The organism is Streptomyces sp. NPDC046909 (genome assembly GCF_040644695.1).
Lineage (GTDB): Bacteria > Actinomycetota > Actinomycetes > Streptomycetales > Streptomycetaceae > Streptomyces.
In genome coordinates this window covers 338,820-394,909 of the sequence record NZ_JBEYXC010000009.1, presented here as the reverse complement: position 1 = coordinate 394,909, position 56,090 = coordinate 338,820, and the positions used below count along the sequence as shown (strand labels likewise).

General features: G+C 72.3%; 53 protein-coding genes and 1 riboswitch (2 of these 54 cut by a window edge). Of the genes, 30 read left to right on the top strand and 23 right to left on the bottom strand.

Annotated elements, in window-relative coordinates; translation table 11 throughout:
• Positions 1-255: the 3' portion of a hypothetical protein gene (locus ABZ928_RS30055; RefSeq protein WP_361525614.1), read on the top strand. It extends 333 nt beyond the left edge of the window; only the last 255 of its 588 coding nucleotides appear in the window; the start codon falls outside the window, past its left edge; its stop codon occupies positions 253-255.
• Between the two features lie 15 nt (positions 256-270).
• On the opposite strand, the gene ABZ928_RS30050 is transcribed toward ABZ928_RS30055, so the two are convergent.
• Together ABZ928_RS30050 and ABZ928_RS30045 are read right to left on the bottom strand one after the other, a co-directional pair.
• A complete protein-coding gene (locus ABZ928_RS30050) occupies positions 271-450 on the bottom strand; it encodes a hypothetical protein (RefSeq protein WP_361525611.1) in 180 nt (59 codons plus the stop codon).
• A 109-nt stretch (positions 451-559) separates the two neighbouring features.
• Complete coding sequence (locus tag ABZ928_RS30045; RefSeq protein ID WP_361525608.1) at positions 560-1,435, bottom strand: undecaprenyl-diphosphate phosphatase; 876 nt, start codon at positions 1,433-1,435, stop codon at positions 560-562.
• A gap of 270 nt (positions 1,436-1,705) precedes the next feature.
• Between ABZ928_RS30045 and ABZ928_RS30040 the strand changes: the two genes are divergently transcribed.
• Genes ABZ928_RS30040 through ABZ928_RS30025 form a run of 4 tightly spaced genes read left to right on the top strand, consistent with a single transcriptional unit; the run spans position 1,706 to position 5,316 of the window.
• Complete coding sequence (locus ABZ928_RS30040) at positions 1,706-2,851, top strand: Gfo/Idh/MocA family oxidoreductase (RefSeq protein WP_361525605.1); 1,146 nt, start codon at positions 1,706-1,708, stop codon at positions 2,849-2,851.
• Positions 2,848-3,774: a PmoA family protein gene (locus ABZ928_RS30035; RefSeq protein WP_361525602.1), complete on the top strand. Its 927-nt coding sequence runs from the start codon at positions 2,848-2,850 to the stop codon at positions 3,772-3,774. Before ABZ928_RS30040 ends, ABZ928_RS30035 begins: the two co-directional genes overlap by 4 nt.
• Positions 3,768-4,475 (top strand): cupin, encoded by a 708-nt coding sequence (locus ABZ928_RS30030; protein ID WP_361525870.1) that lies wholly within the window; start codon positions 3,768-3,770, stop codon positions 4,473-4,475. The genes ABZ928_RS30035 and ABZ928_RS30030 overlap by 7 nt, the downstream gene beginning before the upstream one ends.
• Before the next feature lie 52 nt (positions 4,476-4,527).
• Positions 4,528-5,316, top strand: coding sequence for an alpha/beta fold hydrolase (locus ABZ928_RS30025; RefSeq protein ID WP_361525599.1), 789 nt, complete (start codon positions 4,528-4,530; stop codon positions 5,314-5,316).
• Between the two features lie 37 nt (positions 5,317-5,353).
• Here ABZ928_RS30025 and ABZ928_RS30020 read toward each other — a convergent pair whose 3' ends face one another.
• Positions 5,354-5,821, bottom strand: a complete 468-nt coding sequence (locus ABZ928_RS30020) for a helix-turn-helix domain-containing protein (protein WP_361525596.1) — start codon at positions 5,819-5,821, stop codon at positions 5,354-5,356.
• A 94-nt stretch (positions 5,822-5,915) separates the two neighbouring features.
• Here ABZ928_RS30020 and ABZ928_RS30015 point away from each other — a divergent pair, with 94 nt between their 5' ends.
• The gene (locus tag ABZ928_RS30015; RefSeq protein WP_361525593.1) at positions 5,916-7,085 is read left to right on the top strand and encodes a thiolase family protein; all 1,170 of its coding nucleotides are present in this window, start codon (positions 5,916-5,918) and stop codon (positions 7,083-7,085) included.
• 100 nt (positions 7,086-7,185) lie between these two features.
• Here the strand turns inward: ABZ928_RS30015 and ABZ928_RS30010 are convergent, their stop codons facing one another.
• The gene (locus ABZ928_RS30010) at positions 7,186-7,953 is read right to left on the bottom strand and encodes a VTT domain-containing protein (RefSeq protein WP_361525590.1); all 768 of its coding nucleotides are present in this window, start codon (positions 7,951-7,953) and stop codon (positions 7,186-7,188) included.
• A 49-nt stretch (positions 7,954-8,002) separates the two neighbouring features.
• On the opposite strand from ABZ928_RS30010, the gene ABZ928_RS30005 reads away from it, so the two are divergent.
• The 3 genes from ABZ928_RS30005 to ABZ928_RS29995 all read left to right on the top strand — a co-directional run bounded on the left by ABZ928_RS30005 (position 8,003) and on the right by ABZ928_RS29995 (position 11,093).
• Positions 8,003-8,725 (top strand): DNA alkylation repair protein, encoded by a 723-nt coding sequence (locus tag ABZ928_RS30005; RefSeq protein WP_361525588.1) that lies wholly within the window; start codon positions 8,003-8,005, stop codon positions 8,723-8,725.
• Between the two features lie 255 nt (positions 8,726-8,980).
• Positions 8,981-10,150: an elongation factor Tu gene (gene tuf, locus ABZ928_RS30000; RefSeq protein WP_361525587.1), complete on the top strand. Its 1,170-nt coding sequence runs from the start codon at positions 8,981-8,983 to the stop codon at positions 10,148-10,150.
• 97 nt (positions 10,151-10,247) lie between these two features.
• Positions 10,248-11,093 carry a fused MFS/spermidine synthase gene (locus ABZ928_RS29995; RefSeq protein WP_361525584.1) on the top strand — a complete coding sequence of 282 codons (846 nt, stop codon included), beginning with the start codon at positions 10,248-10,250 and terminating at the stop codon, positions 11,091-11,093.
• On the opposite strand, the gene ABZ928_RS29990 is transcribed toward ABZ928_RS29995, so the two are convergent.
• The 3 genes from ABZ928_RS29990 to ABZ928_RS29980 all read right to left on the bottom strand — a co-directional run bounded on the left by ABZ928_RS29990 (position 11,055) and on the right by ABZ928_RS29980 (position 14,603).
• Positions 11,055-12,356: an MFS transporter gene (locus ABZ928_RS29990; RefSeq protein ID WP_361525581.1), complete on the bottom strand. Its 1,302-nt coding sequence runs from the start codon at positions 12,354-12,356 to the stop codon at positions 11,055-11,057. The two genes, ABZ928_RS29995 and ABZ928_RS29990, sit on opposite strands and share 39 nt — an antisense overlap.
• An 89-nt stretch (positions 12,357-12,445) precedes the next feature.
• Positions 12,446-13,504, bottom strand: coding sequence for a hypothetical protein (locus ABZ928_RS29985; RefSeq protein ID WP_361525578.1), 1,059 nt, complete (start codon positions 13,502-13,504; stop codon positions 12,446-12,448).
• A 70-nt stretch (positions 13,505-13,574) separates the two neighbouring features.
• Positions 13,575-14,603, bottom strand: a complete 1,029-nt coding sequence (locus ABZ928_RS29980; protein ID WP_361525575.1) for a hypothetical protein — start codon at positions 14,601-14,603, stop codon at positions 13,575-13,577.
• A gap of 149 nt (positions 14,604-14,752) precedes the next feature.
• Here ABZ928_RS29980 and ABZ928_RS29975 point away from each other — a divergent pair, with 149 nt between their 5' ends.
• Positions 14,753-15,205: a DUF4442 domain-containing protein gene (locus ABZ928_RS29975; protein WP_361525573.1), complete on the top strand. Its 453-nt coding sequence runs from the start codon at positions 14,753-14,755 to the stop codon at positions 15,203-15,205.
• 115 nt (positions 15,206-15,320) lie between these two features.
• On the opposite strand, the gene galU is transcribed toward ABZ928_RS29975, so the two are convergent.
• A complete protein-coding gene (gene galU, locus ABZ928_RS29970) occupies positions 15,321-16,268 on the bottom strand; it encodes a UTP--glucose-1-phosphate uridylyltransferase GalU (RefSeq protein ID WP_361525570.1) in 948 nt (315 codons plus the stop codon).
• Positions 16,269-16,543: 275 nt separating this feature from the next.
• Between galU and ABZ928_RS29965 the strand changes: the two genes are divergently transcribed.
• The 4 genes from ABZ928_RS29965 to ABZ928_RS29950 all read left to right on the top strand — a co-directional run bounded on the left by ABZ928_RS29965 (position 16,544) and on the right by ABZ928_RS29950 (position 23,408).
• A complete protein-coding gene (locus tag ABZ928_RS29965) occupies positions 16,544-18,418 on the top strand; it encodes an RICIN domain-containing protein (RefSeq protein ID WP_361525867.1) in 1,875 nt (624 codons plus the stop codon).
• 263 nt (positions 18,419-18,681) lie between these two features.
• The gene (locus ABZ928_RS29960) at positions 18,682-21,144 is read left to right on the top strand and encodes a glycoside hydrolase family 3 N-terminal domain-containing protein (RefSeq protein WP_361525567.1); all 2,463 of its coding nucleotides are present in this window, start codon (positions 18,682-18,684) and stop codon (positions 21,142-21,144) included.
• The gene (locus ABZ928_RS29955) at positions 21,141-22,694 is read left to right on the top strand and encodes a carboxylesterase family protein (protein WP_361525564.1); all 1,554 of its coding nucleotides are present in this window, start codon (positions 21,141-21,143) and stop codon (positions 22,692-22,694) included. The genes ABZ928_RS29960 and ABZ928_RS29955 overlap by 4 nt, the downstream gene beginning before the upstream one ends.
• Positions 22,695-22,763: 69 nt before the next feature.
• Positions 22,764-23,408 (top strand): DedA family protein, encoded by a 645-nt coding sequence (locus tag ABZ928_RS29950; RefSeq protein ID WP_361525561.1) that lies wholly within the window; start codon positions 22,764-22,766, stop codon positions 23,406-23,408.
• 25 nt (positions 23,409-23,433) lie between these two features.
• On the opposite strand, the gene ABZ928_RS29945 is transcribed toward ABZ928_RS29950, so the two are convergent.
• Positions 23,434-23,961 (bottom strand): gamma carbonic anhydrase family protein, encoded by a 528-nt coding sequence (locus ABZ928_RS29945; protein ID WP_361525558.1) that lies wholly within the window; start codon positions 23,959-23,961, stop codon positions 23,434-23,436.
• 109 nt (positions 23,962-24,070) lie between these two features.
• On the opposite strand from ABZ928_RS29945, the gene ABZ928_RS29940 reads away from it, so the two are divergent.
• Entirely contained in the window at positions 24,071-24,823 is a 753-nt protein-coding gene (locus ABZ928_RS29940) for an acyltransferase (protein ID WP_361525556.1), read from the top strand.
• Positions 24,824-24,859: 36 nt separating this feature from the next.
• On the opposite strand, the gene ABZ928_RS29935 is transcribed toward ABZ928_RS29940, so the two are convergent.
• On the bottom strand, positions 24,860-25,717 hold the full coding sequence (locus ABZ928_RS29935; RefSeq protein WP_361525553.1) for a DMT family transporter: 858 nt from the start codon (positions 25,715-25,717) through the stop codon (positions 24,860-24,862).
• Positions 25,718-25,810: 93 nt separating this feature from the next.
• On the opposite strand from ABZ928_RS29935, the gene ABZ928_RS29930 reads away from it, so the two are divergent.
• On the top strand, positions 25,811-26,383 hold the full coding sequence (locus tag ABZ928_RS29930; protein WP_361525550.1) for an XRE family transcriptional regulator: 573 nt from the start codon (positions 25,811-25,813) through the stop codon (positions 26,381-26,383).
• 20 nt (positions 26,384-26,403) lie between these two features.
• Positions 26,404-26,961, top strand: coding sequence for a YbaK/EbsC family protein (locus ABZ928_RS29925; RefSeq protein WP_361525548.1), 558 nt, complete (start codon positions 26,404-26,406; stop codon positions 26,959-26,961).
• A 9-nt stretch (positions 26,962-26,970) separates the two neighbouring features.
• Here ABZ928_RS29925 and ABZ928_RS29920 read toward each other — a convergent pair whose 3' ends face one another.
• Positions 26,971-28,017 (bottom strand): cation diffusion facilitator family transporter, encoded by a 1,047-nt coding sequence (locus ABZ928_RS29920; protein ID WP_361525545.1) that lies wholly within the window; start codon positions 28,015-28,017, stop codon positions 26,971-26,973.
• A gap of 60 nt (positions 28,018-28,077) precedes the next feature.
• On the opposite strand from ABZ928_RS29920, the gene ABZ928_RS29915 reads away from it, so the two are divergent.
• Positions 28,078-28,437, top strand: a complete 360-nt coding sequence (locus tag ABZ928_RS29915; RefSeq protein WP_361525542.1) for a metalloregulator ArsR/SmtB family transcription factor — start codon at positions 28,078-28,080, stop codon at positions 28,435-28,437.
• A gap of 2 nt (positions 28,438-28,439) precedes the next feature.
• Here ABZ928_RS29915 and ABZ928_RS29910 read toward each other — a convergent pair whose 3' ends face one another.
• The 3 genes from ABZ928_RS29910 to ABZ928_RS29900 form a co-directional block, all read right to left on the bottom strand.
• Positions 28,440-29,657 (bottom strand): 4-hydroxybenzoate 3-monooxygenase, encoded by a 1,218-nt coding sequence (locus ABZ928_RS29910; protein ID WP_361525539.1) that lies wholly within the window; start codon positions 29,655-29,657, stop codon positions 28,440-28,442.
• Positions 29,654-30,574 carry a formylglycine-generating enzyme family protein gene (locus tag ABZ928_RS29905; RefSeq protein WP_361525536.1) on the bottom strand — a complete coding sequence of 307 codons (921 nt, stop codon included), beginning with the start codon at positions 30,572-30,574 and terminating at the stop codon, positions 29,654-29,656. The genes ABZ928_RS29910 and ABZ928_RS29905 overlap by 4 nt, the downstream gene beginning before the upstream one ends.
• 67 nt (positions 30,575-30,641) lie before the next feature.
• Positions 30,642-31,049, bottom strand: coding sequence for a CoA-binding protein (locus ABZ928_RS29900; protein ID WP_361525533.1), 408 nt, complete (start codon positions 31,047-31,049; stop codon positions 30,642-30,644).
• 170 nt (positions 31,050-31,219) lie between these two features.
• Positions 31,220-31,409, top strand: a riboswitch (cobalamin riboswitch).
• A gap of 99 nt (positions 31,410-31,508) precedes the next feature.
• Here ABZ928_RS29900 and ABZ928_RS29895 point away from each other — a divergent pair.
• Genes ABZ928_RS29895 through ABZ928_RS29870 form a run of 6 tightly spaced genes read left to right on the top strand, consistent with a single transcriptional unit; the run spans position 31,509 to position 36,251 of the window.
• Positions 31,509-32,486 carry an ABC transporter substrate-binding protein gene (locus tag ABZ928_RS29895; RefSeq protein ID WP_361525865.1) on the top strand — a complete coding sequence of 326 codons (978 nt, stop codon included), beginning with the start codon at positions 31,509-31,511 and terminating at the stop codon, positions 32,484-32,486.
• Positions 32,483-33,496 (top strand): iron chelate uptake ABC transporter family permease subunit, encoded by a 1,014-nt coding sequence (locus ABZ928_RS29890; RefSeq protein ID WP_361525530.1) that lies wholly within the window; start codon positions 32,483-32,485, stop codon positions 33,494-33,496. Before ABZ928_RS29895 ends, ABZ928_RS29890 begins: the two co-directional genes overlap by 4 nt.
• The gene (locus ABZ928_RS29885) at positions 33,493-34,302 is read left to right on the top strand and encodes an ABC transporter ATP-binding protein (protein WP_361525527.1); all 810 of its coding nucleotides are present in this window, start codon (positions 33,493-33,495) and stop codon (positions 34,300-34,302) included. The genes ABZ928_RS29890 and ABZ928_RS29885 overlap by 4 nt, the downstream gene beginning before the upstream one ends.
• Before the next feature lie 55 nt (positions 34,303-34,357).
• Positions 34,358-35,068: a hypothetical protein gene (locus tag ABZ928_RS29880; protein ID WP_361525524.1), complete on the top strand. Its 711-nt coding sequence runs from the start codon at positions 34,358-34,360 to the stop codon at positions 35,066-35,068.
• Entirely contained in the window at positions 35,065-35,607 is a 543-nt protein-coding gene (locus ABZ928_RS29875) for a histidine phosphatase family protein (protein ID WP_361525521.1), read from the top strand. The genes ABZ928_RS29880 and ABZ928_RS29875 overlap by 4 nt, the downstream gene beginning before the upstream one ends.
• A 17-nt stretch (positions 35,608-35,624) precedes the next feature.
• Positions 35,625-36,251 (top strand): YigZ family protein, encoded by a 627-nt coding sequence (locus tag ABZ928_RS29870; RefSeq protein WP_361525518.1) that lies wholly within the window; start codon positions 35,625-35,627, stop codon positions 36,249-36,251.
• Here the strand turns inward: ABZ928_RS29870 and ABZ928_RS29865 are convergent.
• The gene (locus tag ABZ928_RS29865; RefSeq protein WP_361525515.1) at positions 36,236-37,777 is read right to left on the bottom strand and encodes a HAMP domain-containing sensor histidine kinase; all 1,542 of its coding nucleotides are present in this window, start codon (positions 37,775-37,777) and stop codon (positions 36,236-36,238) included. The two genes, ABZ928_RS29870 and ABZ928_RS29865, sit on opposite strands and share 16 nt — an antisense overlap.
• Before the next feature lie 243 nt (positions 37,778-38,020).
• On the opposite strand from ABZ928_RS29865, the gene ABZ928_RS29860 reads away from it, so the two are divergent.
• Together ABZ928_RS29860 and ABZ928_RS29855 are read left to right on the top strand one after the other, a co-directional pair.
• The gene (locus ABZ928_RS29860) at positions 38,021-39,184 is read left to right on the top strand and encodes an exonuclease SbcCD subunit D (protein WP_361525513.1); all 1,164 of its coding nucleotides are present in this window, start codon (positions 38,021-38,023) and stop codon (positions 39,182-39,184) included.
• Positions 39,181-42,174 (top strand): SMC family ATPase, encoded by a 2,994-nt coding sequence (locus tag ABZ928_RS29855; RefSeq protein ID WP_361525510.1) that lies wholly within the window; start codon positions 39,181-39,183, stop codon positions 42,172-42,174. The genes ABZ928_RS29860 and ABZ928_RS29855 overlap by 4 nt, the downstream gene beginning before the upstream one ends.
• Before the next feature lie 39 nt (positions 42,175-42,213).
• Here the strand turns inward: ABZ928_RS29855 and ABZ928_RS29850 are convergent, their stop codons facing one another.
• Entirely contained in the window at positions 42,214-42,660 is a 447-nt protein-coding gene (locus ABZ928_RS29850) for an Lrp/AsnC family transcriptional regulator (RefSeq protein ID WP_361525507.1), read from the bottom strand.
• Between the two features lie 94 nt (positions 42,661-42,754).
• On the opposite strand from ABZ928_RS29850, the gene ABZ928_RS29845 reads away from it, so the two are divergent.
• The 3 genes from ABZ928_RS29845 to ABZ928_RS29835 all read left to right on the top strand — a co-directional run bounded on the left by ABZ928_RS29845 (position 42,755) and on the right by ABZ928_RS29835 (position 44,776).
• A complete protein-coding gene (locus ABZ928_RS29845; protein WP_361525505.1) occupies positions 42,755-43,240 on the top strand; it encodes a rhodanese-like domain-containing protein in 486 nt (161 codons plus the stop codon).
• A 65-nt stretch (positions 43,241-43,305) separates the two neighbouring features.
• Positions 43,306-43,824 (top strand): immunity 21 family protein, encoded by a 519-nt coding sequence (locus ABZ928_RS29840; protein ID WP_361525502.1) that lies wholly within the window; start codon positions 43,306-43,308, stop codon positions 43,822-43,824.
• 118 nt (positions 43,825-43,942) lie between these two features.
• Positions 43,943-44,776 carry an SDR family oxidoreductase gene (locus ABZ928_RS29835; protein ID WP_361525499.1) on the top strand — a complete coding sequence of 278 codons (834 nt, stop codon included), beginning with the start codon at positions 43,943-43,945 and terminating at the stop codon, positions 44,774-44,776.
• A gap of 28 nt (positions 44,777-44,804) precedes the next feature.
• Here the strand turns inward: ABZ928_RS29835 and ABZ928_RS29830 are convergent, their stop codons facing one another.
• On the bottom strand, positions 44,805-46,493 hold the full coding sequence (locus tag ABZ928_RS29830) for a DUF885 domain-containing protein (RefSeq protein ID WP_361525496.1): 1,689 nt from the start codon (positions 46,491-46,493) through the stop codon (positions 44,805-44,807).
• A 32-nt stretch (positions 46,494-46,525) separates the two neighbouring features.
• Positions 46,526-47,017, bottom strand: coding sequence for an Lrp/AsnC family transcriptional regulator (locus tag ABZ928_RS29825; RefSeq protein WP_361525494.1), 492 nt, complete (start codon positions 47,015-47,017; stop codon positions 46,526-46,528).
• 60 nt (positions 47,018-47,077) lie between these two features.
• Between ABZ928_RS29825 and ABZ928_RS29820 the strand changes: the two genes are divergently transcribed.
• Positions 47,078-48,331 carry a PLP-dependent transferase gene (locus tag ABZ928_RS29820; protein WP_361525491.1) on the top strand — a complete coding sequence of 418 codons (1,254 nt, stop codon included), beginning with the start codon at positions 47,078-47,080 and terminating at the stop codon, positions 48,329-48,331.
• Here ABZ928_RS29820 and ABZ928_RS29815 read toward each other — a convergent pair.
• The 5 genes from ABZ928_RS29815 to ABZ928_RS29795 form a co-directional block, all read right to left on the bottom strand.
• Complete coding sequence (locus tag ABZ928_RS29815; protein WP_361525488.1) at positions 48,309-49,685, bottom strand: GNAT family N-acetyltransferase; 1,377 nt, start codon at positions 49,683-49,685, stop codon at positions 48,309-48,311. The genes ABZ928_RS29820 and ABZ928_RS29815 overlap by 23 nt on opposite strands.
• A 120-nt stretch (positions 49,686-49,805) precedes the next feature.
• Entirely contained in the window at positions 49,806-52,472 is a 2,667-nt protein-coding gene (locus tag ABZ928_RS29810; protein ID WP_361525486.1) for a DUF6493 family protein, read from the bottom strand.
• Entirely contained in the window at positions 52,469-53,872 is a 1,404-nt protein-coding gene (locus tag ABZ928_RS29805) for an SWIM zinc finger family protein (protein WP_361525483.1), read from the bottom strand. Before ABZ928_RS29805 ends, ABZ928_RS29810 begins: the two co-directional genes overlap by 4 nt.
• A 154-nt stretch (positions 53,873-54,026) precedes the next feature.
• The gene (locus ABZ928_RS29800; protein WP_361525480.1) at positions 54,027-55,613 is read right to left on the bottom strand and encodes an alkaline phosphatase D family protein; all 1,587 of its coding nucleotides are present in this window, start codon (positions 55,611-55,613) and stop codon (positions 54,027-54,029) included.
• A gap of 135 nt (positions 55,614-55,748) precedes the next feature.
• Positions 55,749-56,090, bottom strand: the final stretch of a protein-coding gene (locus ABZ928_RS29795) for a PLP-dependent aminotransferase family protein (protein ID WP_361525477.1). Its footprint extends 1,098 nt past the window's final position; only the last 342 of its 1,440 coding nucleotides appear in the window; the start codon falls outside the window, past its right edge; it ends in the stop codon at positions 55,749-55,751.

Genomic DNA, 56,090 nt, shown 5'->3' with positions numbered 1-56,090 from the left:
AGCGCTCTGGACGCGGTCGGGGTCCGGTACTCGGACGGTCGGCCGCTCTACCGGTCCGCGGTCATGGACGACTGGCTGGCCGCCATCGCCGTGGACGCGTTCCGCACCGCGTCCTTCAGCCTCGGAGCGGTCGGATGGAACATCTCCGGGCTGGCCGACGCCGGGGAGTTGGGCGGGGTGATGCCCGAGAAGCGGGGGATGGGCTATCTGCTGCCGCGCGACGGGGTCCTGCACTACGGCGCCGCCAACGACTGAGCGGTGAGCGGGGGTTCAGGCCGCCTCGATCACGTTCCCCCGGATCGCGGCCGCCCACTCGACCACCAGCAGCTCGTACTCCTCGCGCTCCTGGGCGGACAGCGAACCACCGGCTCGCAGCCACAGCGCGCGGATCTGCTCGTTTAACTCGGCAGCAGACCGCACGGAACCAGAGGCCATGGAATCGGGGAACATGCGGACCAGCCTAAGGGCAGGAACTGACACTCCGCTACCGAATGGCTACGCGCAACGTATGTGATGGGTCACGGAGTTCGCTGTGCGATCTTGTTGGTTCCGCTGTGCGTCAGCCCGCCGACTCCGCCGCGTGCGGGCTCAGCCCGCCGAACGTCACCAGCAGGATGATGACGATCCCGAGCGCGATGCGGTACCAGACGAACGGCATGAAGCTCTTGGTGGAGATGAACTTCATGAACCACGCAATGACGACATATCCGACGACGAACGCGATGACCGTCGCGAAGATGGTCGGAGCCCAGTCGACATGACCGCCCTCCAGCGCGTCCTTCGTCTCGAACAGCCCCGACGCGAGCACGGCGGGAATGGCGAGGAGGAAGGAGTAGCGGGCCGCGGCCTCGCGCTTGTAGCCCATGAAGAGGCCGCCGCTGATCGTGGCACCGGACCGTGAGACGCCCGGGATGAGGGCGCAGGCCTGGCAGAGGCCGAAGATCAGGCCGTCCTTCACGCCCAGGTCTTCCAGGGACTTGCGCTGCTTGGCCGCGCGGTGCTTGCCGCCCGCCTCGTCGCGGGCGGCCATGCGGTCGGCGATGCCGATGATGATGCCGACCACGATCAGCATGGTCGCCGTGATCCGCAGATCGCGGAACGGCCCCTCGATCTGGTCCTTGAGCGTCACACCGAGCACACCGATCGGGATCGAGCCGACGATCACCAGCCAGCCCATCTGGGCGTCGTGGTCGCCGCGCATCTCCTTGTTGAACAGCGACCTGGTCCACGCCGAGATGATCCGCCCGATGTCCTTGCGGAAGTAGATCAGTACCGCCGCCTCGGTGCCGATCTGCGTGATCGCGGTGAAGGCCGCCCCCGGGTCCTTCCAGCCGGAGAAGGCCGCCGTCAGGCGCAGATGCGCGCTGGAGGAGACGGGGAGGAACTCGGTCAGCCCCTGGACGAGTCCGAGGATGAAGGATTCAAACCAAGACATGAAGGTGGAAAGTCCAAGCGCTGATCGGAGGAGGGCGACGGGCACACCGAGCCGTGAGGGCGCGGTGATCACGGGTGTGGAGGGCAGCCTAGCGGCCCCAAGTGACGGGCCTGGCACAGGGTGCTCGCCCGGCGCCGGTGAGCAGGGGGTACGAGCTGTTGACCGGCCAGGGTGCGGCCGCTTAGGTTGCTGCGGAGAGAAAGCGCTTGCTGCACGGTCGGCAGATGTCGGCGCTTTCCGTCGTTCGTCCGAGGAGTGCTGATCGCGTCCATGTCACCCACCACTCCCTACGACGGCCGTCGCATCAGGGCCGCGGTCATCGGCACCGGTGCCATCGCCCGGGGCTCCCATCTGACCGCGCTCAGCGCGCTCGCCGCGGAGGGCGAGGTCGAGGTGGTCGCCGCCGTTGACATCGATGCCAAGGCCGTCGAGGAGTTCTGCGCGGCCGGCGGTGTCCCGCACGCCTACACCGACCTGGACCGCATGCTGCGCGAGCAGTGCCCCGACCTCGTCAGCATCTGCACCCCGCCGACCCTGCACCGCGACCAGACCGTCGCCGCGCTGCGCGCCGGGGCCTGGGTCTGGTGCGAGAAGCCGCCGGTGCCGACGCTGGCCGACTACGACGCGGTGGAGGCGGAGGAAGGTGTGGAGAGCGGGCCGTACTCCTCCATCGTTTTCCAGCACCGATTCGGTTCAGGCACCCGCCATGTGCGCCGGCTGCTCGACGAGAGGGCCCTGGGCCGCCCGCTCGTCGCGCACTGCCAGACCACCTGGTACCGCGACACCGCGTACTACGCCGTCCCCTGGCGTGGCCGCTGGGCGACCGAGAGCGGGGGCCCCGCGATGGGCCACGGCATCCACCAGATGGACCTCCTCCTCGACCTCCTCGGCCCGTGGAGCGAGGTCCGCGCCATGGCCGGGCGGCTGGTGCACGACGTGGAGACCGAGGACGTCTCCACCGCCCTGGTCCGCTTCGAGAACGGCGCGCTGGCGACCGTCGTGAACAGCGTCCTGAGCCCCGACGAGGTCAGCCGCATCCGCATCGACTGCGAGCGCGCGACCGTCGAACTCACCCATCTGTACGGTCACAGCAACGACAACTGGGCCATCACCCCGGCACCCGGCATCCCCGCCGAAGAGCTCGCCGCCTGGCGGGACTTCGGCGCCGACGTGCCCAGCTCGCACCTGGAGCAGCTGCGCGAGCTCGTCGCCAGCATGCGCGCGGGGGAGCGGCCGAGGAGCAGCGGCGCCGACGGACGTGGCAGCCTGGAGCTGATCGCCGCGCTCTACAAGTCGGCGTTCACCGATGTCACGGTCAAGGCGGGCGAGATCGGCCCCGGCGATCCGTTCTACACGGCCATGCACGGGAACACGCCCGGCTGGGCCCCCGTCGTCAGCGAGGAGGTGCCCGTATGACCGGGCTGCGCATCGTCCACGCGCACGGCGACCGCATCACCGTGACCGACCCGGCCACCGGCGTCGAGCTCCTCGCCTACGTCTACCGCCCGGAGGCGGCCTGGGAGGCCCCGAAGCCGTACATCCACCCGCTGCGGACGCTCGCAGGCGACATCGTCACCGACTACCGGCCCAACGACCACCGCTGGCACAAGGGCCTGTCCCTGACCGCCTCGCACCTGTCGGGCGCCAACCTGTGGGGCGGCAACTCGTACGTGCACGGCGAGGGCTACCTCGAACTCCCCGAGCGGGTCGGCTCGATGGCCCACGCCGGCTTCGACGAGGTCTCCGCGGACGGCGACCGGGTCGTCATCGCCGAGCGGCTCACCTGGCACCCGTACAGCGGCGAGCTGTGGGCCGACGAGCGGCGCCGGATCGAGATCCACGACGTCGACCAGAACTCCCGTTCCTGGGCGCTGACCTGGACCAGCGCGATCACCAACCGCCGTGACGTACCGCTGGTCTTCGGCAGCCCCACCACCGCCGGGCGCGAACTCGCCGGATACACCGGCCTGTTCTGGCGCGGCCCGCGCGCCTTCCGCGACGGCCGCATCCTCGCGCCGGACGCCGAGGGCCCCGGCCTCCTCGGCGAACAGGCCCCCTGGCTGGCCCTCTCCGGCGAGCACGACGGCACCGACGGCCACGCCACCCTCGTCTTCGAGCACGCCCCCGAGAACGACCACCTCGGCACCGAAGGCGCCCATCCGGCCCACTGGTTCGTCCGCAACGAGCCGTGGGCCGGCGTGGCCCCTTCGTGGGCCTTCTACGACGAGTTCGAACTCGCCCCCGGCGACACCCTCACCCGCCGCTACCGCGTCGTCGTGGCCGACGGCGCCTGGGAGCGGGAGGAGATCGCCAAGTACCTGGAGGCACACCCCTGGTGACCGCTTACGAAGGCCTGCCCGGCGGGGTCGCCGTCTCGCACCTGCGCGTGTACGACTGGCCCGCCGCCGACGGTGTCTCCGGCGGAACTCCCCATCTGCACCTGACCTGTTCGGAGGCGTACGTCGTCACCGGCGGCCGGGGTTCGGTGCAGACCCTCACGACGTCCGGGTACGAGGTCACGCCCCTCGTACCCGGCACGGTCGCCCGGTTCACGCCGGGCACCATCCACCGGCTGGTCAACGAGGACGATCTGCGCATCACCGTCCTCATGCAGAACAGCGGCCTTCCGGAAGCGGGCGACGCGGTGCTCACGCTGCCGCCGGAGCACCTGACCGACCCGGAGACGTACGCCGCCGCGACCGCCATCCCGGCGGACGCCCCGGAGGCGGAACGGGAGCGGATCGCGCGGGCCCGCCGCGACCTGGCCCTGGAGGGCTACCGGGCGCTGCGGGAGGCCCCCGAGGGGCTCGCCGCCTTCCATCGCGCGGCCGCCGCCCTCGTACGGCCCCGGCTCGCCGAGTGGCGCGAGCGGTGGCTCAGGGGCGCCGCCGCGGCCGCCGCGGCCACGGGGAAGCAGCTCGACCGTCTCGAACGGGGCGACCTCTCCCACCTCGCCGACGCCGTCGTACGGTCGGAACAGCCCTCGGAGCACGGCAGGTTCGGGATGTGCGGGCGGCTGGACGTCTACCAGGGCGACTGAGCCGCGCCGCGGTCGAGGGGACACCGTTCGCGGGGGCGTCTAGCCTGGAGTCATGGCCACGGTGAAGGTGGGCGCGCTGGAGATCGCCTACGACCGCGTCGGCCAGGGACCGCTGGTGGTCCTCGTGCACGGCGCGGGCGTGTACGCCCGTATGTGGCAGCCCCAACTCACCGGACTGGCGGACGAGTTCACGGTCGTGGCCTGGGACGAGCCCGGTTCCGGACGCTCCTCGGGCATCCCTCCCGGCTTCGGCCTCGCGGACTACGCCGACGCCCTCGCCGCGCTGATCGAGGAGCTGGGACTCGGCCCGGCCCATGTCGCCGGGCTCTCCTGGGGCGGAACGGTCGTCCTTGAGCTCTACCGCCGGCATCCCTCGGTCGTCAGGACGCTGCTGCTGGTCGACACCTACGCCGGCTGGAAGGGCTCACTGCCGCCGGAAGAGGTGGCGGCCCGCGTCGAAGGGACGAAGCGGATGCTCGCCGTGCCCCGGGAGCGGTTCGATCCGACGGTGCCGGGCCTGTTCGCCGGGGAACCGCCCGCCGAGTACGTGCCGCTGCTCGACGCGATGGGGCGTGACGTACGGCCCGAGACGCTGGGCGCGCAGCTCGCCATGATGGCCGAGACGGACCTGAACGACGTGCTGCCCGGCATCGAGGTGCCGACCTTGCTGCTGTGGGGCGAGCTGGACGCGCGCTCACCGCTGAGCGTCGCCCATGCCTTCCGCGAGGCGATTCCGGGGGCCGAGCTGGTGGTGATCCCGGGTGCGGGGCACGTGAGCAACCTGGAGCGGCCGGCGGAGTTCAACCGGGCCGTGCGGGCGTTCTGCCGCGCGCACAGCTGAGTTCCGCGACCCGCACGCCTGAATTCCGCGGTGCGCGTCACGCCACCGCCGGGCCCGCGACCGTCCAGCCGGGGACCTGCGGATGGGCCGTGAGGTCCTCGTGGCGGACCGCGTCGCCGCACGTCGCGCAGGTGACGACCGGGACCAGCTCGTTGCCGCAGACGTGCTCGATCACCATGGGCGTGTCGCCGTCGCGCAGATGGCGGTCGCCCCAGTCCTTGAGGGTGATCAGCACCGGCTCCAGTTCGAGCCCCGCCTGCGTGGGCCGGTACTCGAAGCGCTGCGGCCGCTCGCTGTAGGCGCGCTTGGTGAGGATCCCGGCGTCGACCAGCCTGCGCAGACGCGTGGCGAGGATGTCGCGCGGGGCGCCGATGTTGCGCACCAGCTGGTCGAAGCGGCCGTTGCCGAGGAGGACCTCGCGCAGGACGAGGAGGGAGTACTTCTCGCCGACGAGCGCGAGGGTGTCGGCGACGGAACAGGGGCGCGGGTCTTTGGGAGCGGCCATGACGGCAATTCTAGGGGAGGGTTTGATTTTCCAACTCACGGAGCTATGGTGAGTTTGGATTTCCTACTCACTGGTAGCCATGGAGGCCCGCAGCATGCGTGACGCAGTGATCGTCGAAGCCGTACGCACCCCCATAGGCAAGGGCAAGCCCAACGGCGCCCTCGCGCACGTCCACCCCGTCGAGCTCCTCGCGCACACCCTGCGCACCCTCGTCGAGCGCTCCGGTGTCGACCCCGCGCTCATCGACGACGTCATCGGCGGCACCGTCGACCAGGTCGGCGAGCAGGCCATGAACACCACCCGCTACGCCGCCCTGTCGGCGGGCTTCCCGGAGACGGTCCCCGCGACCACCGTGGACCGCCAGTGCGGCTCCTCCCAGCAGGCCGTGCACTTCGCCGCCCAGGGCGTCATCTCCGGCGCGTACGACCTCGTCGTCGCCTGCGGTGTCGAGTCGATGAGCCGCGTGCCCATGTGGTCCAACGTGCCGCCCGGCAAGGACCCCTTCGGCCCCGGAGTCGCCGAGCGCTACCCGGAGGGGCTCGTCCCGCAGGGCATCAGCGCCGAGCTCATCTCCGCGAAGTGGTCGATCACGCGCGACCAGATGGACGCCTTCGCGGTGTCCTCGCATCGCAAGGCGGCCGAGGCGTGGGACAAGGGGCTGTTCGACGCGGAGGTCGCTCCGCTGGACGGGGTGGGGCGGGACGAGTGTGTACGGCCGTCCAGTACGGCCGAGGTTCTCGGTGGGCTCAAGCCGGCGTACTACGACCCCGGGTTCGCCGAGCGGTTCCCGCAGATCGAGTGGAACGTGACGGCGGGCAACGCGAGTCCGATCAATGACGGGGCGTCGGCTGTGTTGATCACGTCCAGTGAGACGGCCGCTCGTCTTGGGCTGCGGCCGTTGGCGCGGCTGCACAGTTTCGCGGTCACTGGGTCCGATCCGTTGCTGATGCTGACCGGTGTCATTCCGGCCACGGAGAAGGTGTTGCGGCGGGCGTCACTGAGCCTTGAGGACATCGACCTGTTCGAGGTCAACGAGGCGTTCTCCAGTGTGGTGCTGGCCTGGCAGCAGGAGACCGGCGCCGACCTGGACAAGGTCAATGTGCACGGTGGGGCCATCGCTATCGGGCATCCGCTGGGGGCGAGTGGGACGCGGCTGACGACGACGCTGGTGCATGCGATGCGGGAGCGTGGGGCGCGTTATGCGTTGCAGACCATGTGTGAGGCGGGTGGGCTCGCCAACGCGATGGTGCTCGAAAGGGTCTGATGGCGGCTGCGGGCCGTGGGGGCTGGTCGCGCCCACGCGGCGGAGCCGCAAATTGATACAGCCCCGCGCCCCTAACGGGGCGCTCCAGAGCCCGGCGACTTCAGCGCCCCCGGAGATGGTGGCGCTTGCGCCATGCCACCGCCGCTCCCACCAGCGCCGGTATCGCGATCACCGCCATCGCGATCAGGAACGCCGGGGACGTCGGTGTCGACGCCCGTGCACCCGCCACCACGTACGCCGCCGTGTTCGGGATCGAGCCGAGGGCCGTTGCCACGAGGAACGGGACGTAGCCCATGCGGGAGACCGCGGCGCAGTAGTTGGCGGCGGCGAAGGGGACGCCGGGGAACAGGCGGATCGCCAGCATCGAGCGGAAGCCGTGGCGGCTGAGCTGGCTGTCCGCGCCCTGGAGGAGGCGGCCGCGCAGCAGGGGGCGGAGGGCGTCCTGGCCCAGTACCCGGCCCAGGGCGAAGGCGATGCCGGCGCCCAGGACCGTGCCCGCCAGGGCGGCGCCGATGCCCAGCTGGGAGCCGAAGAGCGCGCCGGCCGCGAGGTTCAGCAGGGGGCGCGGTACGAACGCCACCGCGCAGAGGCCGTACGCCCCCGCGAAGACCACCGCCGCGGCCGCGCCGCCGAGCTGGGGTGGCCAGCCGTCCGCCAGCAGCCGCTGGGGCTCGAAGAGCAGTACCGTCGACGCGGCCGCCACGAGCAGCGCGACGAGCAGGGACAGCCGTGACCAGGGCGAGAGCAGCACTCTCGTCCAGCGGGCGGTGGCGCCGGCCGGGACCGGTGCGGTGAGGGCGAGCTCCGTGGCGGCGGCCGGGGGAGCGGCCGTGGCGGTGCCCCCAGAGCGGGTGGTGGCATCGAGCATCCGGTGACACTAACCGACCGATGTGTGTGATCGCCGTATGGTTCGTCTCATGAGCGTCACAGGTGTGGGATCTCTCTCGGTGCCGCGCAGCACTCTCGCGGACACCGTCCTGGAGCGACTCACGGCCACGTACGGCGCCGCGGCCGACCCGGCGCGGGCCGTGCCCATGCGCGCGTACATGAAGGACGTGGCCCCCTTCCTCGGCCTCACCACCCCCGTGCGCCGGGCCCTGTCCCGGAGCGTCCTGGAGGGCACTCCCCGCCCCGACGAGACGGACTGCACGGCGATCGCGCTGCGCTGCTGGGAGCTGCCCGAGCGCGAGTACCAGTACTTCGCCGTCGACCATCTGCGCCGCCACGCGCGCGTGCTCTCCTCCGGCTTCCTGCCGGTGGCCAGGCACCTCGTCTCCACCGTCCCCTGGTGGGACACCGTCGACCTGCTCGCCGCCCATGTCGTGGGTGCGCTGGTGGCCGCCGATCCGGCCCTGGCCGCCGACATGGACGCCTGGATCGTCGACGACGACCTGTGGATCGCCCGCACCGCGCTCCTCCACCAGCTGCGCTACAAGGAACGCACCGACTCCGAACGCCTCTTCACCTACTGTCTGCGCCAGTCCGGGCACCCCGATTTCTTCATCCGCAAAGCGATCGGGTGGGCGCTGCGTGAGTACGCCAAGACCGACCCCGAGGCCGTACGGGCGTTCCTCGCGCGCGAGAAGGGACGCTTCGCGCCGCTGTCGGTGCGGGAAGCGCTCAAGAACATCGGCGCCTGAAGTCCGTACCCCTGAAAACCATTCGACGCCGGGCGAGGCGTCGGCAATGATCGACCACATGTTCCGGCACGCCTTCCACCTCGCAGCATCCGCAGTCGCGGATGCACCGAAGGCTGCCGTTCCCGTTTTCCTGACGGCCGTCGACGGCGCCCGAAGCTGACCCTCTCCGGATTGTCCGGCGGACCCCGCAGGGGGAGGGTCGGCGAGTCCTCAGGGGTCCCCGCTCTCCACACTTAGAGGCTTCGAGGTATCGCCATGCCCAAGACGGCTTACGTGCGCACCAAACCGCATCTGAACATCGGCACCATGGGTCACGTCGACCACGGCAAGACCACCCTGACCGCCGCCATCACCAAGGTCCTCGCCGACCGCGGCGCCGGCACCTTCGTCCCGTTCGACCGCATCGACCGGGCCCCGGAGGAGGCGGCGCGCGGCATCACCATCAACATCGCGCACGTCGAGTACGAGACCGACACCCGGCACTACGCGCACGTGGACATGCCGGGCCACGCCGACTACGTCAAGAACATGGTCACCGGCGCCGCGCAACTCGACGGGGCGATCCTCGTCGTCTCCGCGCTCGACGGGATCATGCCGCAGACCGCCGAACACGTGCTGCTCGCCCGGCAGGTGGGCGTCGACCACATCGTCGTCGCCCTCAACAAGGCCGACGCGGGCGACGAGGAGCTCATCGACCTCGTCGAGCTGGAGGTCCGTGACCTGCTCACCTCGCAGGGGTACGGCGGGGACGCGGTGCCCGTCGTACGGGTCTCCGGGCTCAAGGCGCTGGAGGGCGACCCTCGGTGGACGGCGTCCATCGAGGCGCTGCTCGACGCGGTGGACACGTATGTGCCCATGCCGGAGCGGTACTTGGACGCGCCGTTCCTGCTGCCGGTCGAGAACGTGCTCACCATCACCGGGCGGGGGACGGTCGTCACCGGCGCGGTCGAGCGGGGAACCGTGAAAGTGGGTGACCGGGTCGAAGTGCTCGGGGCCGAGGTCGAGACCGTCGTCACCGGTCTGGAGACCTTCGGCAAGCCCATGGACGAGGCGCAGGCCGGGGACAACGTGGCGTTGCTGCTGCGGGGGGTGCCGCGGGACGCGGTGCGGCGGGGGCATGTTGTCGCGGCGCCGGGGTCCGTCGAGCCGCGACGGCGGTTCTCGGCGCAGGTGTATGTGCTGTCGTCCCGTGAGGGGGGTCGTACGACGCCTGTCTCCACGGGGTACAGGCCGCAGTTCTACATCCGTACGGCGGATGTGGTCGGGGACGTCGACCTCGGTGAGGTGGCGGTGGCTCGGCCCGGGGAGACGGTGACCATGACCGTCGAGCTGGGGCGGGAGGTGCCGCTTGAGCCCGGGCTCGGGTTCGCCATCCGTGAGGGTGGGCGGACCGTCGGGGCGGGGACCGTGACCGCCGTCGTGTGAGGGGGGGTTCGGTGAGTGGGGGACTGCGCTGCCGTTGTGGCTGGTCGCGCAGTTCCCCGCGCTCCTTTGGGGCGTGCAGCGCAGGCACAATGGGCAGGTGACCGAGTCCCTTCCCGTCGCCCGTGCCGTTGATCATGGCTTCGCCAAGCTCATGCCCGATGTCGATCGGCCGCGGGCCTGGCTGCTCACCGTCGACGGGGCTCCTCAGTCGTACGTCGACCTGGACGAGCCGGCGCATCTGGAGTTCGAGTACGCGCGGCGGCTCGGTCATGTCCTGGACACCGTCGCGGCGGAGGGGCGACCGCTCGACGTACTGCACCTCGGGGGCGGCGCGCTGACGCTGCCCCGGTACGTCGCCGCCACCCGGCCCCGCTCCCGGCAGGACGTCGTGGAGTTCGACCGGGGGCTGCTGGAGATGGTCGTGGAGCATCTGCCGCTACCCGACGGGGCGTCGATCACCGTGCACGCCGCCGACGCGCGGGCCTGGCTGGAGGCGGCGCCCGCCGACTCCGCGGACGTGCTCGTCGCCGACGTCTTCGGCGGCTCGCGGGTTCCCGCCCACCTGACGTCCGTCGGGTATGTGAGGGAGGTCGAGCGGGTGCTCCGGGCCGGGGGTGCCTACCTGGCCAACCTCGCCGACTCCGCGCCCTTCGCCTTCCTCCGCTCCCAACTCGCCACCCTCGGCACCGTGTTCCCGGAGCTCGCGCTGATCGCCGAGCCGGGGGTGCTGCGGGGGCGGCGGTTCGGGAACGCCGTGGTGGTCGCCGCCCGGCAGCCCTTCGACACCGGTGCGCTGGCCCGGCTCACCGCCTCCGACGCCTTCCCCGCGCGCGTCGAGCACGGGGCGGCCCTGCGAGCGTTCATCCGAGGCGCGCGGCCCGTGCGGGACGAGGACGCCGTACCGTCACCCGAGCCCCCCGACGGGGCGTTCGGCATCGGCTGACTCGGCTTCGGCGGCGGACTGGGTCACCGGCTTGGTGCGTCGTTTGAGGTTGCGTACGTCCGGGACGCACAGGACGGCAGCCGTCACGAGCACGACCATGGTCGCGCAGCCCCACAGCGCGTTGGAGCGGCCGAACGCCGACTCCGCCGGTCCGGCGAGCGCGGTGGCCAGGGGGACCATCGCGACCGAGCCGAACCAGTCGTACGCGGCGACCCGGGAGAGCTTGTCCTCGGGGATCTCCTGGTGGAGGGCGGTCATCCAGCTGACGCCGAAGACCTCCAGGGTCACGCCGGTCAGGAACATCAGCGTGCACAGGACCGTGACCGAGGTCGGGATCGCGAGGGCGGCTGAGGGGAGGGCCAGGGGGAAGACGCAGAGGGTGCCCCAGAGGAGGAGGCGGCGAGGTTTCCAGCGGGTCATCAGGAGGGCGCCGGCGACCGTGCCCGCGCCGAAGAAGCCCAGGGCGAGGCCCCAGGGGCCCGCTCCGCCGAGGTGGTCGCGGGCCACGAGGGGGCCGTACACCGCGTCGGCGGCGGCCACGACGGCGTTCGCGATCGAGAACTGTACGACGATGCCCCACAGCCAGGGGCGGCTGCTGAACTCCTGCCAGCCCTCCCGCAGGTCGGCGAGCATGCCGCCGCCCGGTGCGCGCGGCGGGATGTGGCTCACGTCGAGGAAGGAGCGCATCGCTCCCGCCACCGCGAACGCCGCCGCGTCCGCCGCGAGCACCCAGCCCGGGCCGATCGCGGCGACCATCGCCCCGCCCAGCGCCGCCCCGCCCAGGGCCGCGCCCTGCATCGCCATCCGGAACACCGCGAAGGCCCGGCCCGCCTGCTCACCGGAGACCGAGGACAGCAGCATGCCCTCGGCGGCCGGGCTGAAGAACGCCTGCCCGGTGCCGCCCAGCGCGGTCAGCAGCATCATCTGCCACAGCTGCGGATCCCCGGCGAGGACGAGCACCGCGAAGGCGCCCTGCGACACACAGTTAAGGGAGTTCGCCGCGACCATCACCCGGTGCCGGGGCAGCCGGTCCGCGACCGCGCCGCCGATCAGCAGGAACACCACCAGCGGCAGCGTCCGCGCGGCGGCCACCAGGCCCACGTCACCGCCGTCGCCGCCCGACTCCAGGACGGCGAACGCGGCGGCGATCAGCGCGCCCTGGCTGCCCAGGTTGGTGACGAAGGCGGCGGAGGTCAGCAGGCTGTAGTTGCGGCCCGCCCAGTCGGGTCTGCGGCGGCGTATCGGGGCGTCGGCGGAGGTCACCGGCCGACTATCCCCGTACCGGCCCCGACTTGCCAAACCAATTCAGGACAGCCTCGAAGCGCCGGGTATCCGGCCTGTCAGCCAGTTCCTCACCCTGTGGGCTCGCCGTACAGGCGGACCGTGCTGAGGATCTTCTGGATCGTCGCGTCCGGCACCTCGTCCGAGGTGCCCTTCACCCCGTGGAAGGTCCAGGCGACGAAGTCACCCGCGGAGTTCTTGAACGCGAACGTCGTCGCCTTGCCGTCGGAGTCGCACTTGTCCTTCTTCGCCACACCCGACGAGTAGGTCGTGGCCACACTGCCCTCGACGCCCGAGGCCGTGGTGTACGACGTCGGCGTACCGATCTTCAGCAGCTTCTTGGAGGCGTCCTTCTGGTCGGTGTAGCCGCCGAACACCCACCAGGCGGAGTCGTTGCGGGCGACGTCGCCGGTGTTCTTGGCGCCGTTCTGGCCCTTGGTGCCGGCCGTGCCGAGCGCCTTGTCGCTGGTGCTGCCGTCCTTGTCGGAGTCGGACGTGCACCACTTCTCCTGCACGTAGGCCGGAGCGGACATGCCGATGAGGACCGAGCCGTCGCCCTTCTTGTCGTCCTCGTAGCCGATGAACGTGCCCGGAGTGTCGACCTGCCAGTCCGCCGGGACGTCGAAGGCGGTGCCCCACTTCGGGTTGACCACGACCTTCCAGCCGTCGATCGTCGCCTTCGCCCCCTCACCGCCCCGCGGGTTGTCGCCACCGCTCGGGCTCACCGACGCGGACGCGGAGGACGTGGCACTCTGCGTCGGGTCGCCGCCGCCGTCCGCCTTGTCGTCCTTGTCGCCGCCCAGGACCAGGAAGCCGGTCACCCCGGCCGCGACGACCACGGCCAGCGCCGCCACGATCGCGACGACCTTCGTACGGTCGCCCCCGCCACCCCCGCCACCGCCCTGCGGAGCCTGCGGGGGCTGGGGTATGTCCCACTGCGGCTGCTGCGCGTAGGGGGTGGGCTGCTGCTGCCCGGGTTGCGGGTAACCCGGTTGCTGCCCATACGGGTTGGGCTGTTGATAGCCCGGCTGCTGGTACGGATTCGGCTGCTGGTAGCCCGGCTGCTGATACGGGTTCTGCTGGTCCTGCGGGTTCTGCTCGCCCCCGGGCGGCTGCTGTCCTTGCCACATGGCCGGTAACGATAGAGGGGCCGGGAGGCCGGTGCAGGCGCATCCAGGATGCGACCGGCCTCCCCCGGGATCAGCCCGTCGGCTCGCCGTGCAGCCGTACCGTGCCCAGGATCTTCATGATCGTCGAGTCCGGGAGCTCGTCCTCGACGCCCGTGGCGCCGTACAGGCTGAACGCCACATAGTCACCGGCCGAGTTCTTGAACCCGAACGTGACCGCCTTGCCGTCGGTCGCGCACTTGCCCTTCTGGGGCGTGTTCTTCGAACGGGCCCAGGCGATGCTGCCCTTGACGCCGGAGGTCGTCGTGAACGCCTTGGCCTTCTCGTCGAGCGTGATGCTCTTCTTGTCGGGCTGCGTGTAGCCGCCGTACACCCACCACGCGACCTGGTTGATCGCGACCTCGTCGGTGTCCTTGGCGCCGTTCGCGCCCTTGGTGCCCGCGGTGGCGAGGGCGGTGTCCTCCTTGTCACCGTCCTTGTCGTCGTCGGAGGTGCACCACTGCTCCTTGAGGTACGCCGGCGCCGACATGGTGATGATGGGCTTGTCACCGGCCTTGGCGTTGTCCTCCTCGAAGCCGATGATCATCCCCGGTGACTCGACCTTCCAGTCCGCCGGGACATCGAAGGCCGTGCCCCACTTGGGGTTGACGACGACCTTCCAGCCGTCGATCGTCGCCTTCTCCGCCTCGCCGCCCCGCGGGTTGTCGTCCGAGCCGGAGGCCGACGCGGAGGGGTCCGTGGCGGTGGACTTGGACGGGTCCGCCGACTGGCTGCTCCTGCCGCCCGAGCCGCCGTCCGCCTCGTCGTCCTTGTCGCCGCCCAGGACCAGGAAGCCGGTCACCCCGGCCGCGACGACCACGGCCAGCGCGGCCACGATCGCCGTGATCCTCGTACGGTTGCCGCCACCTCCGCCCGGCGGCGTCTGCGGCTGCTGGGGCACGGTCGGGGCGCCCCACTGCGGCTGCTGCCCGTAGGGGTTGGGCGTCTGCTGATAGCCGGGCTGCTGATACGGATTCGGCTGCTGGTACCCCGGCTGCTGATACGGATTGTGCTGGTCCTGCGGGTTCTGCTCGCCCCCGGGCGGCTGCTGTCCTGGCCACATGGGCAGCCACCTTAGTGGCGGCTGTGCACCGAAGTGGTCACCGACCCTTGTCAGGGCGGGAACAGCCGCACCGTACGCAGGATCTTCACGTACGACGCTCGTCACACCGCCCTGGCCACCCGAGGCTACTCGTGGGTAACATGCTCCTCATGAGCGCAGACCAGATGTCGATCGGCGAGATGCTGTCCGCCACGGTGCCCATGGCCCGGACCCTGAACCTCGAGTTCCTGGAGACCTCGCAGGAGCGGGCCGTGGTCTCCCTGCCGGACCAGGGCGAGTACCACAACCACGTGGGCGGCCCGCACGCCGGCGCCATGTTCACGCTCGGCGAGAGCGCCAGCGGGGCGATCGTCCTCGCCGCTTTCGGGGAGCAGCTCTCGCGTGCCGTCCCGCTCGCCGTCCGCGCCGAGATCGCGTACAAGAAGCTCGCGATGGGCGCCGTCACCGCCACCGCGACGCTCGGGCGCCCCGCCGCCGAGGTCGTCGCCGAACTGGACGCGGGGCAGCGGCCCGAGTTCCCGGTGGCGATCGAGATCCGCCGTGCGGATGGTGCGGTGACCGGCGAGATGACCGTCGTCTGGACGCTGCGTCCCAACGGCTGAGCGCGGCTTCGCACGAAGGGGCCCCGGCCGGGCGCTGCCGGGGCCCCTTCGTATGCCCTGAGCCATATGCGGCCGGGCCGCGAAGTGTGTGCCTCAGGTCGCGAAGTGCGTGCGGTCAGGCCGCGAACCGTCGGCGGTCGGCCGCGCCGGTCTCCGCCGTCACGACGAACTCCTTGAGCCAGGCCAGGAATTCGGGGCCCAGGTCGGGGCGGTCGCAGGCCAGCCGGACCACCGTGCGCAGATAGTCGGCCTTGTCGCCGGTGTCGTAGCGCAGTCCGTCGAAGACGACCCCGTGCACGGTGCCGCCCGCGGCGAGTTCCTGGAGGGCGTCGGTGAGCTGGATCTCGCCGCCGCGGCCGGGCGGGGTGCGCTCCAGGGTGCCGAAGACCGCCGGGTCGAGGACGTACCGGCCGATGACCGCGTAGCTGCTGGGCGCGTTCTCGGGGGACGGCTTCTCGACGAGGCCGGTCACCCGGACGACCCCCTTGTCGTCGGTCGCCTCCACGGCCGCGCAGCCGTAGAGGTGGATCTGCTCGCGGGGCACCTCCATCAGGGCGACCACGCTGCCGCCGTATTCGTCGCGGACGTCGAGCATCTCGCTGAGCAGCGTCTCGCGCGGGTCGATGAGGTCGTCGCCGAGCAGGACGGCGAAGGGCTCGGCGCCGACGTGCCTGCGGGCGCAGAGCACCGCGTGGCCGAGGCCGAGGGGCTCGCCCTGCCGGATGTGGTGGATGTTGGCGAGGCGGGCCGGGTCGCGTACGGCGTCGAGGCGGACGGTGTCGCCCTTGGCGGCGAGGGCCTGCTCGAGTTCGAAGGCGTGGTCGAAGTGGTCCTCGATGGCCCGCTTGTGGCGGCCGGTGATCATGAGGACGTCGTCCAGACCGGCCGCGGCGGCCTCCTCGACGACGTACTGGATGGCCGGCTTGTCGACGACCGGCAGCATCTCCTTCGGCGTCGCCTTGGTCGCGGGCAGGAACCGGGTGCCGAGCCCGGCGGCCGGGACGACCGCCTTGCGTACGGGGCGGCCGGGCGTGGGGTGGGCGGGAGTGTGGGGGACGGTCATGCGGGCCATGCTTGCGGACGGGAATGAGAGCTTCCCGGGAGACGCATGGGAGTGCGCTGTGCGTCGGGCGTGAGGCCGCGAAAGTTGGAGATTTCGTGGACCAACTGTCTTTGTGTGCGCACAACTTGGGCGGCTGTCGCGCTCCGATTTCGAATGCGGGTGCGGATACCGTCGGTAACTTATCTGAATGCGAAGCGTTTTGAACATTGGTCACTCGAACTTCTTGTTTCCTGTGAATCGCGTGTGCGAAAGTGACCGCCCGACGTGCCATGACCATGCCGTCCCGTGGCTTGGAAGGAAATGGTTCCGTGCAATCCCCATACCCCCCAAGACCCCCCTATCCGCCGCGGCCCGGAGCGAGTCCGGGGGAGTCCGACCGTAATCTCGTCGCCCAATTGGGCGGGGCCGAGGGCGGCGACCGCGCCGTAGCCCTGCTGCTCGCCCGGCATTGGCGTGCGACCCATGAATACGCGGTCATCTGTCTTGCCTCCTCGTCCAGTTCGGCGGAGCTCGTGGCTGCCGCCGCTTTCCACCGGGTGCTCGACCGGGCGGGCGGCGGCGCGGTCCGGCCTCAACTCCTCGCCGCCGTACGGGACACGGTGAAGGAGTGGTCCGCGCAGGAGAGTGTTTCGGAGGCGCTGCCCGAACTGGGCAAGCCGACCGGAGGCCGCGGACTGCGCGCCGCGCGCGGGGTCACCCCCGAAAGGCGACAGCTCGCCGAGCGCGCATTCCAGGCCCTTCCGGGAGCCTCGCAATGCCTCTTGTGGCATGTCGAGGTCGAGGCCGAGCCCATATCCGTACCGGCCGGTCTGCTGGGGGTCGACAACGCCCGGGCGGCGGACGCGCTGGAACAGGCCCGCGACCAATTCCGGGAGGGCTGCGTCCGGGCCCACCGGGAACTCGCGCCGTCCAAGGACTGCCGCTTCTACAACCGGCTCCTCGACGTCCCCATTCGCCGCGGCGGCGCCCTGCTGCCCGATGTCCAGCACCATCTGATGGAGTGCCGCTACTGCCGGCACGCCGCCGAACAGCTCAGCCATTTCGAGGGCGGTCTGGAGACCCTGCTCGCCGAGACCGTGCTCGGCTGGGGCGCCCGCCGCTATCTCGACTCCCGGCCCGGCCGCGGCGGCGACCGCCCGGCATCGGCCGGACGCCCGCGACCCGGCGGCCGCCACCGGCCCGCACCGCCCGGCCGCCGCCTCGTACCCGGGCGGCGTGGGAAGGCCGCCCTCGTCGTCGGCCTGACCTCCCTCGCCCTGCTCGCCACCGTCCTCGCGGCCAAGGGCTGGTCCGATGACAACGGTGTCCCCGACCCGCACGCCACCTGGGGAGCGCCCAGCGGCAACGACATCGTGCCCGGCCCCGACGAGAAGCCCTCGGCCGCCGCCTCCCCGTCGGCCGCCTTCGCGAGCGATCCCGTGGAGCTCGGCCACGGCAGACTCCGCAGCCGTGACACCGGGCTCTGCCTCGACCTCCGCGGAGACCGGGCCGCGGTGGGTGTCGCCGCCGTGCTCGCGGCCTGCTCCTCCGCCGTGTCCCAGCAGTGGACCTACCAGGACGACGGCCTGCTCCGCAGCCTCGCCGACCCCGCGCTCTGCCTCGACGCCGACACCGGCAAGGGCTCGGTCCTCCTCGACGGATGCCTGGTGCACGCCGGTGAGGTCCAGTACGACCTCACCGTGCGCGGCGAACTCCTGCTCCGCTGGCACAAGGGACTGGTCGTCGCCCCCGGCAAGGGCGCCGACGTCGTCGTCACCGAGCGGGACGGCTCCGCCGGTCAGCGGTGGCTGCTCGAAGGGGCGCGTGGGGCGGCGGCGGAACCTCGGGAGAAGACCCAGGCGCCGGAGGACGAAGAGAAGGAGGGGAAGGAGCAGCCGCGAGAGCCAGGCCTCTCCTCGGAGTCACCCCCTGCCGCATCCCCGCGTCCGGATGAACCGGACGAACCGGGCGGCCATGCGCCGGAGCAGCACCAGCCGCGTATGGCCCAGGTCGGCCACCACGAGGAGCCCGAGGATCCGGGCATCCTCGACCCGCTGCCGGCGCCGGTGTCGCTGCCCGTCGTGGAGACCGTCCCCGTCGTGAAAACCGTCCCGGTCGTGGAAACCGTCTTGGAAACCGTCGACACGGGGCTCGACTCCGTCCTTCGCTGACCCAGGGGCCGCCTCTCCGGAGGCGGCCCCTCTTCTTCGGTTCTTGTCGGCATCCCGGTGTTTCCTGTTCGGCTCATTGACACGAGTCACCAACGGTCATAGTTTTCCCGCCGCGCCCGTGGTGTCCGACGAAGCGTCAGGTCCGACCTGACGCATAGTGCGTTCAGATACCGAACGCGACCGGGACGCCGGAGCGCTCCCCCAGAGGGGGCACCCCCAGCGGTTCACAAAGAAGTGCCCGCACACCGAAGGAGTGACGGCTCATGACCGACACCGTCTCCCGGCGATCGGCCCTGCGTCTGCTGGGCGGAGCGATCGCCGTCGCCACGGCGGCGACCAGCGGACTGACCCCGCCCGCGCACGCCCTGGACAGACCCGACCGGGGCGCGGGACCCCGGGTGGAAGGCCTCATCGCCAAGCTCACCCTCGACGAGAAGATCTCCCTCCTGCACGGCGCCACCGACCCCGCCTCCCTCGGCCAGGCGGGCTACGTCCCCGGGGTCGAACGCCTCGGCATCCCCCCGCTCCGCCTCGCCGACGGCCCCGCCGGCGTCCGCGTGACCCAGCACGCCACCGCGCTCCCCGCCCCCGTTCTGCTGGCCTCCGCCTTCGACCCGGACCTGGCCCGCCGCTACGGCCGGGTCATCGGACACGAGGGCCGCGCCCTCGGCCAGGACGTCCTGCTCTCCCCGATGGTCAACCTCATCCGCACCCCCTACGCGGGCCGCAACTTCGAGACGTTCAGCGAGGACCCGCTGCTCTCCGCCGACCTGGTCGCCGCCGAGATCGAGGGCATCCAGGGCGAGGGGCTCGTCGCCACCGTCAAGCACTACGCGATGAACAACCAGGAGAAGGACCGCATGTCCATCGACGTGCGGGTCGACGAGCAGACCCTGCACGAGAGCGAACTGCGCGGCTTCGAGGCCGCCGTCGGTGTCGGCGCGGGCGCGGTGATGGGCGCCTACAACAAGGTCAACGGCACCTACGCCTGCGAGAACAAGGCCCTCCTCACCGACGTCCTGCGCGACCGCTGGGGCTTCGACGGCTGGGTGATGACCGACTGGTACGCCGCCCACAGCACCAAGAAGGCCCTCGCCGCCGGCCTCGACATGGAGATGCCCAACGGCAGCTACTTCGGCGCGGCGCTGAAGAAGGCGGTCGAGAACCGCAGCGTGCCCGAGCACCAGGTCGACCGCTCCGTACGCCGGATCCTCTCCGTCATGGACCGCTTCGGCCTCCTCGACGGCAGCGCGCCCCCGCGCCCCGCGCGCGACGCGAAGGCGGGCGCGGCCGTCGCCCTGGAGGTCGCCAAGGCGGGCGCGACCCTGCTCCGCAACACCCACCGCACCCTGCCCCTGACCGACGGCTCCGTCGCGGTGATCGGCCCGACCGGCTCCCTGCCCTTCGTCAGCGGCGGCGGCAGCGCCCATGTCGTCCCCGACCACGCCGGCAGCCCCCTCGACGCCATCAAGGCACGCGCGCGTGAGGTGACGTACGCGCTCGGCGAGGACCTCTACGGCAAGGCGATCCCCGCGTCGGCGCTGAGCCCGGCCCTCGACACCGAGGGCCACAAGGTCGCCGCGGGCGCGGAGTGGACGTACGACGGGACGCTCACCCTCTCCGACGCCGACGAGTGGACCTTCGTCATCCACTACACCGGCACGCCCCCGTCCCGCCCGAAGGTGCTGCTCGACGGCGAGGACCTCTTCCCGGTGCAGCCCGGCTGGGGCGAGTACTTCGCGGGCGGACTGGTCTCGGCCGCGCCCGACGGCCTTCTCGTGCGCCGCAAGACCGTGCAACTCGCCGCAGGCGCGCACACGGTGAAGATCACCGCGAAGGGCGGCGACACCGGCCAGACGTTCCGGCTGCGCCGTGTCACCGGCGCGACCCGGGCCGCGGACGTCGCCGCGGCCGTGAAGGCGGCGAAGGCCGCCCGCCATGTCGTCCTGTTCGCCTACGAGGACGCCACCGAGGGCCAGGACCGCACCACGATCGCCCTCCCCGGCCATCAGGAGCGGCTCATCGAGGCGGTCGCGGCGGCGAACCCGCGCACGACCGTCGTCCTCAACACCTCGTCCTCGACGTCGATGCCCTGGCTGGAGCGCACCGGGGCCGTGCTCCAGATGTACTACCCGGGCCAGGAGGGCGCGGCCGCCACCGCCGCCGTCCTGTTCGGCGACACCGACCCCGGCGGCCGGCTCACCCAGTCCTTCCCCGTGGACGACGACCACCACCCGGTCGCCGGCGACCCGCGCCGCTACCCGGGCGTCGACGGCACCGAGGAGTACTCGGAGGGCATCCACGTCGGCTACCGCTGGTACGACGCCGAAGGCGTGCGGCCCCTGTTCCCCTTCGGCCACGGACTGTCGTACACCTCCTTCGTCTACGACGAACCGGCCGCGCACTGGAACCGCCGCGGCCTCGCCGTGAGCTTCGGCGTCCGCAACACCGGGCGGCGCGAGGGCATCGCGGTGCCCCAGGTGTACGTGGGGAAGTCCCCCGACCTCCGACTCGACCAGGCGGTACGGGTGTTGGGCGGCTACCGGCGGCTCGCCCTGCGACCGGGGGAGCGCAAGCGGATCACCGTGACCATCGCCGCGCGCACCCTCTCCTCCTGGAACCCCAAGACCCACGACTGGGTGCTCGGCACCGGCCGCCGGACCGTGTGGATCGGCGCGTCCTCCGGTGACCTGCGACTCCGGACCACCGCGGAGGTGACCAAGTGATACGCCGGATCGCCGTCGCCCTGACGGCACTCGCGGCCGCGTTCACCGTGCCCGCGCCCGCACAGGCCCTCGGCGGGGCCGACCCCGTGGTCCGCACGGCAGCGGGCCTGGTGCGGGGCGAAGTCACCGCCGAGGGACGGCAGTTCCTCGGCATCCCGTACGCCGAACCGCCCGTCGGGAAGCTTCGCTGGAAGGAGCCGAGAGCGGTCCGGCCGTGGCAAGGGGTGCGTACGGCACAGGACTTCGTCGACAAGTGCGTACAGACGTCGAGTTGGGACCCGGGATACGAGCAGCCCTCGCACACCGAGGACTGTCTCGACCTCAACGTGTACGTCCCCCAGGGCTCGGCCCGGCGCGCGGTCCTGGTCTGGTTCCACGGCGGCGGGCTCACCGCCGGAGCCGGCCAGGACATCGTGCCCGACACCTTCGCCCGGCAGACCGGCACGGTCGTCGTGACCGTCAACTACCGCCTGGGAGCCATGGGTTTCCTCGCCACCGCCGGACTCGACGGCGAGACCGCCGACGGCGTCTCCGGCAACTTCGGCATGCTCGACCAGCAGGCCGCGCTGCGCTGGGTGCGCGCCAACATCGGCCGCTTCGGCGGCGACCCGGGCCGCGTCACCATCGCCGGCGAGTCCGCGGGCGGCCGCTCCGTCTGCACCCAGCTCGCTTCACCCACCGCGAAGGGCCTGTTCCGGGCGGGCGTCATCGAGAGCGGGGCGTACGACGACTGCGGCGCCCGCACGCATGAGGCGGCCGTGAGCCAGGGCGCCGAGTTCGCGCGCAAGCTCGGGTGCGAGACGGTCGCGTGTCTGCGCGGCAGGTCGGCGGCCGAAATCCTCGCCGCCCAGGGGGAGTTCGACTGGGGCCCGGTGACCGGCGGCACCTTCCTGCCCCGGCAGCCGGCGGAGGCCCTCGCCGCGGGCGCCTCGGCCGGGGTGCCCGTGATGAACGGGGCCAACCAGGACGAGGGCCGCCTCTTCGCCTTCGCCCGCTTCGACCTCGGCGGGAACCCGCTCACGGCCGAGCAGTACCCGACGGTCATGCGCGAGGAGTTCGGCGAGCGGGCACTCCAGCGGTACCCGGTCTCCGCCTACCCGACCCCGACGATCGGCTACGCCACCGCCCTGGGCGACGCGCTCTTCGCGTGCAGCGCGCTGCGCCTCGACGACGTGCTCTCCGGACGCGGCCCCGTCTACACGTACGAGTTCGCCGACCGCACCTCCCCGCCCTTCGCCTCACTCCGCAACCTGAGGACCGACTTCGACTTCGGCGCGACCCATGTCAACGAGGTCCAGTACCTCTTCAAGCACTTCGGCCTGGAGTCCCCGCTGAACGCCGAGCAGAAGGTGCTGGCCCGGCAGATGGTCCAGTACTGGGGCTCCTTCGTCCGCGGCGGAGTACCGCGGGCGACCGGCCAGCCCGCGATGCCCGGCGGCCCGGGAACCGTGCTCTCGCTCAAGACGTCTTCAAGAGGCGGTAACGCGCTGAGCACGGCTGTGCGCACAGAACACCAGTGCGACCTCTGGGGCACCGAGGGGGCGCGCTGACCCGGTAGGCTCCCCGGGTGTGCGCCCCGACCGGCGCGCACACCCGGGGACGACAGGGAGGTACCGGCGGTGCACGTCCAGGAATGGCTCGAGACCGTACCCGCGGTCAGCATCTACCTGCTCGTGGGCTTGGTCATCGGCCTGGAGAGCCTGGGCATTCCGCTGCCGGGCGAGATCATCCTGGTCTCCTCCGCGCTGCTCGCCTCCCAGCACGGGGACATCAACCCCGTCATCCTCGGCGCCTGCGCCAGCGCCGGCGCGGTCATCGGCGACTCCATCGGCTACGCGATCGGCCGCAAGGGCGGACGCCCGCTGCTCGCCTGGCTGGGCGCCAAGTTCCCCAAGCACTTCAGCGAGGGCCATATCGCCACGGCCGAGCGGTCCTTCGAGAAGTGGGGCATGTGGGCCGTCTTCTTCGGCCGCTTCGTCGCCCTGCTGCGGATCTTCGCGGGGCCGCTCGCGGGTGTGCTGCGGATGCCGTACTGGAAGTTCCTCATCGCCAATGTGCTCGGCGGGATCATCTGGGCGGGCGGTACGACGGCGGTCATCTATTACGTCGGTGTCGTCGCCGAGTCCTGGTTGAAGCGGTTCTCGTGGCTGGGGCTGGTGGCGGCGGTGCTGTTCGGCCTGGCGTCGATGCTGGTGGTCAAGCGCAAGGCGAAGAAGGCGCAAGCCGCACAGCAGGAGGCGGAACCGGTTCTCGCCGGAGAGTGAGCCCCGCCCGCAGCCGCCGTACAACCTATCCGTGCACCTCGCCGTGCGCCTTCGCCAGGTCCGCATACAGGGTGCCGTTCAGTGTGACGCCCTGACGCTCCTCCTCCGTCAGCTCACGCCTCACCTTCGCCGGTACGCCCGCCACCAGCGAGCCCGGCGGCACCCGCATCCCCTGCGGGACCAGCGCCTGGGCCGCCACCAGTGAACCCGCCCCGATCACCGCGCCGTTGAGCACCGTCGCTCCCATGCCGATCAGGCAGTCGTCCTCGACGGTCGCCCCGTGCACCACGGCGTTGTGACCTACGGACACCCGCTCGCCGATCGTCACGGGGAACCCGGGGTCGGCGTGGAGGGTGCAGTTGTCCTGGATGTTGCTCTGCGCGCCGACGGAGATCCGCTCGACGTCGCCCCGGGCCACGGCCCCGTACCAGAGGCTCGCCCCCGCCTCCAGGGTGACGTTGCCGATGACCGATGCCGTGGGGGCCACGAAGGCCTCCGCGTCGATCTTCGGTTCCCGGCCGCCGATGCCCGTGATCAAGGGCTGGTGCGTCATCGCCTTCTCCTCGTCGTCGCCAACAACCGCACCGTACGCCACGCCGGTGGGGTGAAGATCACAGGCCTCGGCGCCCTTCGGCTCACCTCAGCCTGAGTACCGTGACCTCGTGCCGAAGAAGAACACGTTCTCATCCTGGCGGCGACGCCTCGTCCAGCGCGCCGTCCACGCGGGCTGGGCCTGGGTGCAGCGGACGGGTTCCGTCACCGCCGAGCACCCGGGGCGTTTCCGGTTCGGCGCGTTGGGCGAGCACAGCAGGCTCGCGTTCCCGCTGGGCACGGTGTTCGGGGAGCCGTGGATCCATGTGGGCTCCCACTGCATCGTCGGCGAGCAGGTCACGCTGACGGCGGGTCTGATGCCCGACCTGGATCTGGGGCCGGAGCCGATCCTGCGGATCGGGGACGGGGTCGTCCTGGGCCGTGGCAGCCATGTCATCGCCGACACGACGGTCACCATCGGCAGCGACTGCTACTTCGGGCCGTACGTCTACGTCACGTCCACGAACCACTCGTACGACGATCCGCACGAGCCCATCGGCAAGCAGTGGCCGCGGATGGAGCCGGTGGAGATCGGGCCCGGCTGCTGGATCGGGACCGGTGCGGTGATCCTGCCGGGGGCGAGGATCGGGCGGAACGTGGTCGTGGCGGCCGGGGCGGTGGTGCGCGGTGCGGTGCCCGACCATGCCGTGGTGGCGGGGGCGCCCGCCCGTGTCGTACGGCGGTGGACGCCCGACGACGGATGGCAGCCGCCGCTGCGGACGCCGGCGCCGGTGCCGATACCGGAGGGGGTCACGCCCGAGCAGCTGAACGCGCTGGCCGGGCTGGACGAGGAGACGGCGGCGAGGCTCGCCGAGATGGACTGAGCCGGTCGGATCGGCCGGTCGGATCAGTGGGCCGGGTCAGCCGGTCGCCAGGAGCAGCGTGCCGACCAGGGCCAGGCCCGCGCCGGCCGCCTGGATCGTGCGGAGGCGTTCGCTGAGGAAGCCGCGGGCGGCCAGGGCGGTCACGACCGGGTAGAGCGAGGCGAGTACGGCGGCGACGGTGACCGGGCCGAGGCGGGCGGCGACCGCGTAGGTGCCGTTGGCCGCGACGTCCGCGAGGCCGACGAAGGCCAGCGCGGGGAGCGAGGCCCAGGGGAAGCCGTCGGCCGGGAGGGCGGGGGCGCCCTTGCGGACGGAGGCGTACAGGGCGGCGCCGCCCACGGCCACGTTCGTGAGGCGCTGGACGAAGAGGGCGAGGAAGAGGCCGGTCAGGGTGGTCGACGCCTCCGCGATCAGGGCGAACACCGTGCCGAAGCCGAAGGCCGCCACCAGGGTGAGCAGGATGGTCCGCCGCTGCACCGGCGCGCCCCTGAGCTGCGGACCGCCCGCGAGGACGACGCCGACGACCGCGACCCCGATCCCCGCGAACTGCGCCGGCCCGGGACGCTCGCCGAGGAAGAGCCCCACGCCGACCGGGACGGCCACACCGAGGGTGCCGAGCGGGGAGACGACGCCCATCGGGCCGAGCGCGAGCGCCTTGTAGAAGCAGATCAGGGCGACAGGACCGACCAGACCGGCGGCGACCGCGAACCACAGCCGCGGTCCGGCCTCGCTCCAGGCGCCGGTGACGGTCACGATCACGCCGAGCACGGCCGCCGCGATCGACTGCGAGACCACCACGACGGTGAGCGCGGGGGTGCGCCGGGTCAGCAGTCCGCCGCCGAAGTCGGCCAGGCCCCACAGCAGGCTTGTGGCCAGGGCGAAGAGTGCTGTCACGGGGTGCCTCGCAGTACAGTTCGGTGGACGATCGGGTGCACCCCACCGTAGTTCATTCACCTGTACTCTCGCATACAAAATATTGGACGTGACGTGTCGGACCTCGACCTGCTGACCCAGTCCCTGGCGCGCAACGTCAAGCGCTGGCGCACCGAGCGGGGCTTCACCCTGGACACACTCGCCGCCCGGGCCGGAGTCAGCCGCGGCATGCTCATCCAGATCGAGCAGGCCCGCACCAACCCGAGCCTCGGCACCGTCGTGAAGATCGGTGACGCGCTGGGCATCAGCATCACCACCCTCCTCGACTACGAGCAGGGCCCCAAGGTCCGGGTCGTCCCGCCCGACCAGGTCGTACGGCTCTGGCACACCGACGCGGGCAGCTTCAGCCGGCTCCTCGCGGGCGCCGAGGCCCCGGGGCCGCTGGAGATGTGGGACTGGCGGCTGATGCCGGGCGAGAGCAGCAGCTCCGATCCGCACCCCGTCGGCACGGTCGAGATCGCCCATGTCTCGGCAGGGGAACTGACCCTCACGGTCGAGGGCACCGACTACCGAGTCCCGGCGGGCTCCAGCGTCACCTTCGAGGCCGGCGCCGCGCACACCTACGCTAACGAGGGCGACGTACCGATGGAGATGGTGCTGGCCGTCTCGGTGCCCAGCGTGCAATGACCTCCTGTTAGCGTGCCGACATGGACGCACCCATCGGACACTTCGACAACGCCCGGCCCGCCACCGACTGCCTCGACGAACTGACCGCCCCCGTCGCGGAGGCCGTACGCCGCTGGAGCGGCAGCGTCCCCGCCGACCAGATCGTCTACGTCGAGACCGACCCGCAGTGGGCCGACACGGCCGTCTTCGTTCAGCACTACGGGCAGGAACTGCTGGAGCAGTCGGCCAACTGCGTCGTCGTCGCGGGCAAGCGCGGCGGTGAGTCCCAACTGGCCGCGTGTGTCGTGCTGTCCACCACCCGGGTCGATGTCAACGGTGTGGTCCGCCGCCAACTCGGCGCCCGCAAGGCCTCGTTCGCCTCGATGGACACGGCGACGGGGGAGAGCGGCATGGAGTACGGCGGGATCACCCCGATCGGACTCCCCGCCGACTGGCCCGTCCTGGTGGACTCCGCCGTCGTCGATCTGCCGTACGTCCTGGTGGGCAGCGGGCGCAGGCGCGGCAAGCTGCTGGTGCCGGGCAAGGCGTTCGCGGAGCTGCCGGGCGCGGTGGTGCTTGAGGGGCTGGGAGTGGCCTGAGGGCTCGGCTCAGGCCACCGCGTGGTGGGCGAGGGTGAGATGCGGGTCGTCCTCGCCCGGCAGCGGCGCCGGGTCGGCGTGCACCAGGGCGGCGGTGAGGCGGGGGACGGCGTGGAGGAGGGCGTGTTCCGCGTCCACGGCGACCGTATGGGCCTGACGTACCGTCATGTCGCCGTCCACGACCACCGCGACCTCGGCGCGCAGCCGGTGCCCGATCCAGCGCAGCCGCAACTCGCCCACCGCGCACACCCCTTCGACGTCGAGCAGGGCGTGCTCGGCCCGGTCCACGAGTTCCGGGTCGACCGCGTCCATGACGCGCCGGAACACCTCGCGCGCCGCGTCCCGCAGCACGAGGGCGATGGCGGCCGTGATCGCCAACCCCACGATCGGGTCGGCGAGTTGCCACCCCAGCGCGGACCCTGCCGCGCCCACCAGCACGGCCAGTGACGTGAATCCGTCGGTACGGGCGTGCAGTCCGTCGGCGACGAGTGCGGCCGAGCCGATGTCCCGCCCGACCCGGATCCGGTAGCGGGCCACCCACTCGTTCCCCGCGAACCCGACGAGCGCCGCGACCGCGACCGCCGGGACGTGCTGGACGGGCCGCGGGTCCAGGAGCCGCTCGACGGCGGTCCACCCGGCGAAGGCCGCTGACGCGGCGATGGTCAGCACGATCGCGATACCGGCGAGGTCCTCCGCCCGCCCGAACCCGTACGTGAAGCGCCGCGTCGCGGCCCGCTGGCCCAGCACGAACGCGATGCCCAGCGGTACGGCGGTCAGCGCGTCCGCGGCGTTGTGCACGGTGTCCCCGAGCAGCGCGACCGACCCGGACACCGCGACCACGACCGCCTGTGCCACCGCCGTCACCCCGAGCACCGCGAGCGACACCCACAGGGCGCGCATGCCACGGGCCGAGGACTCCAGGGCGGGGTCGAGCTTGTCGGCGGTCTCGTGGGAGTGGGGGGTGAGGAGGTGGGTCAGACGGTGGCGGAGGCTGTGGCGGAGACCGGAGGGGGTGTGATGGTGGTGCCCGTGGTCGTGGTGATGGTGGTCGCTCACGTGGTTCCCCTTTCGGTGTGTGTCGTGGACGTTCCCCGCCCATGGTGCCATTATGTGCGTATGAGCGCACGCATGCACCTGTCACCTGCGCATCATGCGCACCCGCTTACTCCCGGCGATGAACAGTTGGCCCTCGCCGCGGAGCTCCTCGCCCTGCTCGGCGACCGCACCCGCCTCACGCTGCTGCACGCGCTGACGGGCGGGGAGGCAGATGTCACGACCCTCACGGAGGCGTGCGGGGCGGCCCGGCCCGCCGTCAGTCAGCATCTGGCGCGGCTGCGGCTGGCGGGGCTGGTGAACACGCGCAAGGAGGGCCGCCGGGTGATCTACTCACTCGGCGACGGGCATCTGCGGCGGCTCGTGGACGAGGCGTTGAGCGTGGCGGACCACCGGCTCAGCGACCGGCCGGTGCACGACTGAGCTCAGTACCCGGAGCCCAGGTACTGCTCCGCGAACGTCGACGCCGCCGACGGAGAGGCGAAGAGGCGGCGGAGGCGGGCCAGGGTGGTGCCCGCGCGGTAGGGGTCGCCGGAGGAGGTGCCGTGGTAGATGTCGGAGAGCCACTGGGAGAACTCCTGGTAGTCCCAGACACGGCCCAGGCAGGCCGCCGAGTACCCGGTCAGGCCGGTGCTGTCGCCCTTGGTGAGGTGGGCGATCAGGGCGTCGCCCAGGAGGTACGCGTCGTGCAGGGCGAGGTTCATGCCCTTGGCCGCGATGGGGGCGGTGAGGTGGGCCGCGTCGCCGGCGAGGAAGAGGCGGCCGATGACCATCGGCTCGACGACGTAGCTGTGCATGTCGAGGACGCGCTTCTCGATCAGGCGGCCCTCGGTGAGGGGCGGGGCGCCCGACGCGCCGAGGCGGAGCTGGAGCTCCGACCAGACGCGGTCCTGTGGCCAGTTGTCCGGGTCGTCGCCCGGCGGGCACTCCAGGTAGTAGCGGGTCACCTCGGGGCTGCGGGCCATGTGCCCGGCGAAACCGTTCGGGTGCATGCCGAAGACCACGCAGTCGTTGGACGGCGGCGCCTCGGCGAGGAGGGCCAGCCAGCCGATGCCGTAGTCGTAGCGGGAGACACGGGCGCGGTCCGGCGTCAGAACGGCGCGGGTCGCACCGCGGGCGCCGTCGCAGCCCGCCACGAAGTCGCAGTGGATCAGGACGCGTTCGGATGTGTCCGGGTCCGTGTACGACACCGACGGCTGGTCCGAGTCGAGGTCGTGGAGCTGTACGTCCCGGACGCCGAAGCGGATGTCGCCGCCGCGTACGTCCGCGTACTCGCGTACCAGGTCCGTCACGAGCAACTGCTGCGGGTAGATCCAGTGGTGATGGCCCGTCAGCTCGCCGTACTCGAGGCGGTAGCGCTGCCCGCCGAACCGGAACTCGCACTCGGTGTGCCGCTGCGCCCGCTCCAGCAGGTTCACCGCGAGACCCCGGCGCTCCAGACCGCGTACCGCCCACTCCTCCAACACCCCGGCCCGGGGCCGCTGTTCGATGAACGCGCGGGTCTCGCTCTCCAGGACCACGCAGTCCACGTCGGCGGCCCGCAGGATGTTCCCGATGGTGAGCCCGGCGGGACCGGCGCCGATGACGACGACCGGACTCCGTTGCGGCGCACCGGAGTTGGAGTGGGGGGAGGCGAAAGTCACCCGTGCATTATGTCCGCGCCCCGCACGCACCGGAAACCCGTGTGGCCGCTGGAGCTGTCCGGGGTGTTGGCGCTGCGGGCGGCCACCCGGTACCGGTTGCAGTAGGACTTGTGGCACATGTACGAGCCGCCGCGGATGACCCGGGCGGCGCGCTCGCCGCTCCACCAGTCGGCGCACCACTCCCACACGTTGCCGGACACGTTGTGGAGCCCGAAGTCGTTCGGCTCGAAGGCGTCCACCGGAGCCGTACCCCGATAACCGTCCGCGGCCGTGTTCTTGGTCGGGAACGTGCCCCGCCAGATGTTGCAGCGGTACTCCCCGCCGGGGTCGAGTTCGTCGCCCCAGGGATAGCGCCGCTGCTCAAGACCGCCCCGCGCCGCGTACTCCCACTCGGCCTCCGAGGGCAGCCGCTTGCCCGCCCAGGCCGCGTACGCCGCCGCGTCGTGCCACGACACATGGACGACCGGATGGTCGGCCCGCTCCTCTACCGTGCTGCCGGGCCCCTCCGGCCGGTTCCAGACCGCCCCCGCGACCCCGCACCACCACGGCGTGTGTTCCGGCCGCGGGGCGCCCCGGCGCAGCGCGGCGGGGAGGAAGCCCGCGAAGACGTACGACCATCCCAGGCGCTCGGCGTCGGTGACGTACCCCGTGTCGGCGACGAACTCCGCGAACCGTTCATTGGTCACCGCGCACGCGTCGATCCGGAACGGCTCGACCCGCACTGTCCGCACCGGCCCCTCCCCGTCGGCCGGAAAGCCCTCCGTGTCCTCCGCGCCCATCAGGAACTCGCCGCCGGGCAGCGCCACCATGCCGTCGTCCGCCGCCCGGCGGGGCGTCGGCGGAGGGAGGATCCGGTGCCGCTCGGGGGCCTGGCCGCCGCCCGACGGCATGCAGCAGGGGGAGGGGGAGTCGTGCATTCCGCGAGGTTAGGCGAGGTTCCTGTGCGGGCGGTCAGCAGAGCCGGAGGGCAACCGAGCCGGAGGTTCAGCCGAGCCGGGGGATCTCGATCGCGGGGCAGAAGTCCATGACCATGTCGAGACCGGCCGCGCGGGTGCGGTCGTACGCCGCCTCGTCGATGACGCCCAGCTGGAACCAGACCGCCTTCGCGCCCTTGGCGACCGCCTCGTCGGCGACCGGACCGGCCAGGTCGCTGTTGACGAAGACGTCCACGACGTCCACGTCGAAGGGGATGTCCGCGAGGGAGGCGTAGCCCTGCTCGCCGTGCACCGTCTCCGCCTTCGGGTGCACGGGCACGATGCGCTTGCCATACCGCCGCAGGACGTCCGCGACGCCGTACGCCGCGCGCCGCTGGTTCGACGACAGGCCCACGATCGCCCAGGTGTCGCCGCTCTCGGTGAGGATCTTGCGGATCGTCGCTGGGTCGCCGTACACGCTCGGCCTCCTCGGGTCCGTGCAAAGGGTGTCGTGCTCGGCAACAGCGGGCGAGGGGCTGGGATTCCCGGTGTCGGCACCTCGACATCCAGGCCACGTCGCTCGACGACCTCAGTGGGAGGTCGGCTGGAATCCCCTGACGGGCTGTTCGAGGTGGGCGCGTGCCGTCGTGATAGCTTGCCGGGGCCAGTCGAACCCATGGACGTGGGTCAGGGAATCCGGTGGGAATCCGGAGCTGACGCGCAGCGGTGAGGGTGACGGGCGGGGCATCGGCCACTGGATCGCCGTACGGCGTCCGGGAAGGCGCTCCGATCCGGTGGAACCCGAGTCCGAAGACCTGCTGGCGGCCCCCGCGGCCGACCCGCGGCGGGGGAGCACCGTACGACCGGGCTCCGCGTTCGAGCCCTCGACGACTGAGGACCGACTCCCGTGCCCCACGCGCGTTCCGCCGCCCTGCTCATGGCGGGAACCCTGCTGCTGACCGCCTGCTCCGACACCGCCCCGACCGATGCCAAGGCCGCCGTCACCCTGGACAACTGCGGCCGCACCGTCCGCGTCGACTCCCCACCGAAGCGGGCCGTCTCGCTCAACCAGGGCACCACCGAGATCATGCTCTCCCTCGGCCTCGCCGACCGCATGGCGGGTACGGCGACCTGGACCGACCCCGTGATGAAGGGGCTGGAGAAGGCGAACGCGAAGGTACCGCGGATCGCCGACAACGCCCCCTCCTACGAGCGGGTCCTGGAGGCCGAACCCGACTTCGTCGCCGCCTCGTTCGTCTCCACCCTGGGCAAGGGTGGTGTGGCCACCCGGGAGCAGTTCGAGAAGCTCGGTGTGCCTACATATGTCTCTCCGTCCGACTGTGCCGGCAAGGACAACTCCGGGGACGGCGACGGGTCGCGGAGCGAGGCGCTCGGTATCGACGCCGTCTACGGCGAAGTCCGGGACCTGGCCGAGGTGTTCGGGGTGGAGGAGCGGGGCGAGAAGCTGGTCGCCTCGCTCAAACGGCGCATGGCGAAGGCCACTTCGGGTCTCGACGCCTCCGACGTCACCCTCCTGTACTGGTTCGCCAACTCCGACTCGCCCTACATGGCGGGCTGTTGCGGAGCGCCCGGCATCATCACCCGGGCCCTCGGCGCGCAGAACGTCTTCGACGACACGCACGAGGAGTGGCCGCAGATCAACTGGGAGACCGTCGCCGACCGCGACCCCGACGTCCTCGTCATCGGCGACCTGACCCGCAAGTCCCAGACCGCCGAGTCCGCCGCCAAGAAGATCGCCTTCCTGGAGTCCGACCCGGTCACCAGGAACATGGACGCCGTCAGGCACAAGCGGTACGTGCTGCTCAGCGGGCAGGCCATGAACCCGACCATCCGCACGGTCGAGGGAGTCGAACAAGTCGCGGCGGGGATCCGCGCGTTCGGGCTCGCGAAGTGACCACCAGGCCGGTGGTGCTGGGCGCGACCGGGGTCCTCCTGCTGGTCGCGTCCCTCGCCTTGGCCATCACCATCGGCCCCGCCGACATCGGGGTCGAGGACGTGTGGTCCACCGTCGTCGCCCATCTCGGCGTCGGCACCTCCGAGTTGACGCCGATCAGGGACGGCATCGTGTGGCAGCTCCGGCTGCCGCGCACCCTCCTCGCGGCGGTGTGCGGCGCCGGACTCGCCGTGTGCGGTGCGGTGATGCAGTCGCTGCTGCGCAACCCGCTCGCCGACCCGTTCGTCCTCGGCGTGTCCTCGGGCGCCTCGACCGGCGCCGTCGCGGTCGTCGTCCTCGGTGTCGGGGCGGGTGCGGTGTCCGTGCCGGCCGGAGCCTTCGTGGGCGCCCTGGTCTCCTTCGCGCTGGTGCTGCTCCTCAGCCACACCCTCGGCGGCAGCACCGACCGGGTCGTCCTCGCGGGCGTCGCCGCCATGCAGCTCTTCTCCGCGCTGACCTCCTTCGTCGTGCTCACCGCCGCCGACGCCGAGACCACCCGCGGCGTCCTCTTCTGGCTCCTCGGCTCCCTGAGCGGGGCGGGCTGGACGGATGTATGGGTGTGCGCGGCCGTCCTCGCCGTCGCGCTGGTCGTGTGCCTGTCGTACGCCCGTACCCTCGACGCCTTCGCCTTCGGGCAGGACGCGGCGGCCGCCCTCGGGGTGTCCGTCGCGCGCACCCGGCTGGTCCTCCTCTGTGTCACGGCACTGCTCACCGCCGTACTGGTCAGCTCCGCCGGTGCGATCGGCTTCGTCGGCCTGGTCCTGCCGCACGCCGTCCGCGCCCTGGCCGGTCCGGGGCATGCCCGGCTGCTGCCGCTGTCCGCGCTGGCCGGGGCGGTGTTCCTGGTGTGGGTGGACACGCTGGCCCGCACGGCCCTCGACCCGCAGGAGGTGCCGGTGGGCGTGGTGACCTCGCTGATCGGGGTGCCGGCGTTCGTGGCGGTGCTGTACCGGACGAGGAGGGTCCGATGAGCCTGCGCGCCGACCGCGTCGGCCGTACGACCGACGGGCACCTCATCCTCGACGGGGTCTCCCTCGCCCCCGAACCCGGCTCCGTCGTGGGCCTGTTGGGACCCAACGGCTCCGGGAAGTCGACTCTGCTGCGGCTGCTCGCCGGGCTGCTCCCGCCGACGGCGGGCGTCGTCACACTCGACGGCGCGCCCCTGTCCGGCCTGCCCCGGCGCGAGGTCGCCCGGCGGCTCGCAGTGGTCGAGCAACAGGCCGACACCCAGGTCGAGTTGACGGTCCTGGACGTCGTACGGCTGGGCCGTGTCCCGCACCGCCGCGCCTGGACGCCCGCGACCGGCGGGGACGAGAAGGCCGTACGCGCCGCCCTGGAACGCACCGGCCTCACCGACCGCGTCCACCAGCCCTGGCACACCCTCTCCGGAGGCGAGCGCCAACGCGTGCAGATCGCCCGCGCCCTCGCCCAGGAGCCCCGCGAACTCCTCCTCGACGAACCCACCAACCACCTCGACATCCATCACCAGTTGGACCTGCTGGACCTCGTCGCCGGCCTCCCCGTCACCACCGTCGTCGCCCTGCACGACCTCAACCTCGCCGCGATGTACTGCGACCAGGTCGTCGTCCTGCACACCGGCCGCGTCCACGCCCGCGGAACCCCCGGGGACGTCCTGACGGAGGAGCTCATCGCCGAGGTGTACGGCGTACGGGCGGCCGTCAGCAGGGAGGGGGCGGACGGGCGGCCGCATGTGCGCTTCCGGGGGACGTTGCTCCGGAATCCGGTACAAGTGCCGCACGGAACCACGCCCCCGTGACCGGAATCGCCACCACCTGACTGCGCCGGACCCCGGCCCGCCTTACGCTCACCTCGTGCTGCGCATCATCGACTCCCGAACCGGCGAACCCGTCGACGCCACCCCCGCCCGCCGGGGCCTGACCCGTGTCGAGGCGCAGGTGGCGGGGTACGACGCCACCGCCCTGCGGGTCCTGCTCGTCACCGACGTCCTCGTCCGCGCCCTGGAACTCGGCGGCACCCCGGTCTGGTCGGTGCTGACGGCGGAACGCGACCACTCGGAGCTGCGCGCGGGCGCCGCCGCCCTCGGCATCCGGCCCTTCGAGGACAGCCGGGACGTCGGGACGGGGATGGGAGAGGCACAGGTCATCCATGTCGTGCGGGAGGGAGGGGCGATGACGGCAGGGCCCTGCGTGGCGGTCGAGCCGGTCACGGGCAGCGCGGAGGGCGCCGACCCCGCCGTGCTCCGGCTGGCGCTGACGTCTCGCCGCCGCGGCCTCCCCGTGCACCTCGACGAGGCCGCCCTGAACGACGCCCACGACACCCTCGTACGCTGGCGCCGCGCCGTCGCCGTATGGGCGCGCGAGCCGTCCCGGCCGGTCCCCGAGGAGGTGCGCGGAGAGCTGCGGGCCGCCTGGGAGGACGACCTGGACGTCCCCGGCGTCCTGCGGGTCCTGCGCCGGGTCGAGACCTCCGACCTGCCGGCGGGCGCCCGCTTCGAGACGTACGCCTACGCGGACCGGCTCCTCGGCCTGGAGCTGGCCCGCGACCTCGGAGCGTTCGCGTGATCGCGCGCGCCGGGGCGGGCCCGCTGCGCCGCCTGGTCGTGCTGCGGCACGCCAAGTCCGCCTGGCCGGAGGGCGTACCCGACCACAGGCGCCCGCTCGCCCCGCGCGGCCGCCGCGACGCGCCCGCGGCGGGCCGTGCGCTCGCCGAGGCCGACTGCCTGCCCGACCTCGCGCTGTGCTCCACCGCCCTCCGCGCCCGCCAGACCTGGGACCTCGCCTCCGCCGAGTGGGGCACCCCGCCGCCCGTCCACTACGAGGGCCACCTGTACGGCGCCGACGTCCCCGAACTGCTGGAGATCCTGCACGAGGTGCCCGCCGAGGTCGAGACGCTGCTGCTGGTCGGCCACAACCCGGGCCTGGAGGAACTCGTCCTCGACCTGGCCGGTGACGGTCTCGACGACACCCTTGAGCAGGTCCGCGGGAAGTTCCCGACCTCGGCCATCGCCGTACTGGCCTGGCGCGGCACGGCGTGGGAGGCACTGACTTCGGGGACGGCGCTGCTCACGGCCGTCATCGTGCCGCGGGGGAAGAAGCAGTGACCGCCTAGGCTGGCCGGATGCAGGACGAGTACCGCACCGTCGCCCACGCCGGCGTGCACGAGACCGAGGTCAACCGCTCCCGTTTCCTCTGCGCGCTGGCACCCGCGGCCACCGAACAGGAGGCCCAGGACTTCATCGCCGGCATCCGCAAGGAGCACGCCGACGCCACCCACAACTGCTTCGCGTACGTCATCGGCGCCGACGCCGCGATCCAGAAGGCGAGCGACGACGGCGAACCGGGCGGCACCGCGGGCGTCCCCATGCTCCAGATGCTGCTGCGCCGCGACATGCGGTACGTCGTCGCCGTCGTCACCCGCTACTACGGCGGGGTCAAACTCGGCGCCGGCGGTCTCATCCGCGCCTACGGCGGAGCGGTCGGCGAAGCTCTGGACGCCCTCGGCACCCTCACCCGCCGCCGGTTCCGGCTCGCCACGGTGACCGTCGACCACCAGCGCGCGGGCAAGGTGGAGAACGACCTCCGCTCGACCGGCCGCGAGGTGCGCGATGTCCGCTACGGCGAGGCCGTCACGATCGAGATCGGCCTCCCGGACACCGACGTACCGGCGTTCGAGGCCTGGCTCGCGGACGTGACCGCCGGGTCGGCGGGGTTCGAGCTGGGGGGAGAGGCCTACGGCGACGCGTGACCGCGTTTTCGTAGTGCCTCCGTGGGGGTTCCGCCCCCGCTGGTCGGCAGCGTGACCGAGAACTCCGTGCACCCCGGGCGGCTCTCCACGTCGATACGGCCCCCGTGCGCCTCGGTGATCGCCGCGGCGATGGCGAGGCCCAGGCCCGCGCCGCCGCCCGTTCCGCCGACCGCGCGGGAGCGGGACGCGTCGGCGCGGGTGAAGCGTTCGAAGACTGAGGTCAGGAGGTCGGGCGGGATGCCGGGGCCGTCGTCGCGGACCCGGATGACGCAGTGGGCGTCCGTGGTCTCCACGATCACGGAGATCTTCGTGCCCTTCGGCGTGTGCGCGCGGGCGTTGGCGAGCAGGTTCGCCACCACCTGGTGGAGCCGGGACGCGTCGCCGACGACCGAGGAGGGCACGCCGAGCCGGAGCGCGAGCCGCCAGTCGTGGTCGCCGCCCGAGGCCTGCGCGTCCCACACGGCCTCCGCGACCAGGGTCGCCACATTCACCTCGGCCGACTCCAGCGGCCGCCCCTCGTCGAGCCGGGCGAGCAGCAGCAGATCCTCCACAAGCCCGGTCATCCGCGCCGACTGGGCGGAGACCCGGCGCCAGGCCAGCTCCGGTGCGATCGTGCGGGACCCGCGGTCCATGAGCTCGGCGTATCCGGCGATCGAGGCGAGCGGGGTGCGCAGTTCATGGCTGGCGTCGGCGAGGAAGCGACGCATCCGGTCCTCGGTCTGCTGACGTTCCCCGAGCGAGGACTCGACGTGGTCGATGAGGTGATTGAGCGCGATACCGACCTGCCCCACCTCGGTGCCCGGATCGGTGTCGGCAGGCGGGACACGGGTGAGCCCGGTGACCTCGCCCCGGTTCAACGGCGTGCGCGAGACATCGGCGGCGGTGGCGGCGACCCGCCCGAGCGGGCGCAGCCGACGCCGTACGACGATGGCGGAGACGCAGGCCGCAGCGGTGAGCCCCACCCCGGCGATCACGACCTCGGCCACGACGAGCCCGTTCATCATGCGCTGGACGTTGCCCATGGGCAGCCCGGCCAGTACGGGGATCCCGTCGCCGCCGATCGCGGTCAGCCGGTAGGTGCCCAGGCCGGGGATCGTGCGGGTGTGCAGCGATCCGTCCGCGCTGATCCCGTCGAGGGCGGCGCGCTGGGCGGCGCTCAGTACGGTCTGCCGCCCGTTCTGGCTCACCACCTCGGCGGCCAGCACCTCACCGTCGTCGTCGAAGCGCGCGGCGAGGGTTCCGGCGGGCTGTCCGCGCTCGCTGAGGAAACCGAGATCGCTCGCGTCCCCGGTCCGGCGCTGCAACCCGCCCTGGCTGCGCTCGGCGGCGTCGGTGACCCGCTGGTCCAAGTCGCCCAGCAGATAGACCCGTTGGACGTACACCGTGGTGAGCGCCATCGCCGCGCACACGACGACCAGCGTCACGGAGAAGAACAGCACCAGGCGCGCCCGCAGCGTGCGCCCCTTCCCGGCCCTCCTCAGCCGCGGCGTGCGCCGCTTCTCGTTCTTCGCGAGGGTGCCGGTCATCCCTGGATGATGCCCCGGGCGGCTGTGGGTCCGCTGTGCGGGCAAGGGTGGCGAATCGCCGCGACTCGGACATTCCCTGCGGTGGGTGAGTTCGATGGGTGGGTGACAAGTCGAGGTCTGTGATGGTTCAGGTGCCGACAGGCGTTAGCGTGGTGGCTGCTGACCGCGAGCCGCGCAGGTCGGTGTTGGTGCTGAAGGCGGAGTAAGCGGAGTAAGGGGACACGTGCAGGTCGGAGCGGTTTCTTGAGATTGCTGCACACTTCCGACTGGCATCTCGGCCGGGCGTTCCACCGGGTCAACATGCTCGGCGCGCAGGCCGAGTTCATCGGGCACGTCGTGACGACCGTGCGGGAGCGCGCTGTGGACGCCGTGGTCGTGGCGGGGGACGTGTACGACCGCGCGGTGCCGCCGCTCGCCGCGGTCGAGCTGTTCGACGACGCCCTGCACCGCCTCGCCGACCTCGGTGTGCCGACGGTGATGATCTCCGGCAACCACGACTCCGCCCGGCGCTTGGGCGTGGGCGCCGGGCTCATCGACCGCGCCGGCATCCATCTGCGGACCGAACCCGCGGCGTGCGGGACGCCGGTGGTGCTCCCGGACTCCCACGGCGACGTGGCCTTCTACGGGCTTCCCTACCTCGAACCCGCCCTGGTGAAGGACGAGTTCGGGGTGGAGAAGGCCGGCCACGAGGCCGTGCTCGCCGCCGCCATGGACCGCGTCCGCGCCGACCTCGCCACCCGCGCGCCCGGCACCCGGTCCGTCGTCCTCGCGCACGCCTTCGTCACCGGCGGCGAGGCCAGCGACAGCGAGCGGGACATCACGGTCGGCGGCGTGGCCGCGGTGCCCGCCGGAGTCTTCGACGGCGTCGACTACGCCGCGCTCGGCCACCTCCACGGCTGCCAGACCATCACCGAGCGCGTCCGCTACTCCGGCTCGCCGCTGCCGTACTCCTTCTCCGAGGCCGACCACCGCAAGAGCATGTGGTTGATCGACCTCGACGCCGAGGGCGCGGTGACCGCCGAGCGCGTCGACTGCCCCGTGCCGCGCGCCCTGGCCCGCATCCGGGGCACGCTGGAGGACCTGCTCGCCGACCCGGAGCTCACCCGGCACGAGGACGCGTGGATCGAGGCGACCCTCACCGACGCCGTCCGCCCCGCCGACCCCATGGCCCGCCTCACCGAGCGCTTCCCGCACACCCTCAGCCTCGCCTTCGACCCCGAACGCGCGCCGGACGACCCCGACGTGTCCTACGCCCAGCGGCTCGCCGACCGCACCGACCAGGAGATCGCCGAGGACTTCGTGACCCATGTGCGGGGGGCGGGGCCGGACGCAGACGAACAGGGCGTGCTGCGGGACGCGTTCGACGCGGTGCGGGCGGACGAGGCGGCGCGGGAGGTGGCGCGGTGAGGCTGCACCGACTGGACATCACCGCCTTCGGGCCCTTCGGCGGCTCCCAGACCGTCGACTTCGACGAGCTGTCCGCCGCCGGGCTGTTCCTGCTGCACGGACCCACTGGCGCGGGCAAGACCTCCGTCCTCGACGCCGTCTGCTACGCCCTCTACGGATCCGTACCGGGCGCCCGCCAGTCCGGCCAGGGCATGACCCTGCGCAGCGACCACGCCGCCGCGGCCACGCGGACCGAGGTCCGGCTCGAACTGACCGTCGCCGGACGCCGGTTGGAGATCACCCGCCAGCCGCCCTGGGAGCGCCCCAAGAAGCGCGGCTCGGGCAGCACCCTCGACAAGGCCCAGAGCTGGCTGCGCGAGTACGACGCCCAGGCCGGCACCTGGAAGGACCTCAGCCGCTCCCACCAGGAGATCGGCGAGGAGATCACCCAGCTGCTCGGCATGAGCCGCGAACAGTTCTGCCAGGTCGTCCTGTTGCCGCAGGGCGACTTCGCCCGCTTCCTGCGCGCCGACGCCGAGGCGCGCGGGCGGCTGCTCGGCCGGCTCTTCGACACCCACCGCTTCGCCGAGGTCGAGAAGCGGCTCGCCGACCGCCGCCGGGTCACCGAGGCGCGGGTGCGCGAGGGCGACACCGAACTCCTCGCCGACGCCCACCGGATGCAGCAGGCGGCCGGCGACGCCATGGAACTCCCGGACGCCGCACCGGGCGAGCCCGGTCTCGCCGACGCCGTGATGGCCGCGGCCGCCGTCGCCCGCAGCACCGCCCGTGAGCAGCTCACGATCGGCCACAGCCGCCTCACCGCGGCCGAGTCCGCGCAGGCCGGTGCCGAGCGGGTGCTGGCCGACGTACGCGAACTGGCCCGGCTGCAACTGCGGTTCACCCAGGCGCGGGACCGGGCCGCGCTCATGGAGGAGCGCTCCGACGGCTACCGGCAGGCGCGGGCGCGCATGGAACGGGCCCGCAAGGCCGAGGCCGTCGCGCCCGCGCTGGACCTGCGGGAGTCCGCCGACGCCGAGCACGGCAGGGCGGCCGCCGCGCAGGCGCACGCGCGTGCCCTGCTGCCGGACGCCTTCGCGGACGCCGGAGCGGCCGGGCTCGCGGCCGCCGCGCGCCGGGCCGCCGAGGAGCTGGGCGGCCTGGAGTCGGCGCGGCGGGGCGAGCAGCGGCTGGCCGAACTCGTCGCGGAGCGGGCCGGGTTGGACCGCCAGGAGCGCGCCGACGAGGACGTTCTCCAGGAGGCTGACCTCTGGCTCGCCGGGTGGGAGGCGACCCGTGCCGGACTCCAGGCCCGGATCGACACCGCCCAGGAGGCCGCGACCCGGGCCGAACAGCTCGGCGTCCAGCGGGAGCCCGCGCGGAAACGCCTCAACGCCGCCCGGATGCGGGACCAGTTGGCCGGTGACACGGACACTGCCGCCGAGCAGGTACGGCTCGCGCAGGAGCAGGCGCTGGGTGCCAAGGCGCACTGGCTCGACGTCAAGGAGCAGCGCCTCAACGGCATCGCCGCCGAACTCGCCGCCCAGCTGACCGACGGCCACCCCTGTGCCGTCTGCGGCGCCACCGACCACCCCGCGCCCGCGCGCAAGGACGCCGGGCACATCGACCGGGACGCCGAGGACCAGGCGCTGGCCGCCTACCAGCAGGCGGAGGAACGGCACGCCGAGCAGGAGCGGCGCCTGGGCGTCGTACGAGAAGCGCTGGCCGCCGCGACGGCGGAGGCGGGAGACACGCCTACGCGTCAACTCGCTGAGGAAGTCCAGGAGTTGGAGCGGCTGTACGCTCAGGCGCACCGGGACGCCTCCGATCTGCATCCCGCCCGCGAGGAACTCCGCCGCGCGCAGGCCGAGCACGAGCAGCGGACCGCCGCCCGGCAGCAGGCCGCCGTCCGGGCCGCGTCCCGGGTCGGGCACCGTGAGCGGCTCGATCAGGAACGGGCCCTGCTGGAGGCGGAGTTGGCGCAGGCGCGTGGACCAGCCGACAGTGTGGCCGCCCGCGCCGCCCAGCTGGAGCGGCAGGCCGCGCTGCTCACCGACGCCGCCGATGCCGCCCGTGCCGCCGAGGACACCGCCCAGCGGCTCAAGGACGCCGACGCCCGGCTCGCCGACGCCGCGTTCCGGGCCGGATTCGAGACGCCGCAGGCCGCGGCCGCCGCGATCCTCGACGACGCCGCCCACCGCGATCTCCAACGGCGGCTCGACGCCTGGCAGTCGGAGGAGGCCGCCGTACGGGCCGTGCTCGCCGAGCCGGAGACCGTGGCCGCCGCCGAGCAGCCGCCCGCCGACCTCGCCGGCGCCGAACGGGGCGCCGCCCTCGCGGTCCAGCGGGTCCGCGACGCCGCCTCCGCGCGCGACGCCGCCGCCCGGCGCTGCGCCGACCTCGACCGGCTGTCCACGCGCGCCGCCGTCTCCGTACGACGGCTCGCCCCGCTGCGCGAGGAGTACGACCGGGTGGCCCGCCTCGCCTCGCTCACCGCGGGTACCTCGGCGGACAACGAGCGCAAGATGCGCCTGGAGTCGTACGTCCTGGCGGCCCGGCTCGAACAGGTCGCCGCGGCGGCGACCGTACGGCTGCTGCGGATGTCGTCGGGGCGCTACACCCTCGTGCACTCCGACGACCGGGCCGGACGCGGCCGCAGCGGGCTCGGGCTGCATGTCGTCGACGCGTGGACGGGACGGGAGCGGGACACGGCGACGCTGTCCGGCGGCGAGACGTTCTTCGCCTCGCTCGCCCTCGCCCTCGGGCTCGCCGACGTCGTCACCGACGAGGCCGGCGGGGTGCGCCTGGACACCCTCTTCATCGACGAGGGGTTCGGCAGCCTCGACGACCAGAGCCTCGACGAGGTCCTCGACGTCCTGGACTCACTGCGCGAACGCGACCGCAGCGTCGGCATCGTGAGCCATGTCGCCGACCTGCGGCGGCGGATCCACGCCCAGCTGGAAGTGGTGAAGGGGCGGGCGGGGTCGGCGCTGCGGCAGCGCGGGAGTGGATGAGGATCGGGCGGTTGCTCGGTTGCTCGGTTGCTTTGTCGCTCAGTGGCCCAGTGGGCGGCGGGGGAGCGGTGAGGAGTACACGACGCTCGTGGTCACCGACCCCAGGCCGCTGATCTTGCCCGACACCTCCTCCAGGTGCCGCATCGTGCGGGCGGCGACCTTGATCACGAAGCAGTCGTCGCCCGTGACGTGGTGCGCCTCCAGGATCTCCGGCGTCACCTCGACGAGATCGTGGAACGGCTTGTAGTTGCCGTTCGGGTACCGCAGCCGCACGAACGCCAGGATGGGCAGGCCCAGTCGCTCGGGGTCCACGACGGCCGCGTACCCCGTGATGACGCCCGCCTCCTCCAGCCGCCGCACCCGTTCGGTGACGGCGCTCGGTGACATCGACACGGCACGTGCGAGCTCGGCGAAACTGGCCCGGCCCTCCCGCTGGAGGACTTCGAGGATGTGCCAGTCGGTGGCGTCCGGGGAATACGCGGTCATGTCCGAGGAATAGCAGGGGAAACACCGGCGGATCAAGCCCCACTCCGTGGAATGCCCCTTCACGTCGATGATCGTCGGCCGTAGATTTCTGGCCATGACGACTACTGACCTCCGCACCGTGAACCCCGTCCTGCGCGTCGCCCCCGCGGCCCCGGCCGAGGCCGCGGCCTACTTCCGGGCGAGCCTCGTCTTCCACGCCGACGTCAGTGATGTCCACGCCGGCCTCGCCGCCGACGGCGACCCCGGCTTCGTCGTCCTCGACTCCCGTTCCACCGAGGCCTGGGACCAGGGCCACATCCCGGGCGCGGTCCACCTGCCGACGGCGCTCATCCCCGAGCAGGCCGAGCAGCTCCTCGACAAGAACGTGCCGGTCGTGACGTACTGCTGGGGCCCCGCCTGCAACGGCGCCACCCGCTCCGCGCTCGCCCTCGCCGAACTCGGCTACCAGGTCAAGGAGATGCTGGGCGGCTTCGAGTACTGGGTGCGCGAGGGCTTCGAGTTCGAGACCTGGGAGGGCAGGGAACGCCGGGACGCCGACCCGCTGACGGCGCCGGTGGGGGCGGAGAACTGCGGCTGCTGAACCGGCCATTCCGGTCTTTGGGATCCGCCGACGCGTGCTGTCATGCACGCGGTAGATTCCGCGCCATGGTGCGATACGCGGAGCCGGGCGCGGCGGAGTGGGTGGAATCGGGCGGCGGGCCGCTGATCGCGGTTCCGGAGACCGTGCTGCCGTTCTGGGCCGGGGCCGACGGCGACGAGATGGCCTCGGACTACGACCGGGCCTGCGAGGTGGACGGATACGTCGGGCTGCTGCCCGTCGGGGACAGCGCGGCACTCGTGCTCGGCGACGAACCCGCCTCCACCACCTATCTGCCGGACCACGGCATCTTCGTACGGTGGTCCGCGGGGGAGTCCGAGGAGCAGCTGCTCGCCGAGGTGCCGGCCGCGCTCGACACCGCGGTGTGGGGGCCGGAGGTGGCCTGGAACGTGCCCGGACCCGTGCTGCTGTTCGACGCCGCGTGGCCCGGCAACGACTCCCTGCGGACCGATCACGTATGGATCGCGCTGGATCCCGGCCGGTACGCGGTGCGCGCGGCGCATGTGCGGCCGGGGCCGGAGACGTGGCTGGGGCTCGTACAGCTGCGGCCGTTGGCACACGGATAGCCGCACGGTCGATCAGGGGCGCGGTCGGTCAGGTGCACTGTCGGTCGGGCGCACTGTCGGTCGGGCGCGTTGTTTAATCACGTGCGCCGCATCGGCACCGTCACCATCATGGTCGTCCATGCCCCGACTTCCGCACCCCGCCCCCGAAGACCTCCGCCGTGACCCGCTGCCCCTGCGCGGGCGGACCGCCCTGGTCACCGGCGCCAGCAGACGCGGCGGGATCGGGCACGCGGTGGCCCGGCGGCTGGCCGCGTACGGGGCGAGTGTCTATCTGCACCACCATGTGCCGCACGACGCCGCGCAGCCCTGGGGCGCCGACCGTCCCGAGGAGGTGGTGGCCTCCGCGAGCGCGGCGATCGGTGACCCCGAGGCGCGGGTCCTCGCCGGGCCCGGCGACCTGTCCGACCCGGCCGCGCCCGCGCGGCTCATCGACACCGCCGCCTCCGCGCTCGGCGGCCGCCTCGACATCCTCGTCGCCAACCACGCCCTCAGCGGAAGCGACGGCACCCTCGACGAGATTGACGCGGCGATGCTCGACGCGCACTGGGCGGTCGACACCCGCTCGGTGCTGCTGCTCGTGCAGGCCTACGCCCGGCACCGGTCGGGCACTCCCGGCGGCCGGGTCGTGATGATGACGTCCGGTCAGGACATCGCGGGCGGCATGCCCGGCGAGATCGCCTACGCCCTCCAGAAGGGCGCCCTCGCCTCCATCACCCGCTCCCTGTCGACGACGCTTGCTGAGCAGTCGATGACCGTGAACACCGTCAACCCGGGTCCCGTGGACACGGATTACCTGACCGGCGAGGTGTACGACGCCGTAGCGGCCCGCTTCCCGGCGGGGCGCTGGGGGATGCCGGACGACCCGGCCCGCCTCATCGCGTGGCTGGCGACGGACGAGGCGGGCTGGGTCACCGGGCAGGTGATCGACTCGGAGGGCGGGTTCCGGCGCTGAACCGGAGCCCCCTGCGGGCGGGCGCCGGTCAGAGCGCGGAGAGCTCGTCCACCAGGTCGTCCAGGCCCAGCGAACCCTGCGAGAGGGCCGCCATGTGCCAGGCCTTGAGGTCGAAGGCGTCGCCGTGCCGCTTCTTCGCGTTCTCCCGGCCCAGCAGCCAGGCGCGTTCGCCCAGCTTGTAGCCGATGGCCTGCCCCGGGATCGTCAGATAGCGGGTCAGCTCGCTCTCCACGAAGTCCGCCGGACGGCTGCTGTGCGCGCCGAAGAACTCCTGCGCCAGCTCCGGCGTCCAGCGCTCACCCGGGTGGAACGGCGAGTCCGCCGGGATCTCCAGCTCCAGGTGCATGCCGATGTCGACGATGACCCGCGCCGCGCGCATCATCTGCGCGTCGAGATAGCCGATCCGCTGCTCCGCGTCCGTGAGGAAGCCGAGCTCGTCCATCAGCCGCTCCGCGTACAGCGCCCAGCCCTCGGCGTTGGCGCTGACGATGCCGACGGTGGCCTGGTAGCGGGACAGGCTGTCGGCGATGTGCACCCACTGCGCGAGCTGGAGGTGATGACCGGGGACGCCCTCGTGGTACCAGGTCGAGACCAGGTCGTACGCCGGGAAACGGGTCTGGCCCATCGTCGGCAGCCAGGTGCGGCCCGGGCGGGAGAAGTCCTCCGACGGGGGCGTGTAGTACGGGGCCGCGGCGCCGCCGGGCGGGGCGATGCAGGACTCCACCTTCCGTACCCGCTCGGCGAGTTCGAAGTGCGTGCCGTCCAGGGACTCGATCGCCTGGGTCATCAGACCCTGGAGCCACTCCCGGACCTCGTCGACGCCCTCGATGTGCGTGCCGTGCTCGTCGAGGTGCGCGAGCGCCACCCACGGCGTGGCGGCGCCGGGGAGGATCTTCTCGGCCTCCTTCTTCATCTCGGCGAGCAGCCGGTGGTACTCGGACCAGCCGTACGCGTACGCCTCGTCCAGGTCGAGGTCGGTGCCGTTGAAGTAGCGCGACCAGCGGGCGTAGCGCTCCCGGCCCACCACGTTCGACGCGCCCTCGATCGTCGGCGCGTACACGTCCCGCATCCAGTCCCGCAGCTCGACGACGGCTGCGGTCGCGGCGCGCGCGGCCTCGTCCAGCTCGGCGCGCAGAGCCTCGGGACCCTCCGCCGCGAAGTCCTCGAACCAGCCGCGCCCCTCACCCGTGTCCGCCCACTCGGTGAGCTGCTCGACGAACGTGGCGGTCGGGCGCGGCGCCGCGTACAGCTTGCGCTCCAGTCCGAGCGCGAGGGACTCCCGGTACCCGGCGTACGCGGCCGGTACGGCGCGCAGCCGCTCGGCGATCGCCGTCCAGTCCTCCTCGGTCTGGTTCGGCGTCACGGTGAACACCTCACGCACCCCGTGCGCGGCCGTCGCCATGTTGCCGACCGAGCGCAGCCCCTCGTCGGCCTCGTGCACGGCGAGCTCGGCGGTGAGCCGCTCGCGCAGCAGCCGGGCGCAGCGCCGCTCGATGTCACTGTCCGCACCGGGCTGCCGCTCGGCCTCGTCGAGCGCGACGAGAGTCCTGCGCGAAAGCTCCGCGAGCGCCTCCTGGCCCGCCGGTGAGGTGTCGGGCAGCCTGCTCGAACTCTCCTTCACGCCGAGGTAGGTACCGGTGATCGGATCGAGGGCGATGAGGCCGTCGACATAGGCGTCGGCGACCTCACGGGGCAGCGGGCTCTTCGTCTGTGACATGCGGTCCATCCTCATACGAGGGGCCGCCGCAGTCACGTGGATTGTGCCGAGGGCGTAGGCGGCAGCAGCGGTCCGCAGTCCCACTGCTGGAAGATCAACCGGGTCTCCACCCGGGCCACTTCCCGATGCGCGGTGAACTCGTCCAGCACCAGCCGCTGCAGATCCGTCATGTCCGCGACCGCGACATGGACGAGATAGTCGTCGGGCCCGGTCAGATGGAACACGGTCCGCGACTCCGGCAGCGCCCTGATCCGCTCCACGAACGGCCCCACCAACTCCCGCCGATGCGGCCTGACCTGCACGGACAGCAGGGCTTCAAGTCCCCGCCCGAGCTTCGCCGGGTCCAGCCGCAGCTGATGCCCGAGAATCACGCCCGCCCGGCGCAGCCGGGTCACCCGGTCAAGACAGGTCGACGGCGCGACCCCGACCTGCGCGGCGAGGTCCCGATAGGTGGTCCGGGCGTCGTTCTGCAACAGCCGCAGCAGATGAAGGTCCACCGGATCCAGTACGACAGATTCGGCCATCGCCCGAACGTAGCACGGCATTCCCTCCCTCCAACCCGGCCGGTGTTCACCCTGTCCCGCATGGAGACGACGCCCGCGCCCACCAGAGCCCTGGCCACCGAGGCCGTCCACGCCGGCCGCGACGACCTCGCCCGGCAGGGACTGCACGCCCCGCCCATCGACCTGTCGACCACCTACCCCTCCTACGACAGCCGCGCCGAGGCCGCCCGCATCGACGCCTTCGCCACCACCGGCGCCGACCCGGACGGCCCCCCGATCTACGGCCGTCTCGGCAACCCGACCGTCGCCCGCTTCGAGACCGCCCTGGCCCGCCTGGAGGGCACGGAATCCGCCGTCGCCTTCGCCAGCGGCATGGCCGCCCTGACCGCGGTCCTTCTCGTACGGGCCTCAGCGGGCCTGCGCCATGTGGTCGCCGTCCGCCCCCTGTACGGATGCAGCGACCACATCCTCACCGCCGGCCTCCTCGGCACCGAGGTGACCTGGACCGACCCGGCCGGCATCACGGACGCCCTGCGGCCCGACACGGGCCTGGTCATGGTCGAGACCCCGGCCAACCCCACCCTCGCCGAGGTGGACCTGCGCGCCCTGGCCCACGCCTGCGGCACCGTCCCGCTCCTCGCGGACAACACCTTCGCCACCCCCGTCCTCCAGCGCCCGGCGGAACACGGCGCCCGGCTGATCCTGCACAGCGCCACCAAGTACCTCGGGGGACACGGCGACGTCATGGCCGGCGTGGTCGCCTGCGACGAGGAGTTCGCCGGCCGCCTCCGCCAGATCCGCTTCGCCACCGGCGGCATCCTGCACCCGCTGGCCGGCTACCTGCTGCTGCGCGGCCTCTCCACCCTCCCGGTCCGCGTCCACGCCGCCTCCGCCACCGCCGCCGACCTGGCCGCCCGCCTCGCCGCCGACCCCCGCGTCGCTCGCGTCCACTACCCCCGCATCGGCGGCGCGATGATCGCCTTCGAGGTCCACGGCGACCCCCACGAGGTGATAGCGGGCGTCCGCCTGATCACCCCGGCGGTGAGCCTGGGAAGCGTGGACACCCTGATCCAGCACCCGGCGTCGATCAGCCACCGGATCGTGGAGGAGGGCGACAGGCGGGGCGCGGGGGTGAGCGACGGTTTGCTGCGGATGTCGGTGGGGCTGGAGGATGTTGAGGATCTCTGGACGGACCTGGACAACGCCCTAGGGATGGCGCCGCCCAGGGGCGCGGGGCTGCATCGATTTGCGGCTCCGCCGCGGGGCGCGACCAGCCACAACGCACCCGCACCCGCCGACGATCCTCTGGTCGCTACGGCATTTCCGCGCTCGTGACGCTCACCGCGCCCTCTCCCAGCGAAGCGGCCTGGTCCAGCCGCGCGGTGATCACCAGGGTCCCCTCCTCGATCTGATAGTCGAGGGGGAGCCCCAACCCCCGCATCGCCGCGACCATCCCCGTGTTGGACGCCTGCGTCACGGCGTACACACTCGCGCACCCGGCCTCAAGAGCCATCCCCACAAGCCTGCGCAGCAACTCCGCACCGACACCCCGCCGCTGCCAGTCGTCCTCGACGAGCAGCGCCACCTCCGTCTCGTCCCCGTCCCACAGCAGATGCCCGAGACCGACGAGCCGCCCCGACGCGGTCTGCACGGCGAGCGTCCGCCCGAACCGAGGGCTGAGCAGGTGGTTCAGGTACCGGTCCGCGTCCCCCACCGGCCCGTGATAGCGCAAGGACAGGGTCCGGGGCGAGCACCGCTCGTGCATCGCCTTGGCGTCCTCCAGATCGTCGACGTCGGCCCGCCGCACGGTGATGTCGTTGCCCTCGGGCAGCGTCAGCACATCCTGGCTGCGCGGCACCCGCGGCCCGAGCACCGCGTCCAGTTCCACCAGCGCCCGCGCCCGCGCGAACTCGGTCGGGGTGAACGGCAGATACGGCCGCTCCACGGTGATCACTCCGCCTTCCGGTGCCCGCAGCCTCATCACGCTCTCCTCGAACGCCCCCTGCACGGGCACGTCCTCGGACCCGGGTCCCGCCGGCGACTGCCGGATCGTGCACCGGCCCAGCAACTGGCGCAGCGCCAGCGGCAGTTCCGCGGCGTCGAGCGCGGTACGGGCCGCGAGACCGAGCACCCGGGTCGGCGCGTCGACCAGGTCATGGGCGTCGGCCCGCTCGATCCAGGTGCCGGTGCCGCCGGCCAGCGCGACGGCCCGGGTGATCCCGGACGCTTCGAGACCGCGGGGCGCCCGCAGCAGGAACTCGTCCACCGTGCCCTCGGCCAGCGGGTGCGTCTGGAGGCTGAGGATGTCGACCCGGTGACCGGCGAGCGCGGTGCAGAGCGCGGCCAGTGACCCTGGTTCGTCCTTCACTGTCGTCCGCATCCGCCACAGGGTGCTCTCCCCGGTCTGCTCCGAGGAGAGCGACCGGGTGCCGGTATCGGTATCCGTGTCGGTATCGCTCGTCGGCGGTGCGTGACCGTGGCGGCGTGCCCACCATGTGTGGAACCCCGCCGTGGCGACCAGCACGACCGCCGAGATCAGCAGCAGCGCCGGACCGTCCGGGCCGTGGCCGACCAGATTGGCGACGGCGTCCGCCACCGCGACCGCCGTGAACAGCGCGGCGAGTTCGATGACATCCCGCCGCCAGTGGTGGACCGGACGACCGTGCCTCGCACGCGTCACATCAGACATTTCTCGACTCATGCACCCACTGTGAAGGAACGGTGTTGCGTGATCACGAACGCTTTGTGACCGAGCGGTAAAGACTGAATATGCACCTTTTGTCGCTTCTCTTACGGTTGTGTTGCGGTCTCATGCCGCCACCTCCAACGCCAGCGCGGTGCGCAGCCGACGAGCCTGTGTGACCAGCCGAGACGTGCCGCGCCGGTCCGCGGTCTGCCCCAGATGCGGCAGCTCGCCCCGGGCCCCGGACCGCTCGGCGCACTCCGCGGCCACGGCCAGCAACTCCCCGAGACCCCGGCTCTTCGCGGCCTGCCCGTCCGGCCCGCCGGTCGCGAGATCGGCGAGCAGCACGGGCAGGGCGTGGCGCAGCACCCCCCAGACCGTGGCGTTCGCCCCCGTTGCCGCCGCCGTCCGCGCCGACTCGGCGAGCCTCAGCGGCTTCACGGCCCCGCGCCGCACCAACTGCCCGAGATCCGCACCCAACAGCGCCGAGTCGAGCCGCCCGCGCGCGGCGAGCACCAGCAGGGCGTCCACGGCGGCGAGGCGATCCTCCTCGTGCCGGGCTCCGAGTCCGTACGCCAGACAGAGGTGGACGGCGTCCCCGACCGGGCCGTCGGCCTCGGCGAGGAGCGGGAGCACGGCGGCCGCACCCCGCGAGTCGTGGACGGCGAGACTGGAGAGGTCGGGCAGCATCCGGACCGCGACGAGTTCGGGCCGCTCGGGCAGCACCGCCAGCCAGTGCTGCCGTATGGAGTCACTCCAGTGGTAGCAGTGCCAGCGGTCACCGAACACGCTCACCGGTCGGCCCAGGGGGCGGAACTCGGGGTCGAAGTCCTCCTGAAGCCCCAGCAGTTCACCGGTCTCGATCAGGATGCGCGTGCCTGACGTCCGCCGTCGGTACATCGGCAGGGCCGGGGGCCTGGAGGTGAGCCAGCGGGCGAGGCGGTCGCCCTCCGGTGTGCCGAGCGCGGCAGCGGCGCGGGCAGCCGACGCGGCCGTCGACTCGTCGCTGCGGCGCACCCGTAGCAGGGCTTGGGCGAAGTCGGCCTCGGAGACCCGCGTGCCCAGACGCCGGTACTCGTCGAGACGGGCCACCAGCTCGTCGGGCTCCAGCAGGCCCGTGCTCCATGTGGGGGTGGAGAGCAGGAACGGCAGCGGCTCCGTGCGGATCCGGTAGGCCACCTCCCGCAGGCGGGCGCCGAACGCCCTGGCCAGGGGGCTGTGTCCGCAGTGCCGGCTCGCCGCCCGGCCGTTCAGACCGACGCGGAGTGTGCTCGTGAACACGGTGCCGTGCAGCGTCGCCAAGATCAGGTCGAGTCCGTCAGATGCGTCGGCGATCTCGTGGCGGGTGCCGAAGTAGTCGTCACCGCGCTGGATGTGGTCCGGGCCCGTGTCGGCCCACCAGCGGCGGGTGATGACCGGTCCCAGCGCCTCCAGGAGCGCGTCCTGGTTCTCGTGGGCCTGCCGGACCAGCCCGTCCAGCGCACGCTCGAACGTGGTGACATCACCCTCGGACGCCAGCAACGCCCCGACTTCTTCGGCGAGTTCGGCGGGGTCCGTCGGCGCGGGGGCGACGCGGACCGGCTCGGGCGCCGGCGGCAGCATCTCCTCGTCCACCACGGACCGCGGTGCCGCCGGAGCCGCGCCCAGTGATCCGACCGCCCGGGCGTGCAGCGCCGGGATCAACTGCTCCGCCGCCGCGGCGAGTTCCTCCCGTACCGCGGGACCCGCCTTCCTGACATGCCGTTCGACCAGCTTCAGCGCCCGTTCCTGCACATCCGAGTCCTCGTGTGCGAAGGCCTGCGCGGTGACCGGCAGCAGTTCGTCGGCCGTGGCGGCGTCCCGCGCGATCAGCTTGCCCAGCAGGACGAGCTGCGCCCGTACGAGCTTTTTCTCGGTGCGGAACAGCACCGCGCCCGACAGCTCGGCGAGTCGGCGCACGGGCAGTTCGCCGTCCAGGGCCAGGGCGGCGAGCACCGACTGCGCGTGTGCCGCAACCGTCGACGTGGCGTCCGAGGCGAGGGCCAGCCAGTCCGCCGCGCGCTCCCGCTCCTCGTCACGGGTGAGAGCGAGCGCCTTGAGGACGTGCAGGAACACGCGGTTGTCGGCTGTCGCCCCGCCCCTGAGGAGCCGGGCGACACAGGCGTCGACCACCACCTTGCGCTCCAGCACCCCCTCGGCGGCGAGTTGAGTGATCGCACCGGTCCAGCCGTCCACTCCCTCGTGGCTCGACCACGCCAGACCGGTGCCGATGCCGTCCGTCTCGAACAGCGCGCCCACCAGCTCCGGGAGGTGCGGTTCCTGTCGCATCCGGCCGAGCACCGTGTCCGTGCGCTGCCAGCCACCGCCGATGTGCTGCACCCAGCCCTCGACATAGGCCTGGGTCGTCGGTGCCGGGCAGCCCGCGAGGCGTACCAGGCCGGCCATCAGCGGATAGGGCACCCCACTGCCGCTCGGGCGCTGCGCCAACCGGTGTGCCACGTCCGCCAGCCACGCGGGCTCCCGGTCGCCCAGCACATCGATCAGCACCGTCGGTGACGCCGGCGACCAGCGCAGGTCGGCGGCCGCCAGCCAGGTCGCCACGGCCGCGGCACCCGTCTGGCACGCCGCCCCGGCCACATGCAGGGCGGGGTGGGCGCGCCGGACCTCCGCGGTCCACGGATCCTTCCTGAGCTCCTTGCGCAGTTCCTTCAACTCCGGGAAGGACGCGCGGCGTTCCGCATCCGTCATCCCGTCGAGCAGCCCCACCACCTCGGCCGTCCGACCGGCCCGTACCGCCTCGATCAGCGAACTCATCGCACACCCCCGTAGACCCGCGCCACGCCCTGCTCCACCGCGGCACCCCGCCGCACCATCCGTACCGCCAGCGCGTGCTTGCACGGCCCGCGCCCGCCCCGATATCTCGCCCACCACAGACAACTGCAGCTCAGCACCCCGGCCTCGTCCCGCACCCGATGCACATGACCGTCCTCGGCCGTCACGGTCCCACCGGAGGCGTGCCCGGCCACCGCACCGGCCGCGACCAGCGCACGGGCCGAACGCAACCGGGGGTTGTGCCGCTCCACGCGCTCGGCGTCGTACGGCAGCTCCCGGTGGAAGTAGGCGGCCTCCGCCGTGTCGTACCCGACACGCCCCGAGGTGCCCAGGCGGATCAGGGCCGCCCGGACCCGCTCGGCCGTGAGGCCCGAGGCCGCGGCGAGGTCGGCGACGTCGATGCGGGGCTCCCAGGCGAGGAGCACCGAGATCAGCTCGGCGTCCTCCGCCGCCTCGTCGGCGGCGAGCGCGTCGAGCACCCCGCCCTCGCCGGAGAAGCCGCGTGAGGCGTCGGGCGACAGCGTCAACGTCAGCCGCATGCCCGGCAGTACGGCCTCCCAGGCACTGGCGGTGGCGGCCGTGGCGGCACCCGGGGCGACCGCGGGGCCGTACACCCGCAGGGCCGTCGCGAACCGCAGCACACGCTGGAGCGCGATCAGCCGGTCCGGCCCCGGCAGGCACACCGCGCCCGGTACCGCACGGGTGGTCGGCCGCAGCGCGCCGCCTGCCGGGACGACCCAGCGCGCCCCGCCGCGCCCGCCACCGCGCGGGAGCGCCCTGAGGAACCGCACAGCCTCGGCGGCGGGCAGTTCGGCCCGCAGGTCGAAGCCCGCCGCGATCACCTGGGCCTCCGCGAAGCCGCGCAGCCAGCGGTCCGGGAGCGGCACCTTCTTCTCCACGACCGGGCCGTCCAGCGTGGTCACCGCCAGTTCCTCCGGGCCGACGCGCAGATGGAGCGGGTCGTCGGAGCCGATCCGCGAGAGGGCCTCGCGCAGTGGGTTGTTGACGTCCACGTTCGTCGTGCCGTGCCCCACCTCGCCGCCGTCGAGGCCCGGCGTCAGCACGTCCAGGCGGGCGTACACCCCGCCGCAGCCGGAGAAGGACTCGAAGCGCAGCCGGTCGCCGTTGCCCGTCACCACCGGGTCGAGCGAGGCCCGCAGCTGCCGCTGGTAGTAGCGGGCGGCCGCCACGTCGGCCACCGCGAGCAGCCCCGCGGAGGCCGCCTGAGGGGACGTCAGGAAGCCCGTGAAGAACCGCGGATGGTCCTCGGCACCCGAGGGCGTCGCACCGTGGGAGGTCTCAAGGCCCAGGTGCCGCTCGTCCGCTGCGGACTCCAGCACGGAGGGTCGGCGATAGGCCACGGCCTGCAAAGATCGCGTCATGGAAAAACCGTAGAGGCGACCACTGACAATCGGCTCTGACCTGCGAAAACGGCCTGCGGGAGGGGGGAGTTCGCGGGCCGGTCGGGCAGGAAGCGCGCAGGCCGCGTACCGAGGGATGACGCCGGTACGCGGCCCGCCTTCGAGCGTACGGGAGTTACTGGCCCACTCGGCCCGGCTGCAGCACCTGCGTGAACAGCACGGTGCCGTCCGCCTCGCGCAGCCGGACCGTCAGCTCGCCGCTGTCGCCGTCGATGTCGACCTCGCCGAAGAACTGGTAGCCGCCGGCCGGGGAGACGTTGGCCGCGGTCGGCGCCTTCACGAACACCCGCTCCGGGCCGAAGGTGTTGTCGAGCGCGTTCGCGGGGAACGCGCCGGCGTTGAGCGGGCCCGAGACGAACTCCCAGAACGGCTCGAAGTCGGTGAAGGCGGCCCGCGACGGCTGGTAGTGCTGCGCCGAGGTGTGGTGCACGTCGGCCGTCAGCCACACGGTGCCGGTGATCCGCCGGTGCTTGATGAACCGCAGCAGCTCCGCGATCTGGAGCTCGCGCCCGAGCGGCGCGCCCGGGTCGCCCTGCGCCACCGCCTCGATGTTCGCCTTGCCCTCGGTCGCGTCGGGCACGACCAGGCCGAGCGGCATGTCGGAGGCGATCACCTTCCACACCGCCCGCGAGCACGACAGCTCCCGCTTCAGCCACTCCAGCTGCTCACGGCCGAGGATGCCCTGCGGGTCCACGGTCTGGTCGTCCGGCGAGTTGGCGTTGCGGTACGTCCGCATGTCCAGCACGAACACGTCCAGCAACGGGCCCTGCCGCAGCACCCGGTGCACCCGGCCCTCCCGCGCTCCTTCCCGCAGCGTGGAGATCGGGAAGTACTCACCGAACGCCCGACGGGCCCGCGCCGCCAGCACGTCGACGCTCTTCTCGGTGTAACGGGTGTCGGAGTCCAGGATCGTCTGGCCCGGGTACCAGTTGTTGCGCACCTCGTGGTCGTCCCACTGGATGATCGAGGGCACCTGGGCGTTGAACCGCCGGAGGTTGTCGTCGAGCAGGTTGTAGCGGAAGTTGCCGCGGAACTCGGCCAGGGTCTCGGCGACCTTGGACTTCTCCTCGGTGGTGATGTTCCGCCAGGTGCTGCCGTCGGGCAGCGTGGCGGTCGCCGCGATGGGGCCGTCGGCGTAGATGTTGTCGCCGCTGCACAGGAAGAAGTCCGGGTCGAGCGCGGCCATCGCGTTGTAGATCGTGTAGCCGCCGAAGTCCGGGTTGATGCCCCAGCCCTGGCCCGCCAGGTCGCCCGACCACAGGAAGCGCACCCCGTCGCGCCGCCGGGCCGACGCGGTGCGGAACGTGCCGGCGACCGGCTCACCGGTGCGGCGCGGGTCGTCCGGGTCGGCGAGCAGGACGCGGTAGTGGATCTGCTCGCCCGCAGGGAGGCCGTGCAGCCGGGTCGTGCCGGTGAAGTCGGTGTCCGCGCCGAGCAGCGGGCCGTGCCATCTGCGCGGGTTGCGGAAGGACTCGGTCGCCGACGTCTCGACGATCATCCGGGCCGGCCGGTCGGACCGCACCCACACCAGCCCCGAGTTGGAGGTCACGTCGCCCGTCTGCACGCCCCACCCCGCCTCGGGCCGCCCCGACAGGGCGAACGCCGGTGCCGAGCCGGCCACCGCGGGCAGGGTCAGGGCCGCCGACGCGACCAGGGAGCCGCGCAGGACGGTGCGGCGGTCGGGGAGCGGACGATGTGACATGGATGCGCCTCCAGGGACGGGATCCGGCCAGTGTGCGATGCCACAACTACTCGTGCGCCGCAGCGCGCACGGAAACCACAAGTGAACAACTGACCCCACGCGCAAGGGAACCGGTGTACGAGAGCCACAGCCCCCTCAGCGCGCCTCGGCCATCCGCCGCACCCCTTCGCGGATACGCGCGGGCGACAGATGGGCGTACCCCAGCACCAGCCGCACCTCAGCCGAGTCATCGGTACGCGCGTGTGTGCAGTCCGACAGCGGACGCACCGCCACTCCGGTCGCGGCCACGCGCGCGAGGAAGCGCTCCTCGGGCCCGTACCGCTCCGGCAGCGTGGCGATGACGTGCAGCCCCGCGGCGATCCCGGACACCGCCGCGCCGGGGAAGTGCTCCGCCAGGGCGGCAACGAGCGCGTCCCGCCGCTCGCGGTAGGCGCGCTGGCAGCGGCGCAGCTGACGGTCATAGTCGCCGCGCTCGAC

Coding starts and splice junctions, on each gene's coding strand:
- ABZ928_RS30010 (WP_361525590.1), bottom strand. CDS start 7,953: ATGCTCGATGCCACCACCCGCTCTGGGGGCACCGCCACGGCCGCTCCC.
- ABZ928_RS30035 (WP_361525602.1), top strand. CDS start 2,848: ATGACCGGGCTGCGCATCGTCCACGCGCACGGCGACCGCATCACCGTG.
- ABZ928_RS29825 (WP_361525494.1), bottom strand. CDS start 47,017: ATGGCCGAATCTGTCGTACTGGATCCGGTGGACCTTCATCTGCTGCGG.
- ABZ928_RS30045 (WP_361525608.1), bottom strand. CDS start 1,435: ATGTCTTGGTTTGAATCCTTCATCCTCGGACTCGTCCAGGGGCTGACC.
- ABZ928_RS29835 (WP_361525499.1), top strand. CDS start 43,943: ATGCCCCGACTTCCGCACCCCGCCCCCGAAGACCTCCGCCGTGACCCG.
- ABZ928_RS30050 (WP_361525611.1), bottom strand. CDS start 450: ATGTTCCCCGATTCCATGGCCTCTGGTTCCGTGCGGTCTGCTGCCGAG.
- ABZ928_RS29945 (WP_361525558.1), bottom strand. CDS start 23,961: ATGACGCACCAGCCCTTGATCACGGGCATCGGCGGCCGGGAACCGAAG.
- galU (WP_361525570.1), bottom strand. CDS start 16,268: ATGACCGTCCCCCACACTCCCGCCCACCCCACGCCCGGCCGCCCCGTA.
- ABZ928_RS29895 (WP_361525865.1), top strand. CDS start 31,509: ATGGCGGGAACCCTGCTGCTGACCGCCTGCTCCGACACCGCCCCGACC.
- ABZ928_RS29915 (WP_361525542.1), top strand. CDS start 28,078: ATGAGCGCACGCATGCACCTGTCACCTGCGCATCATGCGCACCCGCTT.
- ABZ928_RS29980 (WP_361525575.1), bottom strand. CDS start 14,603: ATGTGGCCAGGACAGCAGCCGCCCGGGGGCGAGCAGAACCCGCAGGAC.
- ABZ928_RS29965 (WP_361525867.1), top strand. CDS start 16,544: ATGCCGTCCCGTGGCTTGGAAGGAAATGGTTCCGTGCAATCCCCATAC.
- ABZ928_RS29960 (WP_361525567.1), top strand. CDS start 18,682: ATGACCGACACCGTCTCCCGGCGATCGGCCCTGCGTCTGCTGGGCGGA.
- ABZ928_RS29830 (WP_361525496.1), bottom strand. CDS start 46,493: ATGTCACAGACGAAGAGCCCGCTGCCCCGTGAGGTCGCCGACGCCTAT.
- ABZ928_RS30015 (WP_361525593.1), top strand. CDS start 5,916: ATGCGTGACGCAGTGATCGTCGAAGCCGTACGCACCCCCATAGGCAAG.
- ABZ928_RS29905 (WP_361525536.1), bottom strand. CDS start 30,574: ATGCACGACTCCCCCTCCCCCTGCTGCATGCCGTCGGGCGGCGGCCAG.
- ABZ928_RS29805 (WP_361525483.1), bottom strand. CDS start 53,872: ATGACGCGATCTTTGCAGGCCGTGGCCTATCGCCGACCCTCCGTGCTG.
- ABZ928_RS30025 (WP_361525599.1), top strand. CDS start 4,528: ATGGCCACGGTGAAGGTGGGCGCGCTGGAGATCGCCTACGACCGCGTC.
- ABZ928_RS29885 (WP_361525527.1), top strand. CDS start 33,493: ATGAGCCTGCGCGCCGACCGCGTCGGCCGTACGACCGACGGGCACCTC.
- ABZ928_RS29845 (WP_361525505.1), top strand. CDS start 42,755: ATGACGACTACTGACCTCCGCACCGTGAACCCCGTCCTGCGCGTCGCC.
- ABZ928_RS29800 (WP_361525480.1), bottom strand. CDS start 55,613: ATGTCACATCGTCCGCTCCCCGACCGCCGCACCGTCCTGCGCGGCTCC.
- tuf (WP_361525587.1), top strand. CDS start 8,981: ATGCCCAAGACGGCTTACGTGCGCACCAAACCGCATCTGAACATCGGC.
- ABZ928_RS29840 (WP_361525502.1), top strand. CDS start 43,306: ATGGTGCGATACGCGGAGCCGGGCGCGGCGGAGTGGGTGGAATCGGGC.
- ABZ928_RS30020 (WP_361525596.1), bottom strand. CDS start 5,821: ATGGCCGCTCCCAAAGACCCGCGCCCCTGTTCCGTCGCCGACACCCTC.
- ABZ928_RS29815 (WP_361525488.1), bottom strand. CDS start 49,685: ATGTCTGATGTGACGCGTGCGAGGCACGGTCGTCCGGTCCACCACTGG.
- ABZ928_RS29810 (WP_361525486.1), bottom strand. CDS start 52,472: ATGAGTTCGCTGATCGAGGCGGTACGGGCCGGTCGGACGGCCGAGGTG.
- ABZ928_RS29850 (WP_361525507.1), bottom strand. CDS start 42,660: ATGACCGCGTATTCCCCGGACGCCACCGACTGGCACATCCTCGAAGTC.
- ABZ928_RS29865 (WP_361525515.1), bottom strand. CDS start 37,777: ATGACCGGCACCCTCGCGAAGAACGAGAAGCGGCGCACGCCGCGGCTG.
- ABZ928_RS29975 (WP_361525573.1), top strand. CDS start 14,753: ATGAGCGCAGACCAGATGTCGATCGGCGAGATGCTGTCCGCCACGGTG.
- ABZ928_RS30040 (WP_361525605.1), top strand. CDS start 1,706: ATGTCACCCACCACTCCCTACGACGGCCGTCGCATCAGGGCCGCGGTC.
- ABZ928_RS29870 (WP_361525518.1), top strand. CDS start 35,625: ATGCAGGACGAGTACCGCACCGTCGCCCACGCCGGCGTGCACGAGACC.
- ABZ928_RS29925 (WP_361525548.1), top strand. CDS start 26,404: ATGGACGCACCCATCGGACACTTCGACAACGCCCGGCCCGCCACCGAC.
- ABZ928_RS29985 (WP_361525578.1), bottom strand. CDS start 13,504: ATGTGGCAAGGACAGCAGCCGCCCGGGGGCGAGCAGAACCCGCAGGAC.
- ABZ928_RS29820 (WP_361525491.1), top strand. CDS start 47,078: ATGGAGACGACGCCCGCGCCCACCAGAGCCCTGGCCACCGAGGCCGTC.
- ABZ928_RS30005 (WP_361525588.1), top strand. CDS start 8,003: ATGAGCGTCACAGGTGTGGGATCTCTCTCGGTGCCGCGCAGCACTCTC.